Annotated in this window: 48 protein-coding genes; 4 read left to right on the plus strand and 44 right to left on the minus strand. The window is 44.4% G+C overall.

Going from position 1 to position 44,366, the window contains the following annotated elements; all coding sequences use genetic code 11:
• The 33 genes from E2L07_RS11470 to E2L07_RS11630 form a co-directional block, all read right to left on the minus strand.
• Positions 1 to 292: UPF0236 family transposase-like protein (locus E2L07_RS11470; protein WP_208402041.1), on the minus strand; the 292-nt coding region annotated here is incomplete at its 3' end.
• A 209-nt stretch (positions 293 to 501) separates the two neighbouring features.
• Positions 502 to 999, minus strand: a complete 498-nt coding sequence (locus tag E2L07_RS11475; protein WP_010898697.1) for a DivIVA domain-containing protein — start codon at positions 997 to 999, stop codon at positions 502 to 504.
• Positions 1,000 to 1,109: 110 nt separating this feature from the next.
• Entirely contained in the window at positions 1,110 to 1,886 is a 777-nt protein-coding gene (locus E2L07_RS11480; RefSeq protein ID WP_053430914.1) for a YlmH family RNA-binding protein, read from the minus strand.
• A 26-nt stretch (positions 1,887 to 1,912) separates the two neighbouring features.
• Positions 1,913 to 2,167, minus strand: coding sequence for a YggT family protein (locus E2L07_RS11485; RefSeq protein WP_053430913.1), 255 nt, complete (start codon positions 2,165 to 2,167; stop codon positions 1,913 to 1,915).
• A gap of 36 nt (positions 2,168 to 2,203) precedes the next feature.
• Entirely contained in the window at positions 2,204 to 2,659 is a 456-nt protein-coding gene (locus tag E2L07_RS11490; protein ID WP_053430912.1) for a cell division protein SepF, read from the minus strand.
• Positions 2,660 to 2,679: 20 nt separating this feature from the next.
• Positions 2,680 to 3,366 (minus strand): YggS family pyridoxal phosphate-dependent enzyme, encoded by a 687-nt coding sequence (locus tag E2L07_RS11495; RefSeq protein WP_134229628.1) that lies wholly within the window; start codon positions 3,364 to 3,366, stop codon positions 2,680 to 2,682.
• A gap of 41 nt (positions 3,367 to 3,407) precedes the next feature.
• Positions 3,408 to 4,229, minus strand: coding sequence for a peptidoglycan editing factor PgeF (pgeF, locus tag E2L07_RS11500; RefSeq protein WP_053430910.1), 822 nt, complete (start codon positions 4,227 to 4,229; stop codon positions 3,408 to 3,410).
• Positions 4,230 to 4,411: 182 nt separating this feature from the next.
• Complete coding sequence (locus E2L07_RS11505) at positions 4,412 to 4,693, minus strand: YlmC/YmxH family sporulation protein (protein WP_010898703.1); 282 nt, start codon at positions 4,691 to 4,693, stop codon at positions 4,412 to 4,414.
• A 197-nt stretch (positions 4,694 to 4,890) separates the two neighbouring features.
• Complete coding sequence (locus E2L07_RS11510) at positions 4,891 to 5,688, minus strand: TerC family protein (protein ID WP_010898704.1); 798 nt, start codon at positions 5,686 to 5,688, stop codon at positions 4,891 to 4,893.
• A gap of 312 nt (positions 5,689 to 6,000) precedes the next feature.
• Positions 6,001 to 6,867, minus strand: coding sequence for an RNA polymerase sporulation sigma factor SigG (gene sigG, locus E2L07_RS11515; protein WP_407901204.1), 867 nt, complete (start codon positions 6,865 to 6,867; stop codon positions 6,001 to 6,003).
• Positions 6,868 to 6,936: 69 nt separating this feature from the next.
• Positions 6,937 to 7,650, minus strand: a complete 714-nt coding sequence (gene sigE, locus E2L07_RS11520) for an RNA polymerase sporulation sigma factor SigE (protein WP_010898707.1) — start codon at positions 7,648 to 7,650, stop codon at positions 6,937 to 6,939.
• A gap of 14 nt (positions 7,651 to 7,664) precedes the next feature.
• The gene (spoIIGA, locus tag E2L07_RS11525) at positions 7,665 to 8,582 is read right to left on the minus strand and encodes a sigma-E processing peptidase SpoIIGA (protein ID WP_134229629.1); all 918 of its coding nucleotides are present in this window, start codon (positions 8,580 to 8,582) and stop codon (positions 7,665 to 7,667) included.
• Positions 8,583 to 9,234: 652 nt separating this feature from the next.
• Positions 9,235 to 10,383, minus strand: a complete 1,149-nt coding sequence (gene ftsZ, locus E2L07_RS11530) for a cell division protein FtsZ (protein ID WP_010898709.1) — start codon at positions 10,381 to 10,383, stop codon at positions 9,235 to 9,237.
• A 51-nt stretch (positions 10,384 to 10,434) separates the two neighbouring features.
• On the minus strand, positions 10,435 to 11,712 hold the full coding sequence (ftsA, locus tag E2L07_RS11535; protein ID WP_053430908.1) for a cell division protein FtsA: 1,278 nt from the start codon (positions 11,710 to 11,712) through the stop codon (positions 10,435 to 10,437).
• Between the two features lie 199 nt (positions 11,713 to 11,911).
• Entirely contained in the window at positions 11,912 to 12,265 is a 354-nt protein-coding gene (locus tag E2L07_RS11540; RefSeq protein ID WP_010898711.1) for a small basic family protein, read from the minus strand.
• A gap of 6 nt (positions 12,266 to 12,271) precedes the next feature.
• The gene (locus tag E2L07_RS11545) at positions 12,272 to 12,979 is read right to left on the minus strand and encodes a DUF881 domain-containing protein (RefSeq protein ID WP_010898712.1); all 708 of its coding nucleotides are present in this window, start codon (positions 12,977 to 12,979) and stop codon (positions 12,272 to 12,274) included.
• A 5-nt stretch (positions 12,980 to 12,984) separates the two neighbouring features.
• Positions 12,985 to 13,707, minus strand: a complete 723-nt coding sequence (locus E2L07_RS11550) for a DUF881 domain-containing protein (RefSeq protein WP_010898713.1) — start codon at positions 13,705 to 13,707, stop codon at positions 12,985 to 12,987.
• The gene (locus E2L07_RS11555; protein ID WP_053430907.1) at positions 13,691 to 14,479 is read right to left on the minus strand and encodes a cell division protein FtsQ/DivIB; all 789 of its coding nucleotides are present in this window, start codon (positions 14,477 to 14,479) and stop codon (positions 13,691 to 13,693) included. Before E2L07_RS11555 ends, E2L07_RS11550 begins: the two co-directional genes overlap by 17 nt.
• Positions 14,480 to 14,574: 95 nt before the next feature.
• Positions 14,575 to 15,480: a UDP-N-acetylmuramate dehydrogenase gene (gene murB, locus E2L07_RS11560; RefSeq protein WP_134229630.1), complete on the minus strand. Its 906-nt coding sequence runs from the start codon at positions 15,478 to 15,480 to the stop codon at positions 14,575 to 14,577.
• Between the two features lie 71 nt (positions 15,481 to 15,551).
• Positions 15,552 to 16,643 carry an undecaprenyldiphospho-muramoylpentapeptide beta-N-acetylglucosaminyltransferase gene (gene murG / locus E2L07_RS11565; RefSeq protein ID WP_053430905.1) on the minus strand — a complete coding sequence of 364 codons (1,092 nt, stop codon included), beginning with the start codon at positions 16,641 to 16,643 and terminating at the stop codon, positions 15,552 to 15,554.
• A gap of 170 nt (positions 16,644 to 16,813) precedes the next feature.
• Complete coding sequence (spoVE, locus tag E2L07_RS11570; RefSeq protein WP_010898717.1) at positions 16,814 to 17,914, minus strand: stage V sporulation protein E; 1,101 nt, start codon at positions 17,912 to 17,914, stop codon at positions 16,814 to 16,816.
• A gap of 95 nt (positions 17,915 to 18,009) precedes the next feature.
• Complete coding sequence (gene murD, locus E2L07_RS11575) at positions 18,010 to 19,362, minus strand: UDP-N-acetylmuramoyl-L-alanine--D-glutamate ligase (protein WP_134229631.1); 1,353 nt, start codon at positions 19,360 to 19,362, stop codon at positions 18,010 to 18,012.
• Positions 19,359 to 20,336 carry a phospho-N-acetylmuramoyl-pentapeptide-transferase gene (gene mraY / locus E2L07_RS11580; protein WP_053431954.1) on the minus strand — a complete coding sequence of 326 codons (978 nt, stop codon included), beginning with the start codon at positions 20,334 to 20,336 and terminating at the stop codon, positions 19,359 to 19,361. The genes murD and mraY overlap by 4 nt, the downstream gene beginning before the upstream one ends.
• Positions 20,337 to 20,343: 7 nt before the next feature.
• Positions 20,344 to 21,702, minus strand: coding sequence for a UDP-N-acetylmuramoyl-tripeptide--D-alanyl-D-alanine ligase (locus tag E2L07_RS11585; RefSeq protein ID WP_053430903.1), 1,359 nt, complete (start codon positions 21,700 to 21,702; stop codon positions 20,344 to 20,346).
• Positions 21,699 to 23,159: a UDP-N-acetylmuramoyl-L-alanyl-D-glutamate--2,6-diaminopimelate ligase gene (locus E2L07_RS11590; protein WP_134229632.1), complete on the minus strand. Its 1,461-nt coding sequence runs from the start codon at positions 23,157 to 23,159 to the stop codon at positions 21,699 to 21,701. Before E2L07_RS11590 ends, E2L07_RS11585 begins: the two co-directional genes overlap by 4 nt.
• Before the next feature lie 287 nt (positions 23,160 to 23,446).
• A complete protein-coding gene (locus E2L07_RS11595; protein ID WP_134229633.1) occupies positions 23,447 to 25,381 on the minus strand; it encodes a stage V sporulation protein D in 1,935 nt (644 codons plus the stop codon).
• A gap of 181 nt (positions 25,382 to 25,562) precedes the next feature.
• Entirely contained in the window at positions 25,563 to 27,734 is a 2,172-nt protein-coding gene (locus E2L07_RS11600; protein WP_053430900.1) for a penicillin-binding protein, read from the minus strand.
• Positions 27,735 to 27,796: 62 nt separating this feature from the next.
• Positions 27,797 to 28,159, minus strand: coding sequence for a cell division protein FtsL (ftsL, locus tag E2L07_RS11605; RefSeq protein WP_010898725.1), 363 nt, complete (start codon positions 28,157 to 28,159; stop codon positions 27,797 to 27,799).
• A 47-nt stretch (positions 28,160 to 28,206) separates the two neighbouring features.
• Positions 28,207 to 29,139, minus strand: a complete 933-nt coding sequence (rsmH, locus tag E2L07_RS11610; RefSeq protein WP_010898726.1) for a 16S rRNA (cytosine(1402)-N(4))-methyltransferase RsmH — start codon at positions 29,137 to 29,139, stop codon at positions 28,207 to 28,209.
• Between the two features lie 29 nt (positions 29,140 to 29,168).
• The gene (gene mraZ, locus E2L07_RS11615; protein ID WP_053430899.1) at positions 29,169 to 29,600 is read right to left on the minus strand and encodes a division/cell wall cluster transcriptional repressor MraZ; all 432 of its coding nucleotides are present in this window, start codon (positions 29,598 to 29,600) and stop codon (positions 29,169 to 29,171) included.
• A gap of 154 nt (positions 29,601 to 29,754) precedes the next feature.
• Positions 29,755 to 31,371 (minus strand): bacillithiol biosynthesis cysteine-adding enzyme BshC, encoded by a 1,617-nt coding sequence (bshC, locus tag E2L07_RS11620; protein ID WP_053430898.1) that lies wholly within the window; start codon positions 31,369 to 31,371, stop codon positions 29,755 to 29,757.
• A 76-nt stretch (positions 31,372 to 31,447) separates the two neighbouring features.
• The gene (locus E2L07_RS11625) at positions 31,448 to 31,834 is read right to left on the minus strand and encodes a DUF3397 domain-containing protein (RefSeq protein WP_053430897.1); all 387 of its coding nucleotides are present in this window, start codon (positions 31,832 to 31,834) and stop codon (positions 31,448 to 31,450) included.
• On the minus strand, positions 31,831 to 32,757 hold the full coding sequence (locus E2L07_RS11630; RefSeq protein WP_166740065.1) for a 2-dehydropantoate 2-reductase: 927 nt from the start codon (positions 32,755 to 32,757) through the stop codon (positions 31,831 to 31,833). Before E2L07_RS11630 ends, E2L07_RS11625 begins: the two co-directional genes overlap by 4 nt.
• Before the next feature lie 225 nt (positions 32,758 to 32,982).
• Here E2L07_RS11630 and E2L07_RS11635 point away from each other — a divergent pair, with 225 nt between their 5' ends.
• Positions 32,983 to 33,492 (plus strand): N-acetyltransferase, encoded by a 510-nt coding sequence (locus E2L07_RS11635; protein ID WP_134229635.1) that lies wholly within the window; start codon positions 32,983 to 32,985, stop codon positions 33,490 to 33,492.
• Between the two features lie 35 nt (positions 33,493 to 33,527).
• Here E2L07_RS11635 and E2L07_RS11640 read toward each other — a convergent pair whose 3' ends face one another.
• From E2L07_RS11640 to E2L07_RS11655, 4 genes are all read right to left on the minus strand, one after another.
• A complete protein-coding gene (locus tag E2L07_RS11640; RefSeq protein ID WP_010898732.1) occupies positions 33,528 to 34,169 on the minus strand; it encodes an RsfA family transcriptional regulator in 642 nt (213 codons plus the stop codon).
• A 174-nt stretch (positions 34,170 to 34,343) separates the two neighbouring features.
• Positions 34,344 to 35,099, minus strand: a complete 756-nt coding sequence (locus tag E2L07_RS11645; protein WP_010898733.1) for an enoyl-CoA hydratase/isomerase family protein — start codon at positions 35,097 to 35,099, stop codon at positions 34,344 to 34,346.
• Positions 35,100 to 35,214: 115 nt separating this feature from the next.
• Positions 35,215 to 35,388 (minus strand): 50S ribosomal protein L32, encoded by a 174-nt coding sequence (gene rpmF / locus E2L07_RS11650; RefSeq protein ID WP_010898734.1) that lies wholly within the window; start codon positions 35,386 to 35,388, stop codon positions 35,215 to 35,217.
• Positions 35,389 to 35,468: 80 nt separating this feature from the next.
• Positions 35,469 to 35,978, minus strand: coding sequence for a YceD family protein (locus tag E2L07_RS11655; RefSeq protein ID WP_134229638.1), 510 nt, complete (start codon positions 35,976 to 35,978; stop codon positions 35,469 to 35,471).
• A gap of 199 nt (positions 35,979 to 36,177) precedes the next feature.
• On the opposite strand from E2L07_RS11655, the gene E2L07_RS11660 reads away from it, so the two are divergent.
• Positions 36,178 to 37,428, plus strand: a complete 1,251-nt coding sequence (locus E2L07_RS11660; protein ID WP_134229636.1) for a nucleotidyltransferase — start codon at positions 36,178 to 36,180, stop codon at positions 37,426 to 37,428.
• 103 nt (positions 37,429 to 37,531) lie between these two features.
• Here E2L07_RS11660 and E2L07_RS11665 read toward each other — a convergent pair whose 3' ends face one another.
• Both E2L07_RS11665 and E2L07_RS11670 read right to left on the minus strand, forming a co-directional pair.
• Complete coding sequence (locus E2L07_RS11665) at positions 37,532 to 38,581, minus strand: SepM family pheromone-processing serine protease (RefSeq protein WP_010898737.1); 1,050 nt, start codon at positions 38,579 to 38,581, stop codon at positions 37,532 to 37,534.
• A complete protein-coding gene (locus E2L07_RS11670) occupies positions 38,559 to 39,386 on the minus strand; it encodes a patatin-like phospholipase family protein (protein ID WP_010898738.1) in 828 nt (275 codons plus the stop codon). Before E2L07_RS11670 ends, E2L07_RS11665 begins: the two co-directional genes overlap by 23 nt.
• Positions 39,387 to 39,502: 116 nt before the next feature.
• On the opposite strand from E2L07_RS11670, the gene ylbJ reads away from it, so the two are divergent.
• Complete coding sequence (ylbJ, locus tag E2L07_RS11675) at positions 39,503 to 40,738, plus strand: sporulation integral membrane protein YlbJ (protein ID WP_010898739.1); 1,236 nt, start codon at positions 39,503 to 39,505, stop codon at positions 40,736 to 40,738.
• 68 nt (positions 40,739 to 40,806) lie between these two features.
• Here ylbJ and coaD read toward each other — a convergent pair whose 3' ends face one another.
• Both coaD and rsmD read right to left on the minus strand, forming a co-directional pair.
• Positions 40,807 to 41,304 carry a pantetheine-phosphate adenylyltransferase gene (coaD, locus tag E2L07_RS11680; RefSeq protein ID WP_010898740.1) on the minus strand — a complete coding sequence of 166 codons (498 nt, stop codon included), beginning with the start codon at positions 41,302 to 41,304 and terminating at the stop codon, positions 40,807 to 40,809.
• Entirely contained in the window at positions 41,301 to 41,870 is a 570-nt protein-coding gene (rsmD, locus tag E2L07_RS11685; protein ID WP_010898741.1) for a 16S rRNA (guanine(966)-N(2))-methyltransferase RsmD, read from the minus strand. The genes coaD and rsmD overlap by 4 nt, the downstream gene beginning before the upstream one ends.
• A gap of 384 nt (positions 41,871 to 42,254) precedes the next feature.
• On the opposite strand from rsmD, the gene E2L07_RS11690 reads away from it, so the two are divergent.
• Entirely contained in the window at positions 42,255 to 42,644 is a 390-nt protein-coding gene (locus E2L07_RS11690) for a DUF7147 family protein (protein WP_134229637.1), read from the plus strand.
• Between the two features lie 106 nt (positions 42,645 to 42,750).
• Here E2L07_RS11690 and E2L07_RS11695 read toward each other — a convergent pair whose 3' ends face one another.
• From E2L07_RS11695 to E2L07_RS21050, 3 genes are all read right to left on the minus strand, one after another.
• The gene (locus E2L07_RS11695) at positions 42,751 to 43,980 is read right to left on the minus strand and encodes an MFS transporter (protein WP_010898743.1); all 1,230 of its coding nucleotides are present in this window, start codon (positions 43,978 to 43,980) and stop codon (positions 42,751 to 42,753) included.
• A 118-nt stretch (positions 43,981 to 44,098) separates the two neighbouring features.
• Complete coding sequence (locus E2L07_RS21655; protein ID WP_338121498.1) at positions 44,099 to 44,209, minus strand: hypothetical protein; 111 nt, start codon at positions 44,207 to 44,209, stop codon at positions 44,099 to 44,101.
• A partial coding sequence (locus E2L07_RS21050) for a hypothetical protein (protein ID WP_208402044.1) occupies positions 44,179 to 44,366 on the minus strand: 188 nt, incomplete at its 5' end. The genes E2L07_RS21655 and E2L07_RS21050, both read right to left, overlap by 31 nt.

Below are 44,366 nucleotides of genomic sequence, written 5' to 3' on the forward strand. Positions count from 1 at the left end.
ACCCTTTGATCCCCTCGAATTGTAGGTATTGGTCAAGGAGATAGACATATTTGCCTGTTTCACGATCGCGATAGTAGGAGCGCTTCAACTCAATCTCACCAAATAAACTGTCTATTTTTAGAGGCCGCTTATCTTTATAATGAAAGCGTTGCTTATCACGTTGTTTCACAATTTCTTCGTCATATGCCTCTAACATGGAGGTCATCACACTTGAGAAGGTTTCCTGTAACTTCCTCCAGACTAGCTGTTCAAGTTCTTTTAAAGTTGGATATTCTGTGTTATTCTTTTGCATAGGGTTTCTCCTTTGAATCGGGTTTTCGTCGACTATGATTCTACCAAGGAGAGACCCTTTTTTCATGTATTTTGCTTAAACCCTACCGCGCTTTCGCTTGGTGGCCTCCTCATCCAAGTAACGGAAATTTCCATTACTTGGATGAGGAGGTTTTTTCTTCTCCCACAAACATTTTACTCATACTAAGCTGCTTTTTACAAAGCTCCCTTCTACTCAGCGTATTCTTCTGAACGCTCATCGCCAGAATCTTCGGTTACCTCATCCCAGTCGTCCGTGTTCAGCATTTCGAGCTGGGCTTCAATTAACATTTTAAAACGCATTTTATAAACGGATGCTTGCTTTTTCAGCTCTTCCATTTCAAGCATAATTTTGCGCGATTTCGCCAGAGCATCATTGATGATGCGATCGGCGTTCTTTTCCGCTTCCTTCACGATCAACTGCGCTTCTTTTTGCGCGTTACGGCGAACCTCCTCCGCCGATTCTTGAGCGACCAAAATCGATTTATTTAACGTTTCCTCGATGTTTTGGAAATGTTCGAGCTTTTCATCGAGATCGGTCACTCGGTCAAACAGTTCTTTCTTTTCCCGGAGAACAGCTTCATAATCTTTAATGATTTGATCAAGAAACTCATTCACCTCATCTTCGTCATACCCTCTAAAACCACGGGTAAACTCTTTGTTGTGAATATCTAAAGGGGTTAAAGGCATAGTCAGCACCTCCATCACAATAGTAGCAACATTCTTAAAAAACCTTGTTCGACATTATGCGAAAAACTCCTGCATGCCACGAGGGGCCCTTTTGCCCCATTTATGTACGGCTAATGTCCCATCCGTCCAATACGAAGCCGGAATTTATCTTTCTTCGTCTTTCCTTCTACCTCTAAAAGCTTATGGCGGCCAAAGCCGCGTACAGATATGTGATCCCCAGCTTGAAGGGTTAAAGCTCCCGATTCGACTAGCTTCCAGTTTACTTTTACGCGCCCTTTTTCTACAAGCTCCGCTGCCTTCGCCCGTGAAAGAGAAAGCATTTCACCGATCACGGCATCTAGGCGCAAGGAGGAAACAGTCGCTGTTCGTTCATGCCAGCTTTCGGTTGTAACTAACATTTGCTCAAAACCAAGCTCCACCATCTCCACCTGTGCTTTACCGACACTCGTTAAATGAAGGCGAACAAATTCTGCGATTTCCGTTGCCACAACAAGCTGAATGCGCTCATCGGCTACGAGAATATCTCCGAACTTTTCTCGTTTAACGCCTAAGCTCATACAAGCACCGAGCACTTGACGATGATCAATGGTGAGAAATTTTTTCGGATAAGAAAGCTCGAATAACGTCAATCCATAGTCCTCTTCGGCCAACTCCAGATAGGGCGGGATCAAACAAGCCCGCTTCCGTTCAGCATGCTCCGAACCGCCCCAAAATGATACGCTTACGTCATCGTTCCGTCCAACTAATGCGCCAACGATTTCCTGCTCCCGGGGGTCGAGAAAGTCTGTTCGTTTCCAAGTGTATTGCATGGAGACATCAGCTTTCCACTCCAGCACTTGGTCAATAAACGGGCGCTCTTCCGGCCGGAAATGTTGATAGATATCCATGAATTCTCCTTGCCTCTTATTCGTTTCTAAAAGAAGATCGCGTGAACACCGTAACGAGCAAACGTCAGGGCAAAAATCGCGACAATTGGAGAGATGTCAATCATCCCGAGCGGAGGAATGATTTTGCGGAACGGCGCCAAGTAAGGCTCCACGATAGAACCTAAAAATTGACCGAACGATGACTCCCTCGCGTTTGGAAACCAAGACATGAGAATATATGCAATAATCATGTAAGAATAAATTGTGATTGCCCATAGAAGCAATGAACCAATCGTAGCCAAAGTGTCACCACCTTTTCTTGTTACAATGAGGGATGATTATGACCGATACCCATCCTGGATCATATCGGTAATCGTCCCTGTAACATCCACATTATCAGGGGTACATAAAAAGATATTCATCCCCAGCTTTTGAATGTCTCCTCCTATAGCATACACTGTTCCGCTTAAAAAATCGACCACTCGTTTCGCTTGTTCATGGGAGATGCGCTGCAAATTAATAATGACCGCTTTACGATTTTTTAATTGATCGGCGATTTCTTGCGCCTCATCGTACGTTCTTGGCTCAAGCAAAACGACTTTTGCGGTTTTTTGCACACTTTGCAAACTAACGACATTTTGACCTGTTTCTCGTTCTTGTTTCACGCCAGTGCGTGACCTGCGCCTAGGTTCCTCAACCTCTTCCACGAAATCGCGGCTTACCGCTTCTTCTTCATACATTGAGGCATCATCGTCCAATTCGAAAAAACGTTTGAATTTTGACTTCATTCCCATACAGCAGAACCTCCCTTCAATTAATCCACTTCTTTTCCGACGAGCGCGGTCCCGATTCGAACAAACGTCGCTCCTTCTTCGATCGCTACGATAAAATCATTGGACATACCCATCGAAAGCTCCGAGCAAGGGGCATGATCAAACCTTTTCGCCTGCACTTCATCGCGAAGATGACGAAGTTCGCGAAAGACCCACCGCGTGTCTTCAGGGTCTTCCACAAATGGAGCCATCGTCATCAAGCCTACGACCCGAATGCTCGGATAGGTTTGTAACTCCTCGATGAATGGAAGAACCTCCTCTGGCTTTAAGCCGGATTTGGATTGTTCTCCAGATACATTTACTTGGACGAAACAATTTAAAGCTTGTCCATCCGGCAAGCGCCGATCGATTTCCTTTGCTAGCGATAATCGGTCAAGTGAGTGTAAATAGTCAAAATCGGCGATCATTTTCTTCACTTTTTTTGACTGGAGACTGCCGATAAAATGCCACGTACCTTCGTTAGGAAACGCGCGTCGCTTCTCAACGCCACCTTCGACGCGGTTTTCTCCTATATGCGTGATACCTGCTTCAAGGGCTTCTCGTGTCCTCGCCTCACTTACATATTTCGTTACAGCAATAATGTGAACGTCATCAGGGTTGCGTCCAGCTCGCTCACATGCTTCATTCACTTGCTCTTGAATTTGCTTTAACTGATCTTTCACAGACACTGAATGGGCTCCTTTCTATGGTGAACGTTCGATAGATGAATTCACGAAAAAACGCCAATAAAACTCATCATTCGCCCAGTTTTTCCCCCTTCATGTCGGTGAGAAAATAACAAGTTTGACTGAGCCGAGCAGTGGGATGAAACTAGAATTTGCGCCTTTTCAAGCCCTGCATCAATGAGGAGTTGCTCGTTGCAAGCTTTCAAATCTAACTGGTAGCGTCCCTCTTCCCTTTTTACGTATGGACGCGTTGCCTCGGAGGACAGGGCGCGGTCGATTTGATCAATGACGACTTGATCGACTTCATATGCTTCACACGATATCGAAGGGCCAATCGCTGCATGGATCGCTTCCTTCGGCAGGTGGAAACGCTCAGTCCATGCATGAACTAGCTTGGCGCCGATTTGCCCGACGGTGCCTTTCCAGCCAGCATGGGCTAACCCGATGTAGATAGCTCCTCTATGTTCCGCGTAAAAATAGAGCGGCACACAATCGGCATACAAGCTACACAACAATATTCCTTGATCCGATGTATATAGACCATCTGCACCTTTCAGCGCCGATTGCCGTTCAAAGGCGCCAGCTCCCCGATCGTGTGCGGTCACGTGTACCACTTCGCTTCCGTGTATTTGCTCGGCAAACACCCATTGCGAGAGGGGCACTTGTAATTCCGCCGCGAGTAGCTCCCTATTTTGGATCACCGCTTGTTCATCATCCCCCACATGAAGACCGAGGTTGAGCGAGTCATAAGGGGGGCTACTTACTCCATCAAGCCGTGTCGTAAATCCGACCCGCAGCTGCGGATTTTTACGAGTCCATTCTGAAAGTTCAAAAAATCGGTTACTTACTTGTTGAAAGGGTTCCATTTTTTCACGACCCTCTTTTTGTTTTTGCTATTTCGATAAAAACTTACATGCGTGTCTATAGTTTAACATATTTTTCTCTTCTCAAGGAACGAAAAATCGCATCATAACGGAAAATTTTAGCGATTAGCGAAAGGGGCATGTCACAATAAGCAATGTCTGATAAATGTTTGTTCCGCTGTTTGTTACGAACGGCGTTCAAAACTCTTCGGCTTAAAGCGGTCATTAAACTGTGGGACTTCGACTAAAATGACATCAGATCCAATTTTAATAATGTTTTTCCATGGGATGACGACCTCATCTTCCCCCCGACCAAACAGCCCCATCACCTTCCCCCCACCGCCAATGACTAACGAAGAGATTTGCCCTGTCGTTAAATTAATGTCTAGATCGGTAATGGTTCCAAGACGTCTCCCATTTTCCATATTCACAATATCTTTCGCTTGTAAGTCGGATATTTTCAACATGTTTCTACCGCCTTTCATAATAAGGAGCTCTTTCAATTATATGATCGTCCTTATCCCTTTTATGATAATGCCGTTCGGCCTCTCGAAAGATGGCAAACATTGTTTGCGTCAAATGGCTTTTCTTTGAAACCACACGTGGATCAGAACAACTTGGCTTACCATCAAGTGTTAATGCCCTTTATAAAGAAAAAACGACATCACGCACTCGTGACATCGTTCTTCTCTTGCTTTTCCACATGCTCAACCTCTTTTGATAAAAACCACCCAGCTACCGCAATCCCAATCAACACGACGTAAAACGTAATTTTCCAAGCCGAAGACGCGGCAAACCCTTCAGGTAAAATCGCTAACGTTGGATGAGATAAAGTGAAGACCGTTAATTTGACACCTACCCACCCGACAATTAAGAATGCAGCAATCTCAAGCCCTGGCTTTTTCTGCAATAGCGTAACAAACAAGTTAGCCGCAAATCGCATGATGACGACACCCATAAAACCACCAATAAACACGACGATGAAATGTCCGCCATCCATCCCACCAATGGTCGGGAGGTTCGTTTTCGGCAAACTAACGGCGATCGCTACCGCTGCCAAAATCGAGTCAACGGCAAATGCAATATCAGCGATTTCTACTTTTAATACCGTCGTCCAAAATCCCGCTTTTTTCACCGGTTTTTCTGTCGCTGCCGCTACTTCTTCGTGCCCGCGTAACCATACCTTTCGGACAATATGATTAACGGCAATAAACATTAAGTAAAGCGCCCCAATCGCTTGTAGCTGCCAAATGTCGATTAAGAACGAAATCGCAAACAGTGAAGCGAAGCGGAACAAAAACGCTCCAGCTAATCCATAAAATAAGGCTTTCTTTCGCTTTTCTTCTGGCAAATGTTTAACCATGACAGCAAGCACGAGTGCGTTATCTGCAGCGAGCAGCCCTTCCAACACAATTAAGACGAGGATGACCCAACTGTATTCTAGTACTAATGATAATTCCATGACGCCCACTCCCTTTAGTTCTTTTTCTGTAAAGCTGCTTTCCTACGGAACGTAAAAAGACCTTTGCCCCATAGGCAAAGGTCTAAAAAAGCATAGGAAAAGACCTTTACCCCATTTGGTAAAGGTCTTGCTAACAACCGTATATCCGTTGCCAATAAAGCCGAAGGATTTATGGGAGATCCCTGTCATGACGACTTTATTGTAATTAGCTACTCCCCTTAAAAGCTATGTAGTTGATAGCTACATTTTATCCAAGAACAGGTCCGCGGTCAACCATTTTTTATGAAAAAGCTTTAGCATATGCACACATCGTTAACTTTGTGCATGTTTACTCATCTGTTGGATAGCCGCTTTTTCTAGTCTTGATACTTGCGCTTGGGAGATGCCAATCTCTTCTGCTACTTCCATTTGCGTTTTCCCTTGATAAAAACGCATGTTTAAAATTAACTTTTCCCTGTCATTGAGCCTCACCATTGCTTCCTTTAAGGCAATTTCATCAACCCATTGAACATCCTTATTACGATCATCACTGATTTGATCCATCACATAAATAGGGTCGCCGCCATCGTTATAAATGGGCTCAAAGAGAGAAACAGGGTCTTGTATCGCGTCAAGGGCGAACACCACGTCCTCTTTTGGCACGCCTAATTCCTTGGCGATCTCTTGTACGGTCGGTTCCTTTTCACGCTGCTTTTCTCCCATGAGTTGATCTCTAACTTGAAGGGCCTTGTACGCAATGTCCCGGAGTGACCGTGATACTCGGATAGGGTTGTTGTCGCGTAAGTAGCGACGAATTTCCCCGATAATCATAGGAACGGCGTACGTTGAAAATTTGACATTTTGGCTTAAATCGAAGTTGTCGATCGATTTCATTAAGCCGATACAACCGACTTGAAACAAATCATCCACGTATTCCCCGCGATTATTAAATCGCTGAATGACGCTTAAAACTAAGCGGAGATTTCCATTGACTAGCGTTTCTCTGGCGCTCGTGTCTCCACTTTGTAATCGTGCGAACAGCTCTCTCATTTCTTGATTTTTCAACACTGGTAGCTTGGATGTATCGACACCACAAATTTCAACTTTGTTTCGTGTCAACGCTGTCCCTCCTAACATGGGAGATGATGTCACGTAAAGTATCTCCTTAGGAGGGAAAAATATGCACAAGCGTTTGACCATAGAAAAGGAGGAAAAATTAAATCGTGTTCATATCAGTCAGCAGCCCGAAAAAAAACATATATTCTGAATTCACACCATTTTATTGAATTCTTTTTGCAGCCGTTTGATGATTCGCTTCTCTAATCGAGAGATATACGATTGTGAAATTCCAAGAAGGTCAGCTACATCTTTTTGCGTTTTTTCCTCCCCTCCCGCTAAGCCGAAGCGGAGTTCCATAATTTGCTTCTCCCGATCGGTTAACGTATGTAAAGCTTTCATGAGCAGCTTACGATCGACCTTTTCTTCTATTCCACGAGTGATGATGTCATCATCGGTTCCAAGGACATCGGATAGAAGAAGCTCATTCCCATCCCAATCAATATTTAACGGTTCATCGAAAGACACTTCGGAACGGATTTTATTATTGCGACGCAGATACATGAGAATTTCATTTTCGATACAACGCGAAGCATAAGTGGCTAATTTAATTTTTTTCTCAGGGTTGAACGTATTCACTGCTTTAATTAAGCCAATCGTTCCGATGCTAATCAAATCTTCAATGTTAATCCCCGTATTTTCAAACTTACGGGCGATGTAGACAACCAAACGCAAATTCCGTTCGATTAGCATGGAACGCACCGCCTTGTCACCACTCGGAAGCTTTTTGAGCAGGTGTGCCTCTTCCTCTTTTGAGAGAGGCGGGGGCAAGGCTTCACTCCCACCGATATAATAAATTTCATCTGCTTTCATCCCTAACCGGTACAACAGTCGATACCATATTAAAGTCGCTTTTAATTTCAACAACGAACGTCTCCTCCTTAGGCAAGTTTATCGGTTATTCCGTGAACGATCATTTTCGGGTGAACGATACATTGGTACGTGTCCTCAGGCGATAGCGCCTTATCGTTTAAGCCGATCAGCACTTTAGACACAGTCATCCATTCCTCTTCATGTCGGATCCGTACACTGTCAGGCTTGAAAACAGCGAGCAACCGCTGTGGTTGTCCGACTACACGATAAGGAATAACAGACATCCGCCTCATAAACCGCTCATCACCGTCTGTCGTTCCGATCGACTCAACATTTAGCATTTGCTCAATCCATTCGTCCGGTATTTGCCCACGTAGCACATCCGCTTGAATAATCATAACCGGTGCTTTCGTAAACGGGTCTTGCAACTGATTTCCGCTATCGATGATTCCCCGGATTGTCAGTTTCGATTGCTCGAGCCAAACTTCTACATCGACTAGTCGTTCATACTGAACTTTTTTCACTTCAATCGTCTCGAGACGTTGCTTTGAAAAATACCATACAAGAGGAAAACCAAGACAGACAAACAACCAGCTAATCCCACTGCCAAAGGAGCCGCTTGTCAATGAGTGATCGGTTAAAAACGGAATTTCTGTTTGCCAAAAATAGTGAAGTGCGAACAATCCACCTCCTGTCATAAACGTAACGAAATAAAACATGAAAAGCGCTTGAAGAAAGAAACGCCAACGCTGATACCCAAATGCAATCCAAACAATGAGAGTTGAATAGAGCCCTTTGACGATCGGCTGGAGAAAGAAGTCCGCCACCGGGGTAAACATAAAGACAACGATGAGAGAAGCCACGAAGGAAGCACAGATAAACCGAAACTGCTGGAACGGTCGCTTCAGCAAAATTGCCGTCAAGGCAATAAGCAAATAATCAATGCACAAGTTGAGCAACCATATAACATCCGCATATAAGGTCATCTCTTCCTCCTCTTCCATCAAGATGAACCTAGTATAAAACAAGAGAGAAGGGAAAGTCTGTCAGTTTATGACGGGGACAAGCTAGTTATTTTGAGAGATTTTCAGTTTTTTTGTCAGCGGGAAATATTGCCCAATAAATAAGCAATTGTAAGTATGAAAAGAGGCTGAGACAAAACACAGTTGCTAACAGCTGTTTTTTTATAAAGGTTGATTGTGTCAAAAATCACTCGCTTGCCGGGGGCAAGGCTTCAGTTAATCGGAGGAAATCGCCCGATGGATCTTCAGCTCTTGCTTTTCCCGCAGGCGTCTCGTACTTTGACAATTAACTTGAAAACGTCCGTCTAGTAATGCGTATACACAAAAAGAACACCTTCTGATAAAGTTAGTGTCACCACATTAAAACAGAATCGGTTGTATCCTTATGTTTAAACATGACAACATGATTCAAGTGATAGTACCCTTAAGAATTTAATCTTGCGCTGGATATGGCAGTGTGAATGTGAAGCTGGTTTAGGGTGCCCATTCCATACGAAGTGCCCAAAGCAAGGAAGGAAACCATCGGAGTTAATTGAAAAAAGGTTCGGATCATCAAAAGAAAATGATCCGAACCTTTTTTATTACGTTTGGCTAATTTTGTCCCAGTCTCTTAACGTTATCTTGATTTCCGCCGGCGATTTCGTAAAAAGGCCGGAATGTCTAATGTATCAAGTGACTCGTTGTCATCGGCTTCAGGCTGTGAAGTAAAGCGAGGTTCTTTCTTCTCCGCTTCTTTCTCCTTCGACTTCAACGGTTGTTTTGGTGCCGCCTGCCGGTTAAAGTTGCTTTGTTGTTGGGCACGGCGATTTTCTGCATCATCAAAACCTGTGGCAATGACAGTTACAACAATTTCATCTTTCAAATCTTCATTAATAACTGAACCAAAGATCATGTTGACTTCTGCGTCCGATGCAGCAGAAACTATTTCCGCCGCTTCATGAACCTCATACAAGCTTAAGTTGGAGCCGCCTGTAATGTTCATTAACACCCCTTGAGCTCCGTCTAAAGACGTTTCGAGCAATGGGCTGGAAATCGCTTTTTTCGCGGCTTCACCCGCTCGGTTCTCACCAGTGGCAATCCCGATTCCCATGAGGGCAGAACCTTTATCTTTCATAATCGTTTTTACGTCCGCAAAGTCAAGGTTGATTAATCCAGGCGTCGCGATCAGATCGGAAATCCCTTGAACCCCTTGACGAAGCACATTATCAGCCTCACGGAACGCTTCCAACATTGGCGTGTTCTTGTCGACAATTTCAAGCAAGCGATCATTCGGAATGACGATTAGTGTGTCTACTTTCTCCTTCAAAGCAGCAATCCCTGCCGCTGCCTGAGTGGAACGTTTTCGCCCTTCAAACGTAAACGGACGTGTCACCACACCAACCGTTAACGCGCCAATCTCTTTTGCCACTTCAGCAATGACAGGTGCAGCACCTGTACCTGTGCCGCCTCCCATACCAGCTGTAATAAACACCATATCAGCACCTTGAAGAGCTTCTTCAATTTGCTCACGGCTTTCTTCCGCCGCTTTTTTCCCGATCTCAGGATTAGCTCCAGCACCTAGCCCTCGCGTCAGTTTACCACCTAATTGTAGCTTCACTTCCGCTTTAGAAAGGTGGAGCGCTTGGGCATCGGTATTCACAGAAATAAAATCAACGCCTTGCAAGCCATTTTCAATCATTCGGTTTACCGCGTTGCTTCCGCCTCCGCCGACACCGATTACTTTAATCTGTGCTAATTGATCCATATCCATTTCAAACTCTAACATGTCAGGTCCCCCTAATCAAACAATTGTCCCATTTGCACTTCCGATTTCATCCTACTCCAAAAAGACTTTGAACCAGTTTTTCACCTTTGATTTGACCCCTGGACCTTCATTTGTGCGAGACCGCTCTTTCTCCTTTTTAGGCCTTTGTTCTTGTTCGGCCCCAGCCTCCGCAACTGCAGCAGCAACTTCTTTTCCTTGAATTTTTACGTTTTTATACGCAAACTGGATTAATCCAACGCCCGTCGTATATTGTGGTTCACGAACACCAATATAATCAGGAATAGCGACGCGCACGTTACGGCCGAGCGTCTCCTTCGCCAGTTCAAGAACTCCCGGCATCATCACCGACCCACCAGTGAGAACAAAGCCACCAGGGAAATCATGCTGTCCTAGGCGTCTTAGCTCACGGTTAATGAGCTCAAACATTTCTTCCATTCTCGGCTCGATGATGTGGGCAAGCTCAAATTGAGAAAAAGCCTCTGGCTCTGTGCTACCGATTGCTTTCACCTCAAATCGGTCTTCTTCCGATGCTTCGTCTATGTACGCATGTCCATGCGTATGCTTGATTTTGATAGCTTCTTCTGTAGAAATTCGCAAACCAACGGCAATATCATTTGTTACATGGTCCCCGCCTACAGGAATGACAGAAGTATCTACCAAGCTTCCTTGTTCGAAGCATGAAATGGTCATTGACCCTCCGCCAATATCGATCAGACAAACGCCTAGGCTTTTCTCATCTTTTGAAATGGCTACAGATCCGGCCGCTAATGCTTGTAGACAAATATCCGCAACCTCTAACCCTGCACGTTCCACACATCTTAATAGGTTATGTAATAACGTTTTTGATCCTGTAATGATCGTCCCTTCCATCTCCAAACGGACGCCGATCATTCCTCGAGGGTCATTGATTTCGTCGAGGCCATCCACGATGAATTGTTTCGGAATCACATCAATAATTTCCCGCTCTGGTGGAATTGAGACGACTTGTGCGGCGTCGATCACCCTTGCAATGTCCTCATCTCCAATTTCTCGATCTGGGCTTGAAACAGCTACCACTCCATGGCAAGGCTGGAGCTGCACGTGATTTCCATTGACACCGACAATGACCTGTCGTATCGAAAGACCGACCATCCTCTCTGCCTGTTCAACTGCTCTGCGAATGGATCGCACGGTTTCATCAATATCAACGATCGAGCCTTTCTTTATTCCTTCAGATGGTGCATTCCCAACACCAATGATGTTAATTGAACCATCTGTAATTTCTCCAATGATGATTCGAACATTGGATGTACCGATGTCTAAACTCACATATATCTCATTGTTGTTCAATCTGTGGCACCTCCTTTAATAATCTGTTTTCCAATGAGGCTTGTCCTATTATTCTAAAGAAACTTTTAGAAAACGTATAGAATTACGTAACTTATTCAACAGAATAAGTGCCGTTTCCTTTCTTTTTCTTAAAAAGAAAAGACATCTTCGAATCTTTCATGCTACGTCCCTCAAAAACGAGGTCAATAGATGTAACAGATCAAGGCGTCTCTCGCCGACTTTGAAAACGTGAGAGCATCATTCTCCGGATAACGGCGATGTTATTAAACAGGCGGACGCCAAATGCAAAAATGGCTGCTAAGTATAAGTCTACACCAAGATACACACCTAGAAAAGCCAAACTTGCGGCTAATATAATATTAAAGAAAAAACCAGACAAAAAGACGTATGTGTCAAAAGTGTCTTGAAGTTGTGCACGAATCCCACCAAAAAGCGTATCAAGGGCAGCTAATACCGCAATGGATAAATAATTTGTATACGCATCTGGTACGCGAAAATCGGAAAATAGGCCTAGTAATATCCCGATTAGCAGTCCAACAATTGGCAACCACATGTTCACCTACTCCTCCTTTACTTCTTCCATAAAGCGCACCCTCGGCGTTTGATCAAAAGCTGGTAGGGTTATCTCGTCTCTTATCTCAAACTCAAGCTGTAACCCTTCAATCTCAGCTAACTCGACAGCGGCGGACACGACCATTTGATTATGAAGTCGCTCCACATCATCACTTAAAACTTTTACTTCGATCGGCAATGGTGGGAGTCTCCGCGTATTCACTTGCGTCGTACCATTCACCTCATAAAAAGTAGAGGTTGAAATGATCCGTTCCGTTCCAATCGCTATTTCCTTCGCTTGATAGATGTTCAGCTCGTTTAGCAAGGAGCGGAGGAAATCTGGTGAGACATTCTGGCTTGTTGAACCTACATAGGCATCATTTTCGTAAAGTGACTTGATCGTAATTACGAGCCCTTCCCCCGATACCTCAGTAAGCCCGGCACTTTCTCGTAACGTTTCGATCTGCTCCTCAATCACACTATCTATCTCTTGCTGCTCTTCTAAGGATTGTCGATATTGTGAAAGTAAGGATTCCGTATTTTCGATCTCATCGGCCAGTTGCTGTCTCTTTTCTTGCTCCTGCACCAATTCCTGCCGTAATTCTCGAACATCTCGTGTATCACGGACAACCGGCTCCTTTGTCGTTTGAAAAAGAACCGCTAGCATGAAGCCAATCAGCAAGGTAACAATTGTGAATGTCCATTTTCGTTCCATCTTTCTCATCTTCTTTCAGTTAGATAAGGGTCTAGAACAATCGTGCTTTTCTCTTCAACCCTCACCTCGATTGAATCATCTAATAAAAAGTCTTGGACGCCACCTGGAAGCTCAAAGGAACTTTTCATGACTGAAGGATCACCAACCGCTGAAATAGTAAATGGTGCATACGAACGATTACCATCCACTGTAATGACAGGACCTACACATTGAATGTACGATTGATGTGACAAACGGTAGCCATTAATCGCAACCGCCTCCGCCCCTGCCACAAGCAAAACATCGACTACCTTTTGAACATGGTGCTCATGAACAATATAGTTGTTAGGGTCCCCTTCTTCAGGAATGTATGAGCTGTCATCAAGGGTGATCTCGATCCCCTGTCCTTGGACAGGAACAGCTCCAGTAATTTTACGAAGCTTTTCCACGTCTTCTATTAAATTGGCCGTACGAATTTCTGAGCGTTCAGTGGCAGAAGCGATCTCTTCTTCAAGCTCCCGCACTTCTGATTGCAAATTGCGCAAATCTTCCTGCAACGATCGATTGATTGTTTGCTCTAACAGAATACGATTGCGAAGCTCGTCCTCATACCGCCATTGACTCGTATTTCGCTCGCCTTGGTTCGCTAATTGCTCACTGGCTAACTCATAGCTCAAAGCAAGAATAAAGCCCGTAACGAGGAAGACTAGCGACAGGAGTACATGTTTACTTCTAACTTTCCACTTCAACCTCCTGATCCTCCTCTTCCTCTGGAATGTTAAACGACTCAAAATATGGACTCATTCTCATGTGTAAAATCCCTTCAGCATCCGGGTCGAGCTCTTTCACAACCACTGGATAAGGAGCCATATATTCCGCGAATTGACGAATCGTGGACTGAACGATAAGGCCGTCGTTCATATACAGGGTGATACGTAATGGATCTCCATCATTGGGCGTATGATAAATTTCCGATATTCGTTGCACCACTCGATCCGGCATCTCATTTAGCTCGGCTGCTAACTCTTTCACAAGTGAGAGCTGATCCCAATTGACTAAAATAGGAGCATCTGCCGGAACTTTATATTTCGGCAGTTCGGATAAAAATGAACCTGACTCTAAAATCGGGAAATATTGATCCTCTTGAAACAAGTATGCAACTCGTTCGTACTCCTTCACTTCAAGAACGACCGTATTAGGGAGTACTCTATGCCACTCTATTGCTTCTACTTCCTCAAGCGATTCCACATTTGCCTTTAATTGCTCATCAGAGATGCTCCAAATGCTTGTCTCATTTGAAAGTTTACTTGCTTCAATGATCGCGTCATCATCAACAAATTGATTCCCTTCAACTTTAATGCTACGGATGTGACTTAGCGGAGACTGAAAATAAATCACAAGGAGGAGCAAGAGAAAGAAGAACGATAGGAAGAAGATGAGCCTGCGATTCGCTCGCTGTTTTCTTTGTTCTTTTAACGATGGAATTCGTTCATGAATCGTAACAACTTTCTCATCTCCCATAACCGTCCCCCCATCTGACGTTATACTTTAATAATCGGCATATTTGCCTGCAACTTTTATCCTTGAAGCTTAAATCAAACCCATGTGAACGTTTTTTACCGTTCTCCGATCAGTTCGACTTCTGTTTCCATGTTAATTTGGTATTGCTTTTGAATGGTATCTTTTACGTGATGAATGAGTGCGAGCACATCAGCTGCCTTGGCATCTCCAGTGTTTACGATAAAATTAGCGTGCATCGTCGAAATTTGCGCTCCTCCAATTTGGTATCCTTTTAAGCCAGCTTTTTCAATCAACTGTCCTGCATATTCAGGAAGAGGGTTACGAAACACGCTCCCACACGTTGGATGATTCCACGGCTGGGTGTCACGGCGATAGTCTTTGTTTTTTTGGAGCTTCTTTTTAATGTCTTCCTTGTCGCCTCGTGTTAGTGAAAAAATGGCTTCTACACATATTCCGTCATTTTTTTGTAATAACGATGTGCGATATGAAAAGGCCATCTCTTCGTTCGTTAACCAGCGGAGTGTCCCGTCTGGGAACAACACATGCGCCTTCGTCAAAATTTGTGATATGTCTGAGCCATGGGCTCCTGCATTCATAAAAACGGCACCGCCGACAGACCCAGGGATGCCCGCAGCAAATTCGAGACCTGCCAAGCCTTGCCGACTGATCACCGTTGCCAGTTTGACCACTGGATATCCTGCTCCGACCGTGATTGATTCACCGTTTACTTCCAAATGATCAAGGCCTTTATCTAGTTTGACCGTCACCCCACGCAACCCTTTATCCGATACTAGAATATTTGAACCACGACCAATCACCCGCCATTTACATCCTGTCTCTTGAATGAGCTTCATCGTTTTTTTAAGACCTTCTATGTCGTTTGGAATGACAAAAACATCGGCAGGTCCACCAATTTTCCACGTCGTATGATGAGCCAGAGATTCATTCACCCGTACTTCTCCTACTTGAAGGGCACGTAAGCTTTCCACTAGTTGTTCCATCTATTCAAACCCCTTTTCTCTTCAAAACATATACGCCTTACATAAAATGAAATGTAGTAGTCTGAGGTGATTTACTTCGCTACCTCTTTCACAAGCATATGTAACTTTTCAGCAGATGTAGGCACCCCTAGTGCTTTGGCTGCTTGTTTCATCGCATCAAGTCGACCTGGCGTCACCATGATGTCATCGATATCTTGCAGTAAGCGATCCCCCGTAAGTTCAGATTCCTTTCGCAAGATTGCGGCATCCTTTTTGCTTAACGCTGCAGCATTTTTTTCTTGGTGATTGTTCGTTACATAAGGGCTCGGAATGAGAATGCTCGGCAGTCCTAGCGCCGTAATTTCCGCTAGTGTCGTTGCTCCTGCCCGGGCAACAATTAAGTCGACCGCAGAAAGAACGTCTGGCATGTTGTGAATGAACGGTTGAACGATGACGTTTTCTGGTTGGCCTATACTCTTCATCTGTTCCTGTACACGCTCATAGTGGACCGTACCTGTGACATAAACAAACTGATAAGGTTTCGCCTTCACGTCGCTCAAGATTGACATAAACGCATCATTTATTGGACGAGCCCCTCGGCTCCCGCCAACAATCAGCACCGTTTTTTTATTCGGTTTAATGCCAAGAGACCTTAGCCCTTCCTCGCGGTTGCCGCTCATCACTTCAGAAGCACGGGGATTGCCTGTAAAGACAACCTTGTTTTTCGGAAAAAACGCTTCGGCCTCCTTGAAACAAATCGCAATCCGATCCACATAGCGGCTCAAAAATTTATTTGTTAAACCTGGTACACTATTCTGTTCATGAATCACCGTAGGTATCTTGAGCTTTGCCGCTGCGTAAACAACAGGACCACATACGTACCCGCCCGTACCAATGACAACGTCTGGCTTAAATTCATTTAACAACGCCTTGGCTCGCTTTGTTCCACGCAAAAAGCGAACGACGGTTTTCACGTTTTCCATGGAGAGCTTACGCTGGAATCCAGTGATATGAATCGTTTGAAAAGGAATTCCTTCCCTTGGGACGATCTCGCTTTCAAGTCCCCGCTCTGTTCCAATATATAAAACATCGAGACGTTCGTCCCTTTTTTTTATCTCATTGATAAACGCGAGGGCTGGATAAATATGTCCTCCTGTTCCCCCACCACTAACAACGATTTTCATGTTCAAAGACACCTTCTCTCTTTTTCCATTTTATCATGATTTAGGCTAGGTTTATACCTGTATCGCACAAAGGCTAGTGTAAAAATGTGAAATACTCAAAAATTATTTCAAAGCGTGATCCACTCATAAAAAAAAGGTCGAATGGGCAACCAGACGACCTCTAACTCGGTTTACGTTCGCGTATAACGCGAGACGTTAAGCAACACGCCGAGAGAGACGAGCATGAGTGTTAAACTTGATCCACCATAGCTCAAAAGTGGAAGGGTGATTCCTGTCACTGGCATGAGTCCTGTCACGACGCCAATGTTAATCATCACTTGGATGGCCACCATCGCGACGATCCCTGTGGCAAGAAAGCTCCCAAACAAATCTGGAGCCCCTAAGGCGATTCGTATGCCACGCCATAAGACGATCCCAAATAGAGCAATCACAAAACAGCCACCGAGAAAGCCTAACTCCTCCGATAATATCGCAAAAATAAAGTCGGTTTGTGGCTCGGGCAAGTAATAGTACTTTTGCCGACTTTCCCCTAGACCAAGACCGAGGAGTCCTCCTGGACCGATCGCATAAAGGGATTGAATAATTTGAAATCCGCTCCCAAGGGGGTCTGACCATGGATCAAGAAAAGAGGTGATGCGCTTAATCCGGTATGGAGCCGAAATGATCAATGCTGCAAAACCAGCCATTCCGACAATGCCGAGCATGACGAAATGTAAAATCCTCGCACCGGCAACAAAAATCATCACCACACACGTACCGACCATGACCGCGCCTGTTCCTAAATCAGGCTGGAGCATGATCATGCCAAAAGCAAGCATAACAAGGGATAACGAAGGGAGCAACCCTTTTTTAAACGATGTGATTAATTTTTGATTTTCAGCCAAAAACTTAGCCAAAAAAACAATCATCGCCATTTTCATAAATTCTGAAGGCTGGATGGAGAACGCTCCTACACCGAGCCAGCTTCGTGCTCCACCGCGAACGAGACCAACCCCTGGAATGAGAACAATAATGAGCAAAACGAAGCAAACAATCACCATCAGTTTTGCCCATACGCGCCACGTCCAATATTCAACCCTCATCATAAAGAGCATGGCGATAAAACCAACACTCGCAAAAAAAAGCTGTCGCTTCGCAAAGAAAAACCCATCGTCAAATCGGTAGGTAGCCCAAGCCTCACTCGCGCTGTAAACCATAATTAAGCCTATAATAAGTAAGGCTACCGTTGCGACAACGAGAAGGTAGTCTGGTGCTGCTTTTTGTCTTGGCAATCGGAACACCTCATTTACTGAGTTTCGTTCGTACGGGACAAAGCCCCTCTACCAAACTGTATGCGCCAGACAAACCGAACATGTCCTTTATTATCCTATTCTTGTAATCCCTCGATCGAAGTCACAAACGCCTCACCGCGCTCTTCAAACGTACGGTATTGATCCCAGCTCGCACATGCAGGCGATAAAAGGATGACATCCCCATTCGCAGATACGTCTAATGCCTTACGTACTGCATCTTCTACCCGCTCAGCCTCCACGATCGTCTCAACGCCAGCTTCCATAGCTGCTTGTGCTAATTTATGCTTTGTTTCTCCAAAAAGCACGACCGCTTTCACCTTTTGTAGTGCTGGAATTAAGTCATCAAATGAGTTTCCTCGATCCAACCCGCCTGCTAGCAATACAATAGGGTCAGTAAAGGATTGAATCGCCGCTGTAGTGGAGAGAATGTTTGTCGCTTTCGAATCGTTATACCATTTCCTCTCAAAAGCTGTCCCAACAAATTGCAGGCGGTGTTCCACACCAGAAAACGTGGACAATACATGATGAATTTGTTCCTTTGTCGCACCCATGAGCAAGGCAGCCGACATAGCAGCTAATACGTTGTCCACATTGTGGTCTCCTGGCAATACGACATCGCCTTTTTCCACAATCTTTTCCCCTCTAAACATATAGGTTTCCCCATCAACATAGGCTCCGCTTTTGACGACGGTGGACCGTGAAAAAGGAATAGGTGTTGCCTTTGTTTCAGCGGCAACCTTGGAGACTAGCGGATCATCTGCGTTGTAGACAAAGTAGTCTTCCTCTTTCATGTTTTCAACAATTTTCTTTTTGGCCGCCACATAGTTTTCTTTCGAGCCGTGATAATCGAGATGGGCGTCAAAAATATTTAAGAGGATCGCCACTTTAGGACGGAAATGGCTCGTCCCCATCAATTGGAAGCTGGACACTTCCATGACGATCACATCATCCGCCGTTGCTTCCCTAGCTACATCGGAAGCCACGACCCCAATGTTTCCTGCTACTTTCGGCTCTCGGGCACTTCCCTTCAGCATCTCCACAACTAAGGACGTCGTCGTCGTCTTCCCATTAGACCCTGTAATTGCGATGATCTCAGCTTCACTCACCTTAGATGCGAGCTCGACCTCGGTCACGACGGAGATCCCCCGTTTGATCGCTTCCTCAACAATCGGATTATCATAGCGAATCCCTGGGTTTTTTACGACTAATTCTTTTCCATCAAGAAGAGAGGTTGGGTGTTCTCCACATACGACGTGAATCCCTTCCTTTTGCAGCTTTTGCGCTTGAGGGTTATCCGCCAACGGTTTTTGGTCATTTACGGTGACAATCGCGCCTAAATCATGGAGGAGACGGGCCGCGGCCTCTCCGCTTTTTGCCAAACCTAATACTAAAATATGTTTTTGATGAAATTGTTCTGTATGTTTCATGTTATCCACACCTCTAAATAGATCGCGAGCATAGCAAATAGGAGACCGACCGTCCAAAACGTAACGACGACGCGCCATTCAGACCAACCTGAAAGCTCATAGTGATGGTGGAGCGGGCTCATTTTAAAAATCCGCTTTCCTCTCGTCTTAAAAGAAATGACTTGAATGATGACGGAAAGTGTTTCAATGACAAATACCCCGCCAATAATGATTAACAAGATTTCCTGCTTCGCCATAATCGCAATGGCCGCAATGGCACCCCCAAGTGCGAGGGAACCTGTATCTCCCATAAACACTTTAGCCGGGTGGGAGTTGAACACAAGAAAGCCGAGTACGGCGCCAACAACAGCGGCAGAGAAGATCGCCACTTCAAAATAGTTAGTGGCCCAAGCAATGATCGCAAATGCACCGAATGCGATCGCACCAGTCCCTGCTACTAATCCATCAAGGCCATCTGTTAAATTGACCGCATTGGATGCACCAACAAGCATGACGATCACGAGAGGTAAATAAAACCACCCGAAATCAATCGAAAGGGACGTCGCTGGAATCGTCACCTCTGTAGAGAGACCCATGTTTCTTAGGCCTAAATAAAACAGGACAGCGACAACCAGTTGTCCGATCAATTTTTGCTTAGATGTAAGCCCTAAGTTTCTTTTCATGACCACTTTAATAAAGTCATCAATAAATCCGAGAACACCGAAGCCGATTGTCACTAATAGTAAAAGCAAGACGTCCATTGATAAAGATAGAAATTGAAACGAGACGAACAAGGATGACACGAGGATGGATAGAAGGATCATTAAACCCCCCATCGTCGGCGTCCCGCTCTTTTTTTGATGTGATTTTGGTCCTTCTTCACGAATGCTTTGCCCAAACTTAAGCCTGCGTAAAAACGGGATAAAGATAGGTGACAAAATGACCGTAATCACAAAGGACAGAATAAGGGTTAAAAGTAAGACACGTTCTAGCATCATTTGGTTATCCCTCCTCCCGTTTCAATTTATCTACAATCGATTCCAATTCCAATCCCCGAGAGGCTTTGAATAAAACGACTGTTTTTCCATCTAATAAACCTTCAATATAGTCCGTCGCTTCCTCTTTCTCAACAAACGAAACGAAAGGAATATTGCTCCCTCTTCGCTTCATCTCATCCGCTATCCACTGACCTTTTTCCCCAACAAGGACCGCGGTCGTTATCGGCTCTGTTATTTCATCGGCAACCGAGCGATGCAATGCTTCTTCATCTATTCCTAGCTCGTAAATATCTCCTAAAACAGCAACCTTCTTTTCATAGTTCGGATATGCCTTTAACGTCTTGATCGCTGCTTTCATTGAAGTCGGACTAGCATTATAGGCGTCATTTAAAAGAAGGGCTCCCTTTTGACCTTCGACCTTTTCAAGCCGCATCTTTGAAATTGCTACACTCTCTAATGATCTAGCGACTTGCTCCGGTGAAAGTCCGAGGTGTAGTGCTACGCTGACAGCGTATGCTGCATTCTTAACATTATGCTCACCAATCAGTTTGATGTCATAAGAATGATCATCAATGGTGAACGAATAGCCATCTTCACGAGCTTCTAGATCGTGAATCACGATTTTATTTTCCGAAGAGAATCCAACCGTTTGCACGCCTTCTTTCACATAAGGAGAAAGCAACGGTTCATCACCGTCGAGAAATAGGACACCTGTTGGCTTTAAGCCGAGGGCAATTTCCATTTTTGCTTTTGCAATGTTCTCGCGGCTCCCTAGCTGTTCAAGGTGAGATTCTCCTATGTTCGTTACGACAGCAATATCCGGGGTTGCTAGTTTACTTAACAGTTCAATTTCCCCTAACCCGCTCATCCCCATTTCTAAAATGAGTGTTTGACAATTAGCTGGCATGGAAAGCACCGTTAACGGCAGCCCGATATGATTATTGTAATTCCCTTGCGTTTTATAAATAGAGCCTAACGGAGCAAGAGTCGCATAGAGTAAGTCTTTCACTGTCGTTTTCCCATTGCTTCCCGTTACGGCTACAACTGTTGGTTCTGTTTGCCGCAAATAAGCTTTCGCCATCGCTTGTAGCGCAAATAGGGTATCATTTACGAACAAAAGGCGATCCTCATTTTTTAATGACTCAGGTACCGGAACAGAAGTAGCCCAAAGTGAAGCTTGTGCTCCCTTAGATAGCGCTTGTTCCACATAATCATGACCATCAAATCTCTCACCGATAAGCGGAACAAAAAGGTTCCCTTCTTGAATCGTGCGTGTGTCGGTCGATACCCCGGTAAACGAGAGTGGAGCAGATGGGTTGTTTTTCGTAATGATCCCTTTTAAAAGCTGTGTTGATATACTCATGTCCATCGCTCCTTAATCGCTTGTTGAGCTACGATCCGATCGTCGAAATCAATCGTTCGATCACGGAACTGCTGATACGATTCATGTCCTTTTCCTGCAATCACGATAATATCGTCTTCTTTCGCCAATTCAATCGCTTTAAAGATCGCTTCTTTTCGGTCTTCAATCATAAGATAGGAATCACCTTTGGCCCCCTGCTCCATATCACGCAAAATATCCATCGGCTCTTCACTGCGAGGATTATCTGATGTGAAAATCGCTTGATCCGCAAAGGTTGTGGCAATTTCCGCCATGACCGGACGCTTGGTCTTATCTCTGTCGCCACCGCAGCCTACAACGACCCGCACGTCTCCTTTCGCCAATTCGCCAACCGTCTTCAGTACATTTTCGAGACTATCAGGCGTATGAGCATAGTCGACAATGACCGTAAAAGGTTGATCATGCTTCACCGTTTCGAATCGTCCCGCTACTCCTTTGACTTCCTCTAAACTCTTCTTTATCTCCTGTAATGGAACACCGCTCACATAAGCGGCGGCAGCGGCTGCTAAAACATTGTATACACTAAATTTTCCGATTAGATGAATCGATATCTCCATGCGCTCGTCGAAAGCAGCAAGCTCAAATGTCGTTCCAGTGGAGGTAATTCGAACATTTTCCGCCTGGAAATCGGCTTCGTTCTCAATACCATAAGTAACGACTTGAGCGATCGTCATCTCAGCGAAATCAGCAGAGGCTGGATCGTCCGCGTTTAAGACAGCTACTTTTCCTCGGTACGTATTGCCGAGTTGGGCAAAGAGTAACCCCTTGGCAAATTTATACCGCTCCATCGTTCCATGGTAGTCTAAGTGATCAGGGGTTAAATTGGAGAAGACGGCCACATCAAAATCACAGCCACGCACTCGTCCCGATTGAAGGGCATGGGAGGAAACTTCCATCATCGCCGTCGTCACTCCAGACTTTTTCATGTCAGCAAATGTTCGTTGCAACACGAGGGACTCTGGTGTTGTGTTTTTCGTCTCCCTGAGCTCATGACCGATTTTCGTGTACATCGTTCCTATGAGCCCTGTCATCTTCCCTTGATCCTGCATTATTTTTTCAATCAAATGGGTAATCGTAGTTTTACCATTCGTTCCTGTAACACCGATGAGCTGCAGATCATTTGTCGGTTCACCGTAAAACTTTGTCGCCACTTGAGCCATCGCTCGACGTGAATCTCTGACGACAACAACAGGAACGGAAAGTTCAAGCGGTCTCTCACTAACGACCGCAACTGCTCCGTTGCTTACTGCTTGCTGGGCGTAATCATGACCATCAACCGTATACCCTTTGATGCAGAAAAACAGCCCACCTTCTACAACTTCACGTGAATCCATATGTATTGAATGAATGTCTGGATTTCCCTCATGTATCATTTTATATCCATACAAGGAATCCAGTAAGGAAACTAATTTTACCATACATCATTACCTCACAATATTGGCTTTTATTTAAACTTAAAAATGAGCGCCACATCAATCTTACGTATCCACCCATCTATTGTAAAGACCTAATTTTATGTAAACTGAAATGTCGTCAAGGAAAATTGTCGCTCAGCATCAAATTCATCCGCAGGAGCCAGCCCTTTTTATTTGGCTGAAGTAAATAAACGCATGTACGTTCTCGTGAAAAAATAGAAGGAGAAGAGAAAGCGGCTATCCGTCATTCTCTCCTTTTCCCTTCTTTGTTAAAACGTATCTCTTTTATTTTAATCTGTAGGCTCTGTGTCGTCATCCATGTAAAGCCGTATCGTCGATCCAACCGCCACTTTCGTCCCTGGCTCTGGTGCTTGAGCGACGACAACATCCCCTTTACCATCTGCATCAATTTTAAGTTCATAATACGATTCATGAAGGTCTCTCTTCGTTCGGCCGACCAAATCAGGAACTTCGACTAAAGGTTCGTCGTTCCATTTCGGCTCTTTTTCAATCTGATTTTCTCGCTTTTCAATACCAAGTGCTTGCAAACTATCGCCAATAATCTTTCCAACAATTGGCGCAGCGACAACACCACCGAACTGGACCGTATCTTTCGGGTTATCGATTGCAACGTATACAACAATTTGCGGGTCATCTGCTGGAGCGAACCCGATAAACGAGACAATATGATTGTTCTCTAAGTATCGTCCATCTTTCGCTTTCTGTGCCGTACCGGTTTTCCCTCCCACTCGATATCCGTCCACAAACGCACCTTGTCCCGTTCCACGTGCAACAACACTTTCTAATGCATAGCGAACTTCTTTTGACGTCTCTTCTGAGATAATTTGTCGCCTCATTTTCGGGGCACTTGACTCGACGACTTCTCCTGTATATGGATCAACCCAGTCCTTTGCTACGTAAGGTTCGTACAAATAACCGCCGTTCACTGCCGCAGAGACAGCTGCTACTTGCTGTATGGGCGTAACCGACACCCCTTGACCGAAGGCTGTCGTTGCTTGCTCGAGGGGGCCAATCCGATCCCGGTTAAAAATAATTCCTTTCGCTTCACCTTGTAGGTCAATGCCCGTTTTCTGACCAAAGCCAAACGCTTCAATGTAATCAAACAGCCGATCCTTTCCAAGACGTTCCCCTAGAACGACAAAGCCTGGGTTGCATGAATTCTCTACGACTTCTAAAAAGGTTTGGCTCCCGTGGCCTCCTTTTTTCCAGCATCGGAGACGGTGTCCTGCCACCTCAATAAACCCTGGATCATGGAACCTATCGTTCGTAAGGTCGACCTCGTTTTCTTCGAGCGCAGCCGCAAGTGTAATAATTTTAAAAGTAGAGCCTGGCTCATATTGCATCCAAATCGGCTTGTTTTGGTTGTATACTTCAGGGGGAACCTCTCGGAAGTTTTCAGGGTTATAATGTGGCCGACTGCTCATCCCTAAAATTTCTCCAGTATTGGGGTTCATCGCAATTGCGATCGCGCCATCAGGGGAATAGGTAGCTTCAGCAATATCCAGCTCTCGTTCAATAATCGTTTGAACCCTGCTGTCAATCGTCAATCGTAAATTTAAGCCGTTGATAGGAGCAGTATATTCGTCAGCCAAATTAGGTAACCGTTGGCCTTTGGCGTCGGAAAAAAAGGAAACATGTCCTTTCTCTCCCTTTAGCTGCTCATCATAATAAAGCTCCAATCCCGTGAGTCCTTGGTTATCAATACCAGCAAACCCAAGAACGTGGGACAAATAGCTTCCAAACGGGTAATGACGCTTGCTGTCTTCGGCAATGTAAACACCAGGAAGCCTGAGCTTCCGTACCTCATTGGCCTTGTCTTTTGAGATTTTACGTCCTTCTGGATTCAACCGAACGATTGACTCTCTTTTTGTAATTAATTCATACGCTTTTTGCCTGTCCATTTGCAAAACATTGGCTAACTTCTCAGCCGTCTCCGTTGGATCTTTCACTTGACGAGGAACGACGAGAATGGATGGTGCACTAACATTTGTCGCCAAGACAACGTCGTTTCGATCGGTGATCTCTCCTCGTTTCGCTTCAAATGGCACATCCCTACTCCATGAGTCTTGTGCTTGACCTGTTAACCAATCACCCAAGGCAAATTGAACGTACCCGAGTCGTAGCATAATAATAAGAAAGGCTGCTAATCCAACCAAAAGAACGAAGATGAGACGTCTTCGGACAGTGACATTTGACACTCGCACAGCAAGTACCTCCCCGGTTCAATTCTGCGAAAGCCCGCTTTCCTTTCCTACCATCCTAGGAACATTTTGATAGCGGAATTGAAGAGGGCCGATCAATCAACCATCGACCCCCTCCAAGAAGTAGGCTTGTTTCAACTTATTCGAATAGGGAGTTGTTTATGCGAATCGTTATACGCTTTTCTTACTCTTCGTCTTCTTCTTTCTCGCCAGTCTTTGTTTCTTGACGGGTTGGCGAAGCTAGCTCAACGACCATATAGTCTCCAGGTGTAATTGTATCTCCTTCTTCAATGCTTTGACCGACGACAAATCCTTGACCAAAAAGGTTCACATTCACATCAAGGACATTCGCAACTTTCAACACATCACGTAGCGACCATCCGATCATGGACGGAAGAGTGTACGATTCACTTTCTGTTCGAAGAATGACTCGCTCCCCTTCTAGCAGTGTATGTCCTGAATACGGTTGCTGTCCTTCCACTGTGTCTCCTTCACCTAAAACGTATACTTTCATTCCTGCTTGTTCAAGCTCTTCCCGTGCCGATCGTGCTGATTCACCTATAAAGTCGGCTAGCTCATAACCTTCTTCTTCCTCATCCTTTAGCTCCTCTACTGAAGGAGAAATGTTCAAGTATTGGAGGCTGTGGTTCATAATCGTATTAAAGATTTTCGCCACTGGCTCCGATCCTACTTGGTTCGTGTTTAGCGACGGACGATCAACGGCCACATAGACGATCACACTCGGATCATCTTTTGGCGCCACCCCAATAAAAGAAAAGATATTCTGTCCATGACCATTTAAATAACCAGGACCGTCTGGATTTCTTACTTGGGCTGTTCCTGTCTTTCCAGCCACATCGAATCCTTCTAAATAAAATGGACGACCCGTTCCTGATGACGAGGTAACGACCGTTTCCAAAATGTCTCGTACTTCCTTTGCCGTTTCTTTAGAAATGGGCTCTCCTACCACTTCCGGTTCCTTCTCTGCAATGACCTTTCCTGTTTCAGAGTCTACAATTCGATCAACGACATAAGGCTTCATCATCTTCCCATCGTTTGCAATCGCCGTCATGGCCTGAATTTGTTGAATCGGCGTCACAGCTGTCCCTTGTCCAAATGCTGTGGATGCCGCATCCCGTAGCGACCCTTTCGCATAGACGCTCGCTGCTTCATTCGGTAGATCAATACCTGTTGGTTCACCGAAACCAAATTCATCTAAGTATTCGTAAAGTTTTTCAGGACCCAGCTTCTCCAAGGCAATTTTTGAAAACCCAACATTTGATGAGCGCTGCATCGCTTCTAGGTATGAAATCGTCCCCCACCCGCGCCCTTGGTTATGGTCGCGAATCGGCGGGTTCGTATCATTTCTAATCGTATACGTACCAGATTGATACTGTTCATTAACGTTTAGTACCCCTTCCTCTAAAGCTGCCGCTAGGGTAAACACCTTCATCGTAGAACCAGGTTCATATCGATCTGATACAGCGTAGTTCATGTAGTTTGTAATTTGCTCATATTCATTCGGATTAAAGGTTGGCCGATTGCTCATCGCTAAAATTTGACCTGTTTTCGGGTCAGCGACGATCGCAATGATTCGCTCAGGTTTATATTCTTCCTCCACCTGTGTCATGACTTGATCTAATGCCGTCTGAATATTGGAATCTAAAGTCAAGTAGACATCATTTCCTGTTTTTGCCGGTTCAATTTGCTCACTCGGGCGCGGGAGAGGAATTCCTTGGCCGTCCTTCTTAAACCGAATCTCTCCATCCTCTCCACGAAGATATTCATCCAGGCTTCGCTCAAGACCCATACGTGATTCCCCCATGTCTCGGTCTGTGTAACCGATGAGGTGGGAAGCATATGTATGCTTCGGATAATATCGTCTCGGTTCTTCTGTGAAATAAATGCCTGGCAGATCTAAATCGGCAATCTTATCTCGCTGCTCTTGTGTTAAGTTCCTTGCCCCAGCACCTAGCTCGACTTGGTAGACATCCCGTGTAAGCAATTCTAATAAGCGCTCTTCTGACATATTGATATGTTCTGCCAACAATTGAGCGGTCCGCTCCGGATCTTCTACTGCCGGTTGGTGAGAATTATCAAGAACGGCATATACAGAATAAGACGTGACTTCTTCTGCCAGAGCATCGCCATTTCGATCCCTAATCGTGCCTCTTTTCCCATGAAGAACCTCAGAACTTGTCCACCTTGCCTCTGCAATTGCTTGAAGAGAGTAGCCTTTTACTTCTTTTTCGATTTGTAAATATAAGAACCTTGCAATTAAAACAGAGAATACGACGATAAACAAGACTAGCATGAGCACTGCACGTTTATTCGTCGCTGCTCGTTTAATGTCCATACTACATGCACCTCCGCCAGACACGTTCGTTACTACGCGAAAAAACTAGTTCCTCGGGAGAACTAGTTTTGAACGACCTTCACATTCTCATCCTCTAATTTCATTCCAAGGCTTTTCGCAATTTTCAGGATACGTTCCGGACTGCTCAGTTCAACAACTTGCAATGAAAGACCATCATTAATTTGCTCTTGAGCTGCAACCGTCTGTTCAAGTTCATGAATCTCTCGATTGACAGAGTACATGGTGGCATAATTATGTACCGAAAAACCGATGAACAGTAAAAACGCGACCGTTAGCATTCCTAGTAACATTTTTTCCCCTTTTGTAATTTTCCCTCTTTGCCTTCTCGGCCTTGGCGCAGGTTGTTGCGGAGCTTGTCCCGGTTGTCGGCGGACATGTTCAATCGATCTTGCTACGTTTTGCATAGTTCAACCTCCCCTTTTTTCTTTATGTTGTTTAGTAGGTGTCCTGTCTATTGTTTCTCAGCGATTCGTAACTTCGCTGATCGTGCTCGATTGTTCAGTTCAATTTCTTCGGCAGTCGGAACGATCGGCTTTTTCGTAATAAGCTTCAATGTTGCTTTGTACTCCTCAGGAATGACAGGCAAACCAGGAGGAACATCCGGTCCCTTACTAGCCTCGCGAAACATTTCTTTGCAAATACGATCCTCTAATGAATGAAATGTAATGACACAAATCCTGCCCTTTGGAGCCGTCAGGTCAATGGCTGCTTCCAACGCCTCTTCAAATGCTCCAAGTTCATCATTTACTGCAATTCGAATCGCCTGGAAAGTTCGTTTAGCCGGATGCCCCCCCGTCCGTCTAGCAGGCGCAGGAATGGCCTCCTTAATAATGTCAACTAATTCACCTGTCGTTCGAATCGGCTTTTTTTCCCTAGATTGCTCTATTTTCCGAGCAATCTGTTTGGCAAACCGCTCCTCACCATAACGGGAAATGATCTTCATTAACTCAATGAAATCCCATTGATTCACAACCTCATAAGCAGATAATGACTGTGAGCGATTCATTCTCATATCCAGTGGAGCATCTCGATGATAACTAAATCCTCTTTCATCCTCATCAAGTTGAGGGGAGGAAACACCGAGATCGAAAAGAACCCCGTCGACGTGGTGAACACCAAGTTCCTCTAATTTTTCTCTCATATAACGAAAATTACTTTCGATTAACGTGAATGAACCACGATAAGGGCTAAGCGTTTCTTTTGCATGCGAAAGAGCATATTGGTCTTGATCGAACGCATATAAATGGCCGCCTCCCGTTAATTGTTTAACAATTTCCTGAGAGTGCCCTGCCCCACCTAGTGTGCAGTCCACATAGATGCCATCAGGCTTAATATTTAACCCTATAACAGATTCGTTTTTTAATACGGTAACATGTTCGAACATGATTCGAGCTCCTTTTACGTCCCGACCGTTTACAAATCAAAATCAACGATGTTTTCAGCAATCTCACTAAATGATTCTTCGGACTCTGCAAAGTACTCTTCCCAAAGCTCTTTGCTCCAAATCTCCACTCGGTTAGAAACACCGATGACGACACATTCTTTTTTCAACTGGGCAAATTCACGCAATGGGGAGGCAATATTTACTCTTCCCTGTTTGTCTAGTTCACATTCCGTAGCCCCCGAGAAAAAGAAACGGGTAAAAGCACGGGCGTCTTTTTTCGTAAATGGGAGGTTTTTAAGTGATTCTTCGAGCTTTTTCCATTCCACTTGAGGGTACACAAACAAGCAACGGTCCAGCCCACGGGTTACAACGAATGTCTCGCCTAATTCATCACGAAACTTCGCAGGGATAATCATCCGTCCTTTTTCATCCACATTGTGGCGATATTCCCCCATGAACATGAGACTCCAGCTCCCCCCACTTTCTACCTTTAATCTACCACATCCCCCCACTTTTCACCACTATTATTTTTGATTCTTTTCCTAACAAAAAAATCCTGCACAAATGGCAGGATTTTTTCTTCCCTTTCTTTCGACAGGGATCTTAGACGAATATTTACAGTTTTACGAGGTAATGGACGCCCATTTTGTTGATATTCATGGAAATGAGCCTAGGGATGAAGTCATCACCTACGATATTTAACAATTGGATCACATGATCATGACGTTCTTGTAATAAACCATTAGGTTTGAGCCACCTTTCTGCTTCATCAAACTTAGATAGCTCATGTTCAAATCGTTCCCGAACGTGCCGCTTCATTCGGCGCTCCATAAACCGAAGTTGACTCTCAATAATAGACCAGTTTTTATTCGCTAATTTACCAGGTGTTTCTCCGATCTGTTCCGCTAGGTCTTTTATAGGTTTATGACTATGGCGGATTTGAGTAATCGCTTCCTCCACCACTTGATCAATCGGCCACGGGGTTTGTTCTTCTAGCCATCCTTCTTTCTCCTTTTCTAATCCGTGTGCGATCGCTTTTTCATATGAATACTGTTTTTCAGCAAACCATTTTTGTACAGCAGACGGCACGCATGTTGCCGAAATGCGGGGGACAACTGGAGACATCTTCATCCCACATTCATGAAACACTCGTTTCAACGTTGCCCAATACGAAATTTCTCCAGGGCCTGCCACAAAGGCAAGGACAGGGAACAACGCATCTTGCATGACCGGCCTTGTGACAACATTGTTGCTAAAGCGCTCGGGGTGAAGGGTTAGGTGCTCAAGCAACTCTTCTCTAGAGAACGTTTGATTTTTTCCATTGAGTTCATAATTTTCTCCAGTATAATCGATACGGTAGCGAATCCCTTCCTCGACATAAAACAAATGAGCATTTGTTTCTTCGGTTATGATCGGTCTTCCATAACCAGCTTGTTCAAGCTTTTTCACTTGATGAGCAAAGGATCCTTGGACGTTTTTCGTTTTTTGGATCAGCATGTGAAAACAGGATTTCTCCAAGGTCCGAAAAGACGGGTCCCCTGAGTCAAAAACGACAAGCCCTTCGTCTCTAAACAAATAGAGAAGGAGCTCGGCAAAAAAATCCGTGTATGTATTCGATCTGCCAGCTAACGTTTTGACACGCTCATACAACGGGAGCGTATGCTCTGTTTCTGGTAAGGAGCGAAATACAGTTGCTAACCATTTGGCGAGTGTCTCTTTGTTTAAGCCTGCTTCACTTGCGATCCGCTTCCGTTTTTCCTCAATTCTGTGTAACCGCCATCTCCCGTTTTTTTCAATGGGAACAGCGTTGATTTCATCAAGATCATGATCCTCTCCAGCGATCCAAAACACCGGAACCACTGGGACGCCTAATGCTCGCTCTTGTTCCCTTGCAAGCAAAACAATGGTCACAGCTTTATAAATCGTATAAAGGGGGCCTGTTAACAGGCCGGCCTGTTGGCCACCGATGACGACAACGGAGCGGGGATCTTTCAACTTTTCTACTTGCTGAGCAGCTTTATCATGAAAAACAAATCGTTTTTGATACGACAGAAGTGCTTTAGATAATGCATCGCGGTCGTAGGGTTGCCCCTGTAAGTCACTAAGGCGTTGCTGAAAAACAGTCGGTTGATGAATGTTATAATCAAAAAAGGATAACATGTCGTTCTGATTATTCAAATAATCTTTAGCAGCTTTAGATGAAGGGAGAAGCTTTAATTCCTCAACAATCATAATTTACAGACGTCCTTTCTCGCCAGGATACGCCTTGAATTATAGCAAAATTCATTCTTCACACAAACTATTACGCTTAGTAGAATTTCATAATGTTCACCACAAGGCCGACTCCACTTAAAAGAAAGTAAAGAATAAAGAAGAACAGAAAGTTCAATCGCCAAATTCCTCTCGCTAACTTTCTAATGTATATATCCTCTGCGACCTTATAATGCATGTATGTAAAAAACATTGCGATCAGAAAGAACACGGCAAGAATGATCCAAATAGACATATTTGTCCACATCGACTTTAGAATAAAATAGACACCTAACATAAACAGTAGTGTAGAGAAATCAGATGCCAGCCGAACAGATCGACGCTTGTTCTTCGTCCATTTTACAACAACAATATAAACCAAATACCATCCGATGAAGGGCACTGTAATCACAGTAGCCACGAGCCAAACGAGCGCATTTGTCAACCCATCCTCACCTTCCTTCCCTCTTCATCCATTCCCATCACCGCATGATAGACAAACGATGTGTTAGGGATTTCAATTCCTTTCTTAGCTGCTTCCTTTATAAGATATCCTGTAATACTCTCAATTTCAGTTCTTCTATGATGAGTCAAATCCATGTACATGGAGGACAGGTTATTTGCTGTTTTATCACAAATGGCCCGCGTATAAGCAAGGTGTTCGTCTACTTCCCTTTCCCTCCCTAATGTTACACACGCTTCCTTCACAAGCTCTTTCAACAATAACGAAAATAGCTGATTTTCAATAAGCGCCCCATTTTTGACTCGAAATAACCCAGTTAAAGGATTTATTGCTGCATTGGCAATCAGTTTTCTTTCCATTTTATCTCGCCAATTTGTTACTTTCTGAGCCTTAAGTCCCACGTTATGCAAACAAGCCCACATCGGGTCGAAATTCTTGCTATCTCCTACCATATCACCGATCCATATCGTTCCGTCTCCCGTATGCTGTACCCTCACATCGCTCTCTCGTTTCGCACCAATTTCGACAATTCCGCAGCAAATAGCTCGAGCAGGTATTTGGCGCAAGATTTCTAAATGGGTCATACCGTTTTGAAAAAAAACAAGACCGTCCCACTTCTTCCTCTGGAGTTGTGGTAACAGTGCTTTAACTGCAAAGCTTTTTACCGTGATAAACCCTACCTCTGCCTCTTCTGCAGAGAAAGAAGACAAAGGAGTTGCTGTCACGGAAATAGGCTGATGTTCTCCTGATTTTGCAACGAATGTTAACCCTTCTTTATTTAAATGATCAGCTTGTTCCGGGCGATTCGTTACGAGGAGAGCTGGCCAATTTGCAAGCTTTAGATAGGCATATAGCAAGAGACCTATCGAACCAGAACCAATGACCGCTACTCTCGGCTTCTCCATATGTATCATCCTTTTTTCCTATTTGGTCAAGATTTTACCATACGAACAAGAATTGGACTAGTTGATTTAGTTGTGAGAATAGTAAAACTTTTTTTATTGCAACGAAAATTGTTAATTGAACTGAGCTTTTATAGTAAAATAGAATTGTAATCCTTTACAGATGTTTAACATCCATCTTTTTGAACGTACACATGGAGAGAAGTTATGTCAAAGGAGGAATAAGTCATGCAACAAATTGAAGTTAAGCGCTTACTTGTCAATTACAAAACACTTGAAGAGTTCCGAAACTTTCGTGAGTTCGGCGCTGCTGAACTTTCGATGAAGGATGATCTCGAAGCGAATATTATTGAAAACGATAGCGAATCTCCGTTTTATGGGATTTACTTTGGTGGTAAGCTCGTTGCACGCATGAGCCTTTATCGAATCGACGGCAAGTATGACCGTTATTTTGAACCACCTCAAGATTATTTAGAGCTATGGAAGCTAGAAGTGCTTGAGCCATACCGGGGGAAAGGATTTGGCCGCGCCCTTGTTGATTTCGCGAAAAGCTTCAATTTACCTGTGAAAACAAATGCCAGACAACGCTCAAACGAATTTTGGACGAAAATGGGCTTTGAGCCTGTCACATACCAAACGGATCGAGACCGTGGAGAAAGTCCATACGTTTGGTATCCAGAAGGAGTAAAAGAACAACTCTCTGAAGACGAAGGATCTGCGGAAACCCTTGAAAATTAAAAGAAAAGCGAACGGGAGCAACGCCCGCTCGCTTTTTATTTTTCCATTGCCTGTTCGTTCTCTTGACCGACAAGGGAAAGCTTCCGGGCTCGATCCATAATGGAAATTAACGTCTGGTAGTCTTCAGCGATCGTCATTTTCTCTTGACGCATCTTCTTTATTTCCTTTTCAAGCCTTGCGTTCTCTTTTCGTAACGTTTCATTTTCATCGAGAAGCTGTTGCTTTTCTTTCTGAAGTCGTTGATCTTGCCCAAGTAGAGTTTGCTGGTTTTTCAAAAAGGCGATCACTTTCTCCATCGTGATGGAACCGCCGTTCTCGTCTACTTGAGAGGAAACTTGTTGCTCCTCTACTACTTCCACTTGATTCTGCTGTCGTTTTTGAGGTTTCGCTTCAACCTCCATCGCCACCTCTACTGTTTCGACAGGCTCTGATACTTCCTTCTTCACTTGCTTCGAATGCTTTCGCTGCTTTTTCGCAAGAGCGATAGCAGCCTCATACTTTTTTCGAATGGCTGAATTCCAACGAAAGCCGCATGCTGCAGCTGTTCGGGACAACCGCTCCCCCACTTCCTCAAAAGCGGCTAACTGCGTACTACCTTCTCGAATATGCCGGAGTACAACTTCCGCTAGTATAAGGTCTTCATCATTTGTCCATGCATCTTGACGATTAGCTGACAATGGCAATCCCTCCTCTTATTTTTCAGCTTCTTCTAATACTTATGCCCTTACTAGAAAAGATAGACTTTCTTCTAGTAGAAGATTATGTCCTTAAAAACCATAAGCTATTCATGATCAGATAAAGATTAGAAGAGGAGGGATGAAAAAGACTAGTAATCCATTATCAAGAAATCGTTACATCCTCAAAAAAGCATCGACTGCTTCATGGTGGGCATCGCGCTCCCACAACTGTGCGCACTTTGCTACTTCCCGCTCGATTCGCCATATCAGCTCTTTCCTAGAGATTCTGTCAAGGTGACGCTCCTTATAAGCTATAAGCACCTCCTGGTCGAGTACTGTGTATAGACCAAGCCATTCTTTCACTCCTTCACGAAAAGGGATCTTTTGGATAACCTTTTGGATAAATCCAAGATTTTCTCCTACGTCAGACGAGTACACCTTCCCAGTCATTGTCATTTCAAGACTTACATGAGGCTGAACCCGCGTCATTAAAAATGAGGTGCCCCCCCATCCGGTCGTAATCCCTAACGTTCCTTGAATAAATCCAAATTTGCTGTGAGGTGCAGCCAAGCGAATGTCACAGGCCGCTGCAATTTCACATCCCCCACCGACTGCAGCCCCGTTCAATGCTGCCACTGTTAACTTTGGACAATAATAAACATCTAGAAGGATCTTCGCCATTTTTGCTAGCATCGCCTTTGCTTCCGATTCCGTTTTCAATTTGTGAAAAGAGGAAAGATCCCCACCCGCACAAAATGCTTTTTCCCCTGCACCTGTCACAATGATCACCTTACTTTGATCACCTTTTGCTTGTGCCAAAGCCTCGGCAAACTGATCCATCGTCTCTTCATCTATCGCATTTCGCTTTTCTGGTCGATTAAATTGAATCCATGTCACATCATGATCTTGTATGTATAACACTTTGCTCATCTTATTCCCTCCTTATGACAAGTTCAACACTCAAGCCGACTTCCCTTTATAAAATTACTGAATAAGCAAAAAACCCGCCTTTCTTCAGGCGAGTTTTTTACCAGAATTTCTTCCATTATTTACTTAAAACATCTTGGCCTTTATAAGAGCCACACTCTTTACATACGCGGTGAGCAAGTTTCATTTCACCACATTCTGGGCATTTAACCATACCAGGTACAGCTAACTTGTAGTGAGTACGACGCTTTCTTTTACGTGTTTTTGACGTTCTTCTGAAAGGTACTGCCATCATTCCCACCTCCTTACCGGACTTAAAAACAACATGTATGAAATGAAAGGGGATGAGGTAGCCTCATTCCTTCTTCATCCCTACTGCTTATCAAAAAACTTTGCCAAATCTGCGAGCCGCGGGTCCACTTTTTTCTCCTGTGCCTCTGGCTCTGTGATCAGCTCCCACCCTTTTCCTTGAGGAGGGGCCTCACCTTGCTCGCCATCTTCAGCAAAAACTTGCATCGGCATCTCAAGGAGAATATGTTCCTCGACAAACGGTAGTAGGTCTACCGTTTCTCCCTCAATTAAATGAATGTCTTCATCGCTTGCTGCGACATAATCAGATTCAGTAAATTGCTCTTCCACTGTTAAATCAAATGGGAACTCCACATCTGCAAGGGTTCGAGAGCATGGCAAGATCAACGTTCCTGTAATATGTAACGGGAAACGAACGACGTTACCTGTAAAGATTGCTTCACCACGAACCTGAACAGGGGAGACTGAACGAATTTCTTCGTTTACTTCCTTTAGACGATCAAGGTTTACCGTCTCATCAAAAGAAAATTGACGATGCTTCGCCGCGCGAAGCTGTTGCATGTTCCATTTCAACATGTGATCACCTCAAGGCAACAAGAGTAATTATAGTCTTACCTATTTTGTTTGTCAACCTTTTTTCTTTACACTGACTTGTCTATAATGAAAAAGACATCATTGGACAAACGTGATAATTGAAAGTCATTGTAGCACTTTCCTCCCACTGTCGTAAAGGGGGATGCAACAAAATAAAATTGTCAAAAAGGAGGCGCCTATGAAAGCCGTCGGTGTCGTTGTCGAATACAACCCATTTCATAACGGTCATTTGCATCATTTGACGGAAGCCCGCAAACAGGCAAAGGCCGATGTTGTCATTGCGGTTATGAGCGGATATTTTTTACAGCGCGGAGAACCTGCTATTTTGCCGAAATGGGAACGCACCTCCCTTGCGCTACAAGGTGGTGCTGATCTTGTCGTGGAGCTCCCATATGCCTTTTCCACACAAAAGGCCGAATGGTTTGCCACAGGTGCTGTTTCCATTTTAGCAGCGCTTGAGGCAGACGCTCTTTGCTTCGGCAGTGAAGAAGGAACGATCGAACCGTTTCACCGACTCTACCACTTTATGGCCAAGCATCGTGCGGCATGGGATCGAATGATCAAAGAAGAGCTAGATAAAGGAATGAGCTATCCAACTGCCACAAGCCTAGCGTTCAAGCGACTTGAAGGATCTGCTGAACATTTGGATTTAAGCCGACCAAACAACATTCTTGGCTTCCATTATGTGAAAGCGATCTACGACTTACATACTTCCATTAAAGCCATGACCATCCCAAGAATCAAAGCAGGCTACCATGACGATTCACTTAACGAAAGCTCCATCGCTAGTGCAACGAGCATTCGAAAATCGCTTAAAACAAAAGAGGGATGGCAGATGGTTGATCGAGTGGTCCCTTCGTATACGACAGAGATGCTGAAATCGTTTGAAAAAGAAACAACCTTCCTCCCATCCTGGGAGCGACTATTTCCTTTGTTAAAGTATCGGTTGCTCACCGCCACACCTGAACAGCTACATGCTATTTATGAAGGAGAAGAAGGCCTTGAATACCGAGCGCTTAAAACGATTGTCTCGGCTACTTCTTTTCACGACTGGATGACAAAGATGAAAACAAAACGTTACACGTGGACAAGAATCCAGCGGTATGCTACCCACCTTTTTACAAATACAACAAAAGAAGAGATTCACTCGGTTTTACCTCGAGGGACAGAGTCTCTCCCGTACATTCGTTTGCTCGGCATGACGTCTCGTGGGCAAATGTATTTAAACGGGAAAAAAAAGCAGCTGACGACCCCCGTCATTACACGACCTGCAAAAGTTGACGACAGGATGATGAACCTAGATTTGCGCGCGGCATTTAGTTATTATGCCTCGTTTCCACCAAGCTTACAACAAAAACGTCTAAAAGAGGAGTTCCATCGCACGCCGATTCGAATCGATCACAAGCCTGAACCAAAAAAAGAAGCGTAGTCGATCCCTTCAGAAATCTCATCATCTCAACTCGATTGTCAAAGGAAAGAAACCATCCCGAATCCTAACATACGGTGGGATGGTTTTGACTGTTTCCTACGAATTAAACGCGCGGTTCTAAGCTTTGCAAAAACTGAAGCGCTTCCTCAAACGTGTCAATCGGAATGATTTTCATCTCGGTTCCAATATCTTCAGCAGCTTCTAAGGCTTCTTTGTAATTTGATTGTTCTGCGCCATGTTCATTTGGGGCTAGAAAATAATCCGCTCCCGCCTTATGGGCCGCGACGATTTTTTGTTTCACACCGCCAATCCGGCCTACCTCACCTTCTTCATTGATCGAGCCAGTCCCAGCAATGTGATACCCCTTTGTTAAATCCTCTTCCTGTAATTGATTGTATATTTCCAGTGAGAACATGAGCCCGGCAGAAGGACCGCCAATTTCACTAGAATCAATGGTCACTTCTGGATCGAAAATGACATCTCGATCGGTTACAGGATAACTGATTCCTACTCCTACTCGTCCGTCTTCTACTTGCAAGTGCTCAGGGAAAGGTTCAAAGGTGAGGATCACATCGAACGGCTCTCCCTCTTCTCGTTTGACCGTTAGCTTCACCGTCTCCCCTTCCGTTCTTCCTTGGAGTTTTTCGAGAAGTTCATCTGCTTCTAAGACAGGCTCGTCATCAACCGCAATAATATGATCTCCAGCTTTTAGCTTTTCTGCTGCTGGCATCCCGTCAATCACTTGTGTCACAAGGACCCCGTGATATGTATAGTCAACCGGCCGGTTTGCATGTTCATAGGCAACGATTTTCGCCGTTACTTTCGAATGATCCATCAACATCAACTGACGATGGTGATATTCTTCGTCTGTTTCTCCCTCATGGCGAATTTGCTCTTCTGGATACAACTCCCGATACTCACTGAACTGAGCCCAAAAATAAAAAATAGGGTTCGCCTTACCCATTCGCACTGTTGTCAACATAAAGGTGCCATCTTCCTCATGTCCCCCTTCAACATTAATCACTTCGCTGAGCACTTTTCCTTCTCCAGGTTCTGAATAATAATAAGGCAGTTGAAAGAAGTGAATAAAGGCAAGGATCGCAATGAGGATGATCCACCGTTTTTGAAATTTACGCTTTTTCGTCTGTCTCATAATGGGTCTCCTTCCACGTAGCGATTGCATCTTTAATTTCTGGAATTTTCGCTATCGCCGCTCGTTCCCCTAGCAGAATTAAATCGTTTACCGCTTCAAAGTCGATCGAACTCGATAACGAGCGATAGCGATCATTCATCGGCCTAATCATAACAGTGCAATCAATTTCTTGGACGCGAACGAGCTCCTTCGACATCATATCCATCGTTTGCAAAATGACATCGTAAACGGAACGAATCTCTAGCTCCTCGCGAAAAATGGTCAAATCTACTGCAATCGTTAGATCGGCCCCCATCTCCTTGACGACAGAGACAGGTACACGGTCAATAACGCCGCCGTCAATGAGCAGTCGGTCGTTTATGTTTTTCGGAACAAAAATACCGGGAATCGCAATGCTTGCCCGCACAGCTTCTGCAACGTCCCCTTCTTGCAAAATAACCCGCTCGCCTTTAAGCAAATCAGCCGCTACAATTCGCACAGGTGGGTCTAACTCTTCCACTCGCTTCTTTTTTGCAAGGACACGGATAAGCTCCTCCACGCGATGGCCAGCGATAAACCCCATTTTCGGGACCGTAAAATCCAAATAATATTTTCGTTTAAACAGATTGGCAAAACGAATCAGATGTTCCGTTGGATGACCGGCTCCGTACAAAGAGGCCACAAGGGCTCCCATACTACTACCGGCGAGATAGTCTATCGGTATCTTTTCCTGTTCTAATACTTTCAACACACCGATATGTGCATACCCACGAGCTCCACCTGACCCTAAAGCCAATCCAATTTTTGGTCGATGGACTTTTCCCACATTATCAGCTCCTCTTCTGCCAAGGAATCGCATTACGTTCTTCATTGATATGGTCTAAATGAAGCTTGTATACGTATATTTAAGTGAGAATCTTTTTGCTGTCCAAGGAGGATGTTATGACTGAAATCGCCAAAATTCGAACGTTTCTCATCGCTGTCATGATTACTTGCTTAGCAGCCTCCTTAATGATTTTTCCAAAAGAAGCACTCGAAGCCTCAACCAGAGGGCTTACCATGTGGTGGGATGTCGTCTTTCCATCCCTGCTTCCTTTTTTTATTGTGTCCGAGCTGTTGATCGGCTTCGGTGTGGTTAGTTTACTCGGAACCTTTCTTGAGCCACTCATGCGCCCGATCTTTCGCGTTCCTGGTGTAGGAGGCTTTGTCTGGGCCATGGGACTTGCATCTGGATATCCCGCCGGCGCAAAGCTAACGGCAAGGATGCGACAGGAAAAGAAATTGACGAAGATTGAAGCGGAGCGTCTCGTCTCGTTCACCAACTCTTCCAACCCGTTATTTATTTTTGGTGCAATCGCCGTCGGTTTTTTTCAAAATGCAGCCCTCGGTCTTCTGCTCGCCCTCTCCCATTATCTTGGCAATATTTGCGTCGGCATTCTCATGCGTTTTCATGGATCAGAGGAGGAGCGTTTTCTTCGGCAACAGCGTAAACCACAAGACCGGTCACTTAACCATGCAATGTCTATTATTTACGAAGAGCGTAAAAAAGACGGGCGCCCGCTCGGAAAACTTCTTGGAGATGCTGTTCAGTCATCCGTCCGTACGCTGTTAATGGTGGGGGGCTTTATCATTTTGTTTTCTGTGCTGAACCGAATCCTCACGTTGATCGGTTTTACCGACTTTCTGGCGGTGCTATTCTCTATTATACTTTCTTTTTTTCAGCTGCCCAACGAATTAAGCATCCCGCTTATTTCTGGCTTGTTTGAAATCACACTCGGCGCCCAGCTTGCGAGCCAAGTAACCGAAGCCACTTTGTTTCAACAAGTGGTTGTGACAAGCTTCTTTTTAGCTTTTTGCGGTTTTTCTGTTCAAGCCCAAGTCGCGAGCATTTTAGCAGAAACCGACATCCGGTTTAAACCGTTTTTTGTCGCTCGCATTTTTCACGGCTTTTTTGCAGCGATTATTTCTGTCATCCTATGGCCGTATGTGTATACTGAAAATTCTTCCAGAGGTAACATTTCTAGTGTCATCCCTGCTTTTTTATCAAATGGTTCATCTGGCCTTGGTACAACGTTGTGGCATTGGCTCCATATGTATGGATCGCTGTTTACCCTCATCATGCTTATCATTTTTATATTTCTTATGGCTAAGAGAGGACTTGAGCGAGCCGAGCCTTAACGAAAGGATTAAGGAAGGTTCGAAAAAATCGCCCACCTCGATGAAAAGGGTGGGCGTCACTCACAAATCTACTTGTTCCGAGGGCTCGAAGAAAATTTCGCTTTCAGTGCCTCCGCAACAACCGGTGGAACGATATCCGACACGTCTGCTTCATATTTTGCTACTTCTTTTACGATACTCGAGCTTAAATAGGAGTATTGATTGCTCGTCATCATAAAAAACGTTTCTACATCAGGCCCTAGCTTTTTATTAATGGATGCGGCTTGCATTTCATATTCAAAATCGGATACGGCTCGAAGTCCACGGATGATCGCCTTTGCTTGTTTTTGTTTTACATAGTCGATCAATAAGCCATTAAATGAATCAATCGTAACATTTGGAATATGTTCCGTCGCCTTTTTTAATAGTTCAAGTCGCTCCTCCACCGAAAAGAGAGGCACTTTGTTTCGATTATGTAATACAGCGACAATGACCTCGTCAAACACATTGGCGCCCCGTTGAATAATATCAAGGTGACCTAATGTGACTGGATCAAAGCTCCCAGGGCATACCGCAATCGATGTCATTCCAGATTCCCACCTTTCTCATACTTATATATTGTAATCATTGTGTCACCATAGGTTTCTTCTTTATGCTTGACCGCATACTCAATTTGATCAGGTAGCATCGTATCCCGGTCATGCTCACAGACGACCACTCCGCCCTCTTCTAAAAGCCCATGGTTTGCAAGAATCGCCAGATCATTTTTGATCGTCTGCTTCGCATAAGGTGGATCTAAAAATACATAGGCAAAGACAATGCCCCGCTTCGTTAGTACTTGCAGCGCACGCTTTGCATCATTGCGGTAAACTTCTGCACGACCTTCTAAACCACAGTGGGAAAGATTCTGTTTGATCGTTTCAATCGCTCGTTTTTGCTGGTCGACAAAAATCATTCGTTCGACTCCGCGACTTAACGCTTCTATCCCTAGTCCCCCGCTACCACCATATAAATCGAGCCCAATCCCACCATCGAAGAAAGGTCCGATCATATTAAAAATGGCTTCTTTTACTTTATCTGTCGTAGGCCTCGTTTTATGCCCAGGCACGGCTTTCAACGTCAATCCTTTTTGCTCACCTGCGATCACTCTCATATGAATAGCTCCTTTATATTCTGTTGCTTAAAAGGCTTATTTAAATGTGTTCGCGCCTTTCTCATCCTACCATAATTTTGCGAAGCTTGTCAGATAATCCAATAAGAAAAAAACAAGAAAAAATGCGTATATCTTCATGGCGAATGGTCATACTAGGACTAGCAGCATTCGATGAATGTTGCACAACCGCGGAGAAGGCTTACGTTTCCCCATAAGTTCTTCCTCCGGTTTCTCCTCTCCCATAGCCTCGTACATACAGAACGTATGATCACGGGCACCCCGTAAGATCAATTCTTACGGGGATTTTTTTATTTCCACAACTCGACACATACTACGGGACGTGTTACATTTTTAGAGGATGAGAATAGAAAGGGGAAACGTTACATGATTCAACGGTTTATCGAGTTAGGAACGGGCTATTCAGACATATATGAACTACTTGAATTAGCGAAAACAAATGCACATCGCATTCATCGAGTGATTCGTTTCGATACTTCGATTGCTCAACGCCGTGTTGTGTCATTTGGGGTTGTTTTAGATCCAATAGCCGACAGTAAATTCATGCCGATTTACTTTTGCCGTGAAGGAATCCCCCACCCGGAGGAGATTTCGAATAAACGTTGTGAGCTTGTGGATGAATGCCTGAAAGCACTTGATCTAGAGCTCCACATCCTAGAGGTGAAGCCCTCTACTGACTTTCACGAACAAGATCTTTACTACCAATATTTAATTGGCGTGTTGCGAATGAATCGTTTTATCCCCCCACTTTCCTAGTGTACCCTTGCTAAATTGAAAATTTAATCTCATATTCGATAAACGGTTAGCTCATCACAAAGTCTACCTAAATTCATATTTTGGAGTACAAAAAATCGCCTCCTCATCATGAGGAAGCGATTTTTCGTTCGTTTTGTTCATAGCGGAACTGCTTATCAGAAGCAGGCATGACCTTTCCTTTTACGATCCATACCGTCAAGAGTAGTGTGAAAGCCGAAATGAGAAAAAGCCCGCGGATTCCAACAGTGGCCACGACTGCCCCTCCAACCGTCGGTCCTACCATATTCCCTAAATAAAGAGCGCTAGTAGAAAATCCATATGTTCGGCTTTCCATTCCTTTCGGGGCATGCATTCGGACAAGGGCATTCGCAGCCGGCAGTAAACCACCGAGCGACAAGCCAACAAAAAAGCGAAGAACAATCAATTGCCACAATTGTTGAACAAAGGCTTGCGGGATCATAAAGATCACTGTGCCGAGTAAACAGAAAAATAGGACATGGTGCGCCCCTGCCTTATCGCTTAATTTTCCTAATTGCATGGAAGAAAGCATGTTCGCAAACCCTGTGGCTGAAATGGCTAGTCCGGCAAACAGAGCGACATTCACACCAGAAACCAACTCTTCAACAAACAGCGAGATGAGGGGATTAACCCCCATAACAGCAAACTGAATTAAAAACACGACGACATAGAGGGAGAAAATCGGCCGTATCGCCGTAATTTTCTTAAACTCACCCCATGTGTTCGTTTTTTCTTCTTTCGGGTTTGGGGTAAACTGTTCATTGACGAACAGTAAAACAACGAGCGCGGCAATGAAAATGCACAGGCCTGTAAGAAAGAAAATCATCCGATACCCGAAAGCCTGAGCCATAATCCCTCCAATGAGCGGTCCGCAAATCCCACCTGAGACAGCGCCCGCTTGAAGAAACCCTAGGGCATACCCAGCCTTTTCCTTCGGCGTGTTTGTGGCAACAAGTCCAATGGAAGCTGGAATAAAGCCGCTAATGACCCCGTTTAATAAACGAAGACAAAGGAGAGAAAGGGGACCTTGAGCAAACCCCGTTAACCCGATAATCAGCGCCATCCCGAAGCCTGACCGTAAAATCATCATTTTCCGTCCATAACGATCAGCAAGCCTGCTCCAAAGGGGGGAAAATAAAAAAGCTGTTAAAAAGTTCGCAGCAAAAATGATCCCCGCCCACAGGCTGACCTCACTCGGATCGGTCACGCCAAGCTCTTGTAAATAAAGAGGTAAAAACGGGATGATCATCGTCATTGCACTTACAACTAAAAATTGACAAACAACTAAAATATATAGGTTACGCTTCCACCCTTTCATATGATCACGTCCTTACTACCTCTTATATTATATATTTCGAAAAACGAAATATTCAAGAGATACGCTTTGTGAAAGAGTGGATCCGTTCTGTCTGGAACAATTAATGCTTTCGAACTTTTTATTCGTTCAATAAAGGGATTACGTTTATAATAGGTTCTTCGTATGGGTGAATGCTATGAATTAAACTTTTTACTTCATTTATCTTACTGTAAGAGCATCTAAATTCCATTTTACATTCAGTGCCAAATGAAATTTTCCCGGGTGTGTCAATAATTTTGTGTAAATACCCCTGTTTCTAGTAGATAGGTTAGCCCTGCTTATTTTACTTGGTAAAACTTCTATTTTAGGTGAAACACAGAGCCACAGCGGTAGCTGCTTGTCCTTGA

Source organism: Halalkalibacterium halodurans, from assembly GCF_004376175.1.
GTDB classification, from domain to species: domain Bacteria; phylum Bacillota; class Bacilli; order Bacillales; family Bacillaceae_D; genus Halalkalibacterium; species Halalkalibacterium halodurans.

Coding starts and splice junctions, on each gene's coding strand:
- E2L07_RS11475 (WP_010898697.1), bottom strand. CDS start 999: ATGCCTTTAACCCCTTTAGATATTCACAACAAAGAGTTTACCCGTGGT.
- E2L07_RS11480 (WP_053430914.1), bottom strand. CDS start 1,886: ATGGATATCTATCAACATTTCCGGCCGGAAGAGCGCCCGTTTATTGAC.
- E2L07_RS11490 (WP_053430912.1), bottom strand. CDS start 2,659: ATGGGAATGAAGTCAAAATTCAAACGTTTTTTCGAATTGGACGATGAT.
- pgeF (WP_053430910.1), bottom strand. CDS start 4,229: ATGGAACCCTTTCAACAAGTAAGTAACCGATTTTTTGAACTTTCAGAA.
- E2L07_RS11505 (WP_010898703.1), bottom strand. CDS start 4,693: ATGTTGAAAATATCCGACTTACAAGCGAAAGATATTGTGAATATGGAA.
- E2L07_RS11510 (WP_010898704.1), bottom strand. CDS start 5,688: ATGGAATTATCATTAGTACTAGAATACAGTTGGGTCATCCTCGTCTTA.
- sigG (WP_407901204.1), bottom strand. CDS start 6,867: ATGGTCAAACGCTTGTGCATATTTTTCCCTCCTAAGGAGATACTTTAC.
- spoIIGA (WP_134229629.1), bottom strand. CDS start 8,582: ATGACCTTATATGCGGATGTTATATGGTTGCTCAACTTGTGCATTGAT.
- ftsZ (WP_010898709.1), bottom strand. CDS start 10,383: ATGTTAGAGTTTGAAATGGATATGGATCAATTAGCACAGATTAAAGTA.
- E2L07_RS11540 (WP_010898711.1), bottom strand. CDS start 12,265: ATGTGGTTGCCAATTGTTGGACTGCTAATCGGGATATTACTAGGCCTA.
- E2L07_RS11545 (WP_010898712.1), bottom strand. CDS start 12,979: ATGGAACGAAAATGGACATTCACAATTGTTACCTTGCTGATTGGCTTC.
- E2L07_RS11555 (WP_053430907.1), bottom strand. CDS start 14,479: ATGGGAGATGAGAAAGTTGTTACGATTCATGAACGAATTCCATCGTTA.
- murB (WP_134229630.1), bottom strand. CDS start 15,480: ATGGAACAACTAGTGGAAAGCTTACGTGCCCTTCAAGTAGGAGAAGTA.
- murG (WP_053430905.1), bottom strand. CDS start 16,643: ATGAAAATCGTTGTTAGTGGTGGGGGAACAGGAGGACATATTTATCCA.
- murD (WP_134229631.1), bottom strand. CDS start 19,362: ATGAAACATACAGAACAATTTCATCAAAAACATATTTTAGTATTAGGT.
- mraY (WP_053431954.1), bottom strand. CDS start 20,336: ATGCTAGAACGTGTCTTACTTTTAACCCTTATTCTGTCCTTTGTGATT.
- E2L07_RS11585 (WP_053430903.1), bottom strand. CDS start 21,702: ATGAGTATATCAACACAGCTTTTAAAAGGGATCATTACGAAAAACAAC.
- E2L07_RS11590 (WP_134229632.1), bottom strand. CDS start 23,159: ATGGTAAAATTAGTTTCCTTACTGGATTCCTTGTATGGATATAAAATG.
- E2L07_RS11600 (WP_053430900.1), bottom strand. CDS start 27,734: ATGGACATTAAACGAGCAGCGACGAATAAACGTGCAGTGCTCATGCTA.
- ftsL (WP_010898725.1), bottom strand. CDS start 28,159: ATGCAAAACGTAGCAAGATCGATTGAACATGTCCGCCGACAACCGGGA.
- rsmH (WP_010898726.1), bottom strand. CDS start 29,139: ATGTTCGAACATGTTACCGTATTAAAAAACGAATCTGTTATAGGGTTA.
- mraZ (WP_053430899.1), bottom strand. CDS start 29,600: ATGTTCATGGGGGAATATCGCCACAATGTGGATGAAAAAGGACGGATG.
- bshC (WP_053430898.1), bottom strand. CDS start 31,371: ATGATTGTTGAGGAATTAAAGCTTCTCCCTTCATCTAAAGCTGCTAAA.
- E2L07_RS11630 (WP_166740065.1), bottom strand. CDS start 32,757: ATGGAGAAGCCGAGAGTAGCGGTCATTGGTTCTGGTTCGATAGGTCTC.
- E2L07_RS11635 (WP_134229635.1), top strand. CDS start 32,983: ATGCAACAAATTGAAGTTAAGCGCTTACTTGTCAATTACAAAACACTT.
- E2L07_RS11645 (WP_010898733.1), bottom strand. CDS start 35,099: ATGAGCAAAGTGTTATACATACAAGATCATGATGTGACATGGATTCAA.
- rpmF (WP_010898734.1), bottom strand. CDS start 35,388: ATGGCAGTACCTTTCAGAAGAACGTCAAAAACACGTAAAAGAAAGCGT.
- E2L07_RS11660 (WP_134229636.1), top strand. CDS start 36,178: ATGAAAGCCGTCGGTGTCGTTGTCGAATACAACCCATTTCATAACGGT.
- E2L07_RS11665 (WP_010898737.1), bottom strand. CDS start 38,581: ATGAGACAGACGAAAAAGCGTAAATTTCAAAAACGGTGGATCATCCTC.
- ylbJ (WP_010898739.1), top strand. CDS start 39,503: ATGACTGAAATCGCCAAAATTCGAACGTTTCTCATCGCTGTCATGATT.
- coaD (WP_010898740.1), bottom strand. CDS start 41,304: ATGACATCGATTGCGGTATGCCCTGGGAGCTTTGATCCAGTCACATTA.
- rsmD (WP_010898741.1), bottom strand. CDS start 41,870: ATGAGAGTGATCGCAGGTGAGCAAAAAGGATTGACGTTGAAAGCCGTG.
- E2L07_RS11690 (WP_134229637.1), top strand. CDS start 42,255: ATGATTCAACGGTTTATCGAGTTAGGAACGGGCTATTCAGACATATAT.
- E2L07_RS11695 (WP_010898743.1), bottom strand. CDS start 43,980: ATGAAAGGGTGGAAGCGTAACCTATATATTTTAGTTGTTTGTCAATTT.
- E2L07_RS21655 (WP_338121498.1), bottom strand. CDS start 44,209: ATGGAATTTAGATGCTCTTACAGTAAGATAAATGAAGTAAAAAGTTTA.